We start from the raw sequence: 56,786 nt of genomic DNA on the forward strand, positions 1-56,786 counted from the left end.
TGCCACCGGCTGCGGCACTGGCAGCCGGCCGCCCGCCACTGCTTGAACACGCACTCAGTGCCAACATCGGCACCACGACGGCAACCACCGCCACCTTCCGCCACGGGATCTTCCTCACTTGCGGTCTCCTTCATTTGGGGTTTCTGCCAAGCGTCCGCGCCCGGCCCGTATATTCCGCTACATAGATCATCGTGATCCCCGTCACTAAAGTCAAGGGTTTGTCCTGACATTAGGATGTTTTTACGTAATCAAAGGACTTTTCGATTCTTGTTGGCGGATGCCAAACTGCTGTTCCGACCGCCCGCCGGCAGGTATGTAGGGGGTCCGGCCGCACTGCAAGGACGACGGCGGGGCACTCTTGAATCGGCAGCGCGCCCTCCGCCTGCATCAAGAACCTGGCGCCGGCCTATGCATGTAAGCCGCAAATTCATCGACAGCCACGCAACACCGAATTAAAATTCATTGCGTATGCAGCAGACGTCACAAGTGCCGAAACAGCCATCACGCCCGCACCGTCAGCAGGGCGCGGCGGCTGGCCGGCACGTCACTACGGAAACGACCCGAAGAGGCGATGCACATGATGCCGTCCACTTACCAGCAGCTGGCCTTCAGCCGGCCTGGCGACGGCATCCTGCTGGTCACCTTGAACCGGCCGGAGAAGCTTAACGCCACCGACGAGCAGATGCACGGCGAACTCGCACGGGTATGGCGGGACGTCGCCAACGACCCCCAAACGCGCGTGGCCGTCATTACCGGCGCCGGCACGGCCTTCAGTGCCGGCGGCGACCTCGACATGGTGGAGCGGCTGGCCGGCAATTCCGACCGCGTGAGGCACATGCTCGCCGAAATGAGCCAGTTGGTCTACGGCATCGTCAATTGCGACAAACCCGTGGTCGCGGCCATCAACGGGGTGGCCGTTGGCGCCGGGCTCGCCGTTGCCCTGCTTGCAGACATCTCCATTTGTGCCGACGACGCCCGTCTCGGCGACGGCCACGTCAAGCTGGGCGTGGCCGCCGGCGACCATGCAGCGATCATCTGGCCGCTTCTGGCGGGCATGGCCAAGGCCCGTTACTACCTGTTGACCGGCGAGATGCTCACCGGGGCGGAGGCCGAGCGGATTGGCCTGGTCAGCCGGGCTGTCCCCCGGGAGCAGGTGTTGGATGAGGCGCTGCGCGTGGCCACAGGCCTTGCACACGGCTCGCAAACGGCGATCCAGTTGACCAAGCGGGCCATGAACGGCTGGCTCCGCGCCGCCGGACCGATTTTCGACCAGTCGGCAGCCTACGAGATGCTCGGGTTCCTGGGACCGGATGTGCTCGAGGGGGTCGCCGCACTCCGCGGAATACGGGCGCCGAATTTTCCATCCGCCACCGCCCCGGAGCCATGACTTTGGCGGCAAGGAAGAAATCCTGCCGGAGTCCCCCATCGTTCCCGGGCAACGGGACCGCCAGCGAAGCCTCCTTGCCGCGGCGCCGTGCCGGGCGATTTCGCGTAAGGGGCATCCGTCCGCTACTCTTGAGAGGTTGCTTTTGCGGATCAGTTGATGGCCGGTCAAGGGCAATGGATCGGGGTGTGGCGCAGCTTGGTAGCGCGCGTCGTTCGGGACGACGAGGCCGCAGGTTCAAATCCTGTCACCCCGACCAAGAACTGAAGGCAGTGTCCGCACGGACGCTGCCTTCAGTGTTTCCGGGACCAGTGTTTCCGGCCCCGCCGGCTGCCTCGCGCCCGCGTCGAAACACTCCACCCAGCGCTGCCCCTGCGCGCTTGCGCCTTACATGCGGCAAACATGACGGCTACCCCCACACGCCGCCCAAAGAGCACCGAAACAATTCATGGCAAACCTCCAGCAAACTCTCCAATGCACGCCGAACGCCGGGTGTAGCCTAGGTCACGCAGCACCGGAACCGCCAAAGGAGATGGTTTTCCCATGAGCACAACACAAGAAAGCAAACAGCAGGGAGGGGCTCCCGAACAAGGAACCAAACTCAAGCGGCACCTGGGGCCGATCGGACTACTGTTTACCGCCATCGGCTCCATCATCGGCTCGGGCTGGCTGTTCGGAGCCTACAACGCCTCACAAATTGCCGGGCCCGCGGCAATCTTTTCCTGGCTGATCGCCGGACTCATGGTCCTGATGATCGGCCTTTGCTATGCCGAACTCGGCCCGATGTTCCCGATCTCCGGCGGCGTGGTCAGGTACCCCCACCTGGTGTGGGGATCCTTCGCCAGCTATTCACTGGGCTTCATCACCTGGATCAGCTCCGCCGCCGTCCCGGCCATCGAGGTCATGGGTGCACTGACCTACGCCACCAAATACGCGCCCTTCACCATCGCCCAGCGGGTTGCCAACACCACCGTGCACACGTTGACGCCGGTGGGCATCCTGATTGCCGTGATCCTGATGGCCATCTTTGTTGTCATCAACTACTACGGTGTTCGCCTGTTCGCCCAGATCAACAATGTCCTGGTGTGGTGGAAGCTCGTCATCATCCTGCTGGTCATCGCCACGTTCCTGGTCATGGCCTTCGGCACCACGCAGATGGGCACGCTGAACAACTTCACATCATTGGGCTTTGCGCCCTCCGGCGCACCCGCAATCTTTACCTGCATCGCCACCGCAGGCATCACGTTCTCCTTCCTCGGCTTCCGGCAGGGCATTGAACTGGCCGGTGAGACGTCGAACCCGAAACGCAACATTCCCTTCGCCATCATCGGCTCCGTGGGCATCACGGCCGTCATTTACGCCCTGCTGCAGGTGGCCTTCACCATGGGCATCCCCGAGCACGTGCTGCAAAGCTCAGGCAGCTGGTCGCACTTGACGTTCACCAACGACTTTGGCCCGCTCGCGGCCCTGGCCACGATGGGCGGGCTGACCTGGCTGGCCTACCTGCTGTATGCCGACGCCATCATCTCCCCGACCGACACCGGCCTGATCTACACCACCATTGCCGCCCGCGTCTCCTACGCGCAGGGCCGAAACGGCAATGCCCCGCGCTGGCTGGCCCGCACCAACAGCCACGGCGTGCCTCACTGGAGCCTCTTCCTGACCTTTTTGGTGGGGCTGGTGATGTTCCTGCCGTTCCCGAGCTGGCAACAGCTGGTCGGCTTCATCACCTCCGCCACGGTGCTGTCCTTTGGCTCCGGCCCGCTGGTGGTGGCCACGCTGCGGCGTCAAATGGCCGGCCGGGCCCGCCCCTTCAAGCTCCCGGGCGGCTACACCATCCCGCTGATCGCGTTCTATTGTGCAAACCTGATCGTGTACTGGGGCGGGTGGACCACCAACATGAAGATCTTCATCACCATCCTGCTCGGCTACATCCTGCTGGTCATCTTCGAATTCACCGGCGACCGCAAAACCAAGCCGAAGCTGGACTTCAGGGCCGGCGCCATCTGGCTGATCCCGTGGCTCGTCCTGGTCGGGGTGCAAAGCTGGTTGATGGATCCCGCCGAGCACCCGGTCCTGTTCTGGTGGGCCTTCCTCAGCAACGCAGTCATCACCGTGGTGGTTTTCATCCTCGCCCTGAACTCGCACCTGCCGCTGGCCAAGGTGCAGCAGTACATCGACGACGCCGAGGAGGAGTCGCGCGACGAGGAGGAACTGGCCGTCTAGGCTGCCCGGATACAATGGGGGGCATGACTGAGACACTGGCACCGATGGGCGGCCACGATACTGGCGCCCGGAATGGCAGCCGGGCCGGCACGCCGGCCCGGCCCGGTGCCCCCGCCACGTTCCAGGTGCCCTGACATCGACCTCAACAGTTCAGGGGCACCGGCGTGACCTCATGGCTCGAGGCCGTGCCCGCGTTCGGCATGGCCCTGCTGATCCTTGGCGTGCCCGGCGCCGCCGTCGTCACGGCGCTGCGCATCCGCGGCCTCCCCGCACTGTGCCTGGCACCTGCCGTGTCCGTCTCGGTGGCGGCCGTCAGCGCGGTGGTGGCACCACTCATCCACCTGCCGTGGGGCTGGCCCGTGCTGCTGCTGGGCACGGCCATCGCCACGGCGGCCGCCTGGCTGGCCCGCCGTTTCATTCCGGCCCTGCAGCCGGCGGCCGGGGCGGTCCCGGCCGGCCCCGCCGCCCCGCACCGGCGGAGGGCGTCCCGCGCAACCCTGCAGGCCGCCGTCGCCGGTGTCCTGGTGGCGCTGGCCGTCACCACGGTGTTCCTGGTGGTCGTCTCGCCCAGCCCCGGGCAGTTCACCCAGGGCTACGACTCCGTGTTCCATCTCAACGCCACGGAATATGCCGTGGAGACCCGGAATGCGTCGTCGTTCGCCATCTCCGGGTTCATCCTGCCTGCCGGAGCCTCGGTGTTTTACCCCGGCGCCTGGCACGGGCTGGCGAGCCTGCTGGTGATCTCGACCGGGATCAGCGTCCCGGCGGCCACGAACATCCTCTGGCTGGCGGTGGCCGGGCTCGTCTGGCCGCTGTCTTGCGTGTTCCTGGCCCGGACCGTGTTTGGCGAACGGCGCGTCATGCTGCTGGCGGCAGGCGCCCTCGCCGCCGCGTTTCCCGCGTTCCCCTACCTGCTGCTCCAATACGGCTCCGCCTACCCGAACATGCTCTCCAACGCGCTGGTTCCCGCCGGCGCGGCCCTGGTGCTGCTGATCCTCAGCCCATCCGCTCGCCCGCCGCTGGAACCGGCCCTGGCGCTGGCGGCAATTGTGCTGTTCCTGCCGGGGCTGGCCATGGCCCAACCCAACGGCGTGTTCAGCATCCTGCTGGTGCTCACCCCCCTGCTGGTCCAGCGGGTGTGGCTGTGGCTGCGCAAGGGGTTCGCGGACAGCCGCGGCCAGGGTTGGACACGCGCCGCCGTGCTGGCGGCGTCGGTGGCCGCCGTGGCGGGCGGCCTGCTGTCCCTGCCCCAAGTCAGGGGTCTGTTCAACTACACCAGCCCGGCGTTCCTGCCGTTCCCGCTGGCCTTCCTGCGCAACATCACCCAGGCACCGGCCCCCATCTGGTTCCCGGCCGCAGCCCTGCTCCTGCTGGTGCTGGCCGGTGCGTGGACGGCGGCCAAGGTCCACGGCAGGCGCTGGGTGCCGGCCTCGCTGCTGCTGGTCGCCTTCACCTACCCGCTGTCCTCCGGCACCAACCTGCCCGCGGCCAACGTGGTCATGGCCCCGTGGTGGGACAACCCGGAACGGATCGCGGCCCTGATGCCGTTGGTCGCCGTCCCCCTCGCCGCCCTGGGGGTGGACCGCCTGGCCGGCTGGCTCCCCACCAGGCACCCGCGCGTCCGCCTGGTCTCCCGGCGCGGGGGGACGACGACGGCGGCAGCGGCCCTCGCCGTCGTCCTCGCCTTCTCAAACCCCGGCTTTTGGCAGATGGCCGGCGCCGTGGGGCAGATGTACAACGTCCCGGCGAAGCCGGACAGCCTGGCCCAGGTGGATGCCCAGGAGCTGGCGCTGATCCACCGGCTCGACTCCCTCACCACGCCGAAGGACGTCATCGCCAACAACCCGTACAACGGCTCGGCCCTGGCCATGGCCCTGGCCGGCCGGCACATGCTCTTTCCCTACAGCTCCCAGGGCAGCCTCACGGCAGACCAATACACGCTGCGCTTCTGGCTCAACCGCGTGGGCAGCGACCAGGCGGTGTGCGCCGCCGCCAAGCGCCTGGGCGTGACGTACCTGCTGGACTTTGGCACCGATTACATCCCGGCCTTCAACAACCCCCGCTCTCTGTACCCCGGCGTCACCCTGGCGTCCGGGACCCAGGGTTTCACGCTCGTGGCACGGGACGGACATGCCGCCTTGTACAAGCTGACGCTGTGCGCCGGCGTGCCCGTGTAGGCCCCGTTCCAAACCGCTGCGGCGCACCGGAGGGTCGCTGCCCTGACAAGCCTGGTTGACAACATTTGTAGATGGTTATCACAAACTAGTCATAGCGTTTAGAGTTGTTAATAAGATTCGCACTGATGCCGCAGTTTGTCGGCACGGCGGTTTGCAAGAGGAGACCATAGTGGGCAGCAGTTTTGGCGTTCGACTACGGCAGGAACGCCTGGCAAGGAACCTCACCCAGTCCGAGCTGGGCGGTGCGCTGTACTCGGCCAGTTACATCTCCCTGCTCGAAAACGGGCGCCGGGAACCAACCGTTGAAATCATCAAGCAGCTCTCCCTCCAGCTGCAGCTGGCACCGCACTCCATCGAGGAATGGATGCAGCCCATCTCCGCGGAGGAAAGCGGCTACCTGATTGCCTCCCTATACGCACGCCAGTGCTGGGACACCCGCGACTATGTGGGTGCCGCCCAAAGCGCCGGTGCCGCCGCCGAGAAGGCACTTGCCAGCCACGACGCCGTCACGTGGTGGAACATGGCCTACCTGCAGGCGAACTCGCTGCTGCGCTGCGGGGGCCAGGCCGAGGCCCTCGAGGTCCTCCAGGCGCTGCTGGGCCACGCCCTTACCTCCGACAGCGATGCGCTGACGCTGCGCACCCGCCAGAGCATGTCCTCCGCGCTGCTGAGCCTGGGCCGCCTGCCCGAGGCCATCGAAGAGGCCACGCTCGCCGTCGAAATCGGCTCCGGCGACACCGACGAGGAATATACCGCCTACCTGATTGCCATGCAGACCCTCGTGGGCGCGCTGGCCGAGGCCGGCGACCTCGAAGCTGCCTGGCAGCACTGCCTGACGCTGGCCGAGGCTGTCACGGATGCCACGCCGTCGCAGCTGGCGGGGGAAATCCACTGGGTCATCGGCAACGTCGCGTTCATCCGCCAGGACGTCAACACCGGGCTGTTCCACCACGCCCAGGCCGGCCGGCTGCTCTCGCCCACGCAGGACCTGGCCCGGTGGGCCCAGTTCAACAAGGCCACCGCCTGGGTCCGGCTGGCCGCCGGGATTGTGGAGCCGGCCACGCTCGAGGCGATCGAACGCAGCGAACTGGCGCATTCCGTGGTGGGCGCCACGCGCACCGAGACGCTGGAGGTGGTGCTGTTGCGGGCCCGCTGGCTCTATCTCAACGGCGACATGACGGGGGCTCTGGCGCTGCTGGAAAGCATCGGCTCCGAACGCGAAACCCTGGCCACGCACATCGCCGGGGACACCGCGATGCTGCTGGGCAAGGTGCTCAAGGCGCAGGACCGCACCGAAGAGGCCTTGGCCGCCTTCAACGAGGCCAAGGCCCGGTTCACTGAGGCCGGCGCCACGGACAAGATCTCCCAGGTCACGGAAAGCATTGTGGAGATCGAGTCGCTACGCCGGTCCGGCAGCCGGAGCGGCAGCTAGCTGAACGTCCTGCCGGTCAGGCGCTCATAGGCTTCCACATACCGGGCGCGGGTGCGTTCGACGACGTCGGCGGGCAGCGCCGGCGGCGGCGTGTCCGAGTTCCGGTCCCAGCCGGATGCGGCACTGGTGAGCCAGTCGCGCACGTACTGCTTGTCGAAGCTGGGCTGCGCCCGCCCCGGGGACCACAGTTCGGCGTCCCAGAAGCGCGAGGAATCCGGGGTGAGGACCTCGTCGCCCAGGGTGACGGTGCCGGTGGCCGGGTCGGTGCCGAACTCCACCTTGGTGTCCGCCAGGACGATCCCGCGGCTGCGCGCCACCGCTTCGGCCTTGGCATAGATTTCCAGCGTCAGGCTGCGCAGCGTGCCGGCTGATTCCGCGCCGACCGTGTCCACCATGGCTTCAAAGGTGATGTTTTCATCATGCGTGCCCACCTCGGCCTTCGCCGACGGCGTGAAGATGGCCTGCTCCAGGCGGGAGCCGTCCTCCAGCCCGGCCGGCAGCGGCAGCCCGCACACGGTCTGCTGCCGGCGGTACTCCAGCAGCCCCGATCCCGTCAGGTAGCCGCGAGCGATGCACTCGATGGGGAACATGTCCAGCTTTTTGCAGACCATGGCCCGCCCGGCAACCCCCGCCGGGACGCCGTCGGCCACCGTGGTGGCCACGAGGTGGTTCGGGACGTCGAGCTGGTCAAACCACCACAGGCTCAGCTGGGTCAGGACGCGCCCCTTGTCCGGGATTTCGGTGGCCAGGATGGTGTCAAAGGCGCTGATCCTGTCGCTTGCCACCACCAGTACGACGTCGGTCCGGCCGGCGAACGGCCCTGGGCCGCCGGCCGCGGGCCGGTAGAGGTCCCTGACCTTGCCGGAGTAGATGTGTTCCCAGCCGGGCAGCTGGGTTGCAGTCGTTGGTGCCGAAGTCATCTTTTCTCGTCCTTATGCCTGGGCGGCCGGGCCGGCCACGGTGATTTCGCCTCGCGCGGCCTTGGCTGCGATGTCGGTCCGGTATTGGCCCCCGTCCAGGGAGATTTGCGCGATGCCCGCATAGGCCCGCTCACGGGCATCCTCGAGATCGGTGCCCAGGCCGACCACGGCCAAGACGCGCCCGCCGGCGCTGACGGTGTTGCCGTCGTCGTCCAGGGCCGTGCCGGCATGGAGCACGTGCACACCTTCCAGGCGCCGCGCTTTCTTCAGCCCGCGGAGGCGGTCGCCGGTGCGCGGGGAATCGGGGTAGTTGGCGCTGGCCAGGACCACGGCCACGGCGGTCTCGGGCGACCAGCGGAGTTCGTCCACTTCCCCGAGCTGGCCCTTCGCCGCGGCCAGCAGAAGGCCGCCCAACGGCGTCTTGAGACGCACCAGGACGGCCTGCGTCTCGGGGTCGCCGAAGCGGGCGTTGAATTCAATGACCCGGGTGCCGCGGCTGGTCAGCGCCAGCCCGCAGTACAGGACGCCCGTAAACGGCGTGCCCCGGCGGGCCATTTCATCGATGGTGGGCTGGGCAACACGGTCGATGACATCCTGGACCAGGTTCTCCGGCACCCACTCCAGCGGCGAGTACGCGCCCATGCCGCCGGTGTTGGGGCCTTCGTCGCCGTCGAAGATGCGCTTGAAGTCCTGGGCAGGTGCCAGCGGCACCACGGTCCGGCCGTCGGCGAGGACAAAGAGTGACACTTCGGGCCCGTCCAGGAATTCCTCGATGACCACGGTGCCTCCGGCGTCAAAGCAGCTTTGTGCGTGCGCCAGTGCCTCGGCACGGTCGGAAGTGACCACCACGCCCTTGCCGGCGGCCAGCCCGTCGTCCTTGACCACGTAGGGCGCCCCGAAGGTGTCGAGGGCGTCTGCCGCCTCGTCGGGGGTGGCGGCGACCTTGGCCATGGCGGTGGGCACCTGGGCCTCGGCCATGACGGCCTTGGCAAAGGCCTTGGAGGCCTCCAGCTGCGCTGCCTCCCGGCTGGGGCCAAACACGGGGATGCCTGCCGCCCGTACGGCGTCGGCCACGCCCGCGGCCAGCGGGGCCTCTGGCCCCACCACCACCAGGTCGCTCTCGAGCTTCACCGCGAGGGCCGTCACGGCAGCCGGATCGTTGGCGTCGATCCTGTGCGTGGGCACAATTTCGGAGATTCCGGCGTTGCCGGGAGCCGCATGGACCTCCGTCACGCTGGGATCACTCAGCAGGGATCGGACAATGGCATGTTCGCGGCCGCCCGGGCCAATCACTAGGACCTTCACGCTACAAGGGTACTGTGCTTCGCGCCCGGGCCCGTAAAGTGCCGCAGGCATGGGACGGCCGCCCCGTCAATGGGCACCGCTGCCCCCGCGGAACCGTTGCGGCCGCACGCAACATGCCACCGCAACGGCACGATGTCATTGCCCTGCACAGGCCGGCTTGATAGCTTACGAGGACCGGGCGCCCGGGCGTTGAATGCCATCCGCCCGACCGAAACTTTCAGGGGGGCAAGTTCATGCACGCAACCACACGCGCTTTCCTTGGGCGCGGAGGTGCGACCTGCGCCGCCGTTGCCGTGGTGATCGGCAGCACCTTTGCTGCCGGCGCCGCCTACGCCGAGCCGCAAAGCGGGCCGACGGCGGCCACCCAGTCCAGCACGGACTCCCCCACGACGGCGGCCTCCCCCACGAGTGCCGCCACCGCCAGTGCCTCCCCCACGACCGGCACGCCCGCGGCGGCCGCCACCGAAAGCCCGGCCGCGCAGCAGGAGGGCCTCGCGGAGGCCATCAAGCGCGACCTGGGCAAGACGGTTGCCGAGTTTGACGCCAACGGCGAGCTGGCCGGCAAGGCGGCCGGCGTCGAGGCCGAGCTCAGGAAGAGCGACCCCGCGTCAGTGGTTTCCGTGGTCGGGAACGCCCTGAAAGTGGTGACGTCATCCCCCGCGGCGGCCCGGCAGGCAGCCGGCACCACCAAGGTCACCATCGTGCCGGAAAAGGCGCCGGATGCCGCTGCGGCGAAGGCCGCCGCCCCCGGAATCGACGGATTGTTCGCTGAATATGTCAAGGCCTTCGGCGTCCGGAAGCTGCAGTCCATCATGGTCAACGCCGCCGGCGACTACGTCATCCGCACCGGCGATCCGGCCACGGCCGACGCCGCACCTGCCACGGTGCCGCCCACCGCGGCCCCGATGGCCGCGGCCACGGCACCGACGGATTCCGTGGCTGCCTTTGCCGCCCACTACGGAAACGTGGTGGTCAAGGCGGCCGCCGGACCGGCCACCGCCTACGCAGGCGACGTGGTGAACGGACAGGGTTACGCCACCCAGGTCTCCGGCAATGAGTATGACACCTGCTCCGTCGGCTGGAACGGCTTTGACAGGAACGGCAACCCCGCAATCATCTCCGCAGGGCACTGCACCGAGGACGGGGCGCTGAAGCACCCGCAGCTGACCGATCCCCGGCTGGACCCGGCCGGCAGGTCCGGCAGCCCGACCATCGGCCTGATCGGCGCCCTGGGCACGTTTGGCTTTTCCCAGTTCGGCGGTCCCGGCAACAGCGCCGTCACTGGTTTTGACCCGACCACCGGCCAGAACAACCTGGGCAACATCGGCACCGACGTCTCCGTCATTGACAGCCTGGCCCCGGGCTTGAACCAGCTTCCGTTGGTCACGCACTGGTCCGACCCGGCCAACCTTACGGCCCCGGCCACCAAGGTCACCGGGGTTTCCTCCGCCATCATTGGCTCCGACATCTGCAAGTCCGGCCGCACCACCGGCTGGACCTGCGGCACCGTTGCGGAGGTGGGCGTCTTCCTGGTCGGCGGCGTCCAGGACCCCCAGAGCATCGCTGATGTCCGCGCCGTGCGGGGCTTTGGCTCGACCACGATGGCCAGCGGTCCGGGCGATTCCGGCGGCCCGGTCATCTCCGGCACCACGGCCGTGGGCATGACCAGTGCCGGCGGCACGGACCCATCCGGCACGGCCTGGGCCTACAGCGCCGACCTGGTGACCGCGTTGAATGCAACTGACGGCTACACCGTCAAGATCCATCTCAACACCCCCACGTTGGACACCCCCGCCAACCACGGGACCATCCGCCCCGGCGGCACCATCACCGGCACGGTGGCGGGCGCCCCGGCGGGCACGGTGGCAGTCATCACCCTTGCCGGCAAAAAGACCACGGCCACTGTTGACGCATCAGGCAACTTCACGTTCGCGGCCCCAAGGTCCTACGGTTCCTTTACGTTTTCCGCGCAGGCCAAGAACGGTTTCAGCCTTTCCGCGGCTTCCAGCTTCACGCTGGCCGTCGTCAAGGGCACGCTGCCCGCACCGGCCATCACCGCGCCCGCGCCCAACGGCTCGGCTGCGGCCCCCGTCCGGGCCGTCACGGGCACCGGGACGCCCCACGCAACCATCACGCTGAGCACCTCCGCCGTGCCTGCCGCGGGCACTGCCATGGCGTTGGGCGCCATCACCGGCACCGCCGTGGCGGACGCCAACGGGAAGTGGTCCGTGGCGGTTTCCCCCGCCCTTGCGGCGGGCCGCTACTCCGTCACGGCCAAGCAGTCACTGGCGGACTGGAATGATTCCCAGGCCGCCACCGCCAGGTTCACTGTTGTCCCTGCCGCCCCGGCCGTCACCGCGCCGGCCAACGGCCAGCGCTTTGCGGCGGCCGCCGCGCCGTCGTCCCTCTCCGGCAGCAGCGCCGCCGGCGCTTCCGTGTCCGTCACCGTCGACGGCCAGATGTACAAGGCCCAGGTGTCCGGCTGGACGTGGAAGCTCACCCTCGGTGCCTCTTTCGCACCCGGCACACACAGCATCTCGGCCACCCAGACCATTGACGGGCTCACGTCCGCCGCAGCGGCGTCGTCCTTCACGGTCCTGGCCGCACCAACGGCCGCCGGGCAGCCCACCGCGCCCGCCGCCCCGGCGGCCCAGGGTTCGGTGGACGGCGGCAGCCTGGCCATGACCGGAGCGTCCGGCACCGGCCCCCTCACGGCCGCCGGCGGCGTGCTGCTGCTGGCAGGGGCAGCGCTGCTGCTGTTCCGCCGCCGCAACGCCTCACACTGACAGCAGCACTCCTTCAACAGTACGGAGCAAGACATGAAAGGCAGGAAGATGGCGGCCGTCCTCGTTGCCGCCACCATGACGGGAGCGCTGGCCATGGCCGGATGTGGACAGGAGCAGGCCCCGGCCGGCCCCGGCACGTCCACCACGGGCCCGCAATCGAGTGAAACCACCCCGGCAACCCGGACCTCCACCGAGCTGCTGGCGCTCAAGGACACCTTGAAATCGAAGCTGGGCAGCGCCTACTCCGACTCCTGGATCGAGGGTGGCCGCCTGCATGTGGCGGTCACCACCCCGGAAGCGGAGAAAACCGTCGCCGCTGCCGGCGCCATCCCCAAGCTGGTCACCTTCAATGCCGCCGAGCTGGAATCGGCCCTGAAGTCCGTTGCGGCCTGGCAGGCATCCCTGCCACCCGACCAGGCAGCCGCCATCTACAAAATCATCCCGGACGGGCGCAGCGGCACCGTCACCATCTATGTTGCCGCCGGGCAGCTCGAAGCCATCTCCGCCGCGGCTGCGCAGGCCCGTCCCGCCGGAAAGGTCCCCCTGGCCATCAGGGTTTCCACGGGTCCGGCCACCCCCCTATAGGACATAACGCCAGGGCGCGACGCGCCGCCCGGCACGGGGGCGAAAATAATCGTTAGGATGACACCATGATCCAGACCTTCCGGGCGCACGACGCCGTCGAACTCGCCGTCCTGGAACGCAGTGGATTTGTCGAGTCGAGGCACATTGGTTCCGCCGTGGTCGTGGCGGGCGACGGCTCCGTGGTGACGAAGCTGGGCGCCGTCGGCTCCCCCATCTTCCCGAGGTCCGCCGTCAAGCCCTTCCAGGCCCTGGCCGCCATGCAGTCCGGGGTGCCGCTGCGCGGCGCGCAGGTGGCCATCGCCGCCGGCAGCCACAGCGGCTCGATGGAACACATGGACGTGGTTTCCGGCATGCTCAAGGCCGCCGGGCTGACCGAAAAACACCTGGGCTGCCCGGCCGCCTGGCCCGCCGACCCCGCGGCACGCGCCCGGCTGCTGCGCAGCGACTGCGGCAAATCCAAACTCGCCATGAACTGCTCCGGAAAGCACGCGGCCTTTCTGTGGGCGTGCACCGAAAACGGCTGGGACACGGCCGGCTACCTGGAGCCCAACCACCCCATGCAGCGCGCCGTGCGCACGGTGCTGGAGGAGTACACCGGCCAGCCTGTCCGCCACACGGGCGTTGACGGCTGCGGCGCGCCCGTCATGTCCGTCACGCTCACAGGCCTGGCCCGGGCGTTCACCACGCTGGCCAAGGCACCGTCGGACACGTCGGCCAACGCCCGCGCAGCCACCGTGGCCACCTCCATGCTGGACTACCCCTGGGCCGTGGAAGGCCACGGCCGGCCAAACACCGTGGTCATGGAAGAACTGGGTGTCCTGGCGAAATTGGGGGCCGAAGGCGTGCTGGCGATGGCCACCCCGTCCGGCGCCTCCGTGGCCGTGAAGATGCTCGACGGCAACGGCCGCGCCGGCACCCTCGTGGCACTGACCCTGCTGGCGGCCTGCGGCGCCCTGGACGTGCCGGAAGTGGCCGCCGTATTGGACAAGGTGGTGCCGCCGGTCATGGGCGGCGGCCGGCCTGCCGGCAGCCTTCGCCTGGGCCAGGCCGTCAGTGCCCTCCTGGACTGAAAGGCGCACCGGTGGCTGCCCGACGACGGATTGACCCTGCCGAGGGCAGCGCCGCCCTCGCTGCCTGGACCCTCGGCGGCGCGTCCCGCGCCGTGACCGCCATGGCCGTGCGGTACGCGCTGGAGGAGCTTGCCGCCCGTGCCCCCGGGAACTCCGTGGAGGTGCGGGTGCCTCCCTTTGGGGTCACACAGTGCATTGCCGGCCCCCGCCACACGCGCGGCACCCCGCCCAATGTGGTGGAGTGCGACGCCGGAACCTGGCTTGCGCTGGTGACCGGACAGCTCGCCTGGGGGGACGCCGTCGAACGCGGCCTCCTGGCGGCCTCCGGGCTCCGGGCCGACCTCTCCGGGGAACTGCCGCTGCGCTAGGCGGGTACCCTTGTAGCTATGACTTCCCAGCCAGTTGAGCGCCGCGAACTCACCGTCCGCCGTGCACCCAAGTACGTTCCCTTCATGATCGCCGGTGCCGTGGTCGGCGTGATTGTGGCGGCGATCCTCACACTCACCACCAACGGGGCGCAACAGTTCGACGCCGGCAGCGTCTTCGGCTTTTTCGCCGTGCTGCTGATGCTCCCGGGGGTCGGCCTCGGCGCCGTGGTGGCCCTGGTCATCGACCGCCAGAGCGTCCGCCGCGCCGGCACCGCCATGGTTGAGTCCGTTCCGGAGGACGAATCCGGCGAACTGCCCGCCTGAGTGGCCCGCGTCACGCGGTAGAGGGGCCCGGCATTACGTGAGACAATTTTCTCGTGGCACGCGGAGACGGAAAATTATCACATGACCTTTTGCCCGGCGAAAAGGGCCCCCAGGACGCCTGCGGTGTCCTGGGCATTTGGGCCCCAGGCGAAGAGGTCGCCAAACTAACGTACTACGGGCTGTATTCCCTGCAGCACCGTGGCCAGGAATCAGCCGGAATCGCCACCAGCGACGGCTCCCGGATCAGCGTCTACAAGGACATGGGCCTCGTGTCCCAGGTCTTTGACGAATCGACCCTGAACACCCTGACCGGGCACATGGCAGTGGGGCACTGCCGCTATTCCACCACCGGTGCCGCCAACTGGGCCAACGCCCAGCCCACCCTCGGCGCAACGAGCACCGGCACCGTTGCCTTGGCGCACAACGGCAACCTGACCAACTCCGCCGAACTCCATGAGATGGTGATCGCCGCGTACGGCGTGCCCACCTCCGGCGAAATGGCACAGGGCAACACGACGGACACGGCCCTGGTCACCACCCTGCTCCGGGGCGGGGAGGGCCGTTCGCTCGAAGCCACGGCCATGGAGCTGCTGCCCAAGGTCCACGGCGCGTTTTCCTTTGTCTTCATGGACGAGCACACGCTCTACGCGGCCCGCGACCCCCACGGCGTCCGCCCCCTGGTGCTGGGCCGGCTGGAAAACGGCTGGGTCGTGGCCTCGGAGGGCGCCGCCCTGGCCACCATGGGCGCCAGCTTCATCCGCGACATCGAACCCGGCGAGTTCATCGCCATTGACGAAGATGGCGTGCGCACCCAGCGTTTTGCCGCCGCCACGCCGGCCGGCTGCGTCTTTGAATACGTCTACCTGGCCCGTCCGGACGCCACGATTGCCGGACGCTCCGTCTACGAATCCCGCGTGGAGATGGGCCGCCAGCTGGCACGCGAAAACCGTGCCGAGGCAGACCTCGTCATCCCCGTGCCCGAATCCGGCACCCCGGCAGCCATTGGCTATGCCGAACAGTCCGGCATCCCGTTTGCCCACGGCTTCGTCAAGAACGCCTATGTGGGACGCACCTTCATCCAGCCCAGCGAAACGCTGCGCAAGCTGGGCATCCGGCTCAAGCTCAACGCCCTGGAATCGGTGATCCGCGGCAAGCGCATTGTGGTGGTGGATGACTCCATTGTCCGCGGCAACACCCAGCGTGCGGTGGTGCGCATGCTGCGCGAGGCCGGTGCCGCCGAAGTCCATGTGAAGATCTCCTCGCCGCCCGTGCGCTGGCCATGCTTCTACGGCATCGACTTTGCCTCCCGTGCCGAACTGATCGCCAACGGCGCCGCCGTGGACGAGATCAGCAAGTCGATCGGCGCCGACTCCCTCGCATACATCTCCGAGGACGGCATGATCGACGCCACGCTGCAGCCGCGCGAACAACTGTGCACGGCCTGCTTCACCGGCAACTACCCGATCGAGCTGCCCTCCAGCGACCGCCTGGGCAAGAACCTGCTCGAACGCACCAGGGACGGCGATTCCACCACTTCCACCGGCTGCGACCCGGGACCTGACGCGGAACTGGAATCCATCCTGACCGACCAAGACCGTTCTGCCGCAGACGGTTCCTAAGAATCTTGCAAGGAAGAGACGCCATGACCAACGCCTCCCAGGAATCCAACACCGCCATCACCTACGCCAGTGCGGGGGTGGACACCGAAGCCGGGGACCGCGCCGTCGAACTCATGAAGGAAGCCGTCAAGGCCACGCACGGCCCTTCCGTGGTGGGCGGGTTCGGCGGGTTTGCCGGGCTCTACGACGTCTCCAGGCTGCTCAGCTACAAGAAGCCCTTCCTGGCCACGTCCACGGACGGTGTGGGCACCAAGGTGGCCATCGCCCAGGCCATGGACATCCACGACACCATCGGCTTTGACCTGGTCGGCATGGTGGTGGACGACATCGTGGTGGTGGGCGCAGAACCCCTGTTCATGACCGACTACATTGCCACCGGTAAGGTGGTCCCGGAGCGGATCGCGGACATTGTCCGCGGCATCGCGTCCGCCTGCACCGTGGCCGGCACCGCCCTGGTGGGCGGGGAGACGGCCGAACACCCCGGCCTGCTGGCCCCCGACGAATACGACGTCGCGGGCGCCTGCACGGGCGTAGTCGAGGCGGACCTTCTGCTGGGGCCCGAGCGTGTGCGCGCCGGCGACGTCATCATCGGCATGGCCTCCTCCGGCCTGCACTCCAACGGCTACTCCCTGGTGCGCCGCGTCATCAACCACGCCGGCTGGGCCCTGGACCGCCAGGTCTCCGAGTTTGGCCGCACCCTGGGCGAGGAGCTGCTGGAACCGACGCGGGTGTACGCTGCGGACTGCCTGGACCTGGCCCGCTTGCTGCCCGTCACCGCGGAAAAGGCCGTGCACGGCTTCAGCCACGTCACCGGCGGCGGCCTGGCCGCCAACCTGGCCCGCGTGCTGCCACAGGGCCTTGTGGCCACGGTGGACCGCTCCACGTGGAGCCTGCCGGCCATCTTCAGCCTGGTTTCGCAGCTGGGCAATGTGCCGCTGGCCGACCTGGAGCGCACGCTGAACCTGGGCGTGGGCATGGTGGCCGTTGTCTCCGCCGACGCCGCCGACGCCGCCGTGGAGCGCCTGAACGCCCGCGGCCTGCCGTCCTGGGTCATGGGCACCGTGGCCGCTGAGGACTCCGACGCGGACCGCTCCGGTTCCGACTACACGCAGGGCGCCAAGGGCGTCGACGGCGGCGCCGTCCGCCTCGTGGGCGACTACGCGGCCTAGTTTCACTGGATTCACCGGCCGCCTCCGCACAAAGGACGGCGCTTGCGGAATGGACAGCGTCAAGGCGCCATCGTATTCCGCAAGCGCCGTCCTTCTTGGTTAGGGAGGATTGGGTGGGCCCACAAATGCGAGGGCCCCTGGCCGAGGTACGAGGTTAGGGAGCATTTGGGGAACAACAAAATCCCCGCACCAGGCATGGTGCAGGGTTTGTTGCGTTTGTCGGGCTAAGCGCCCCTAGCCGATACGGCGGGAGTCTGCCTCGTCGTCGTCCTCAAACTGATCCGCATATTTGTCTTCATATGCCGAGTAGTCAGGCTCTGCAGGAACCTCAATGTGACGGCTCGGGGCTCGCCGAGTAGTTCCACCGAGCTCTTTTTGCAGAGCTGAATAGTCAGTGTTCGGGGAGTAGTACTTGATGTCCCGAGCCTGCTTGGTTGCCTTCGCCTTTTGACGGCCGCGCCCCATGGCGTGACCCCCTTTTTACACTTGGACCGGAGGTGGTCGCTCGGGCTGAGAGCGAGGCTCCGGAATATTCGGTCAATTTGTCGTACTCCTAGATTACATGACATCCGCAGCGGCTGCTCCCGCCGCCGGATCGTTCTGCCCACGGGCGGTCCCTTATTTTTCCGTGACGGCCGGGAAATATTCGATAGAGTCGAATAAGACGGGGAATTATCCCCTGCAGGGGGACCATAATTTGTGCCCTGGGCGAAGCACATTTCCTTGTGTCCAGGCAAAGCAGTGCGCCGGCAGCCGGCGCACCAGGGAAGGCCAGTTCTTCATGAGCGAACACGACAAGGCAAACGGGACCCCTGCCGGGGAACCACCCGCGGAGGGCCGGTCGCCGGACGGCGGGTCCGCCGGGACCGCTGCGCCCGACGCGGCGCCGGTGCAGCCGGAGGTGCCCGGGGACGAGTTTGAGTTTTCCGAACCGCAACTGGGGGATGCCAAGATCAGCGCGGAGGCTGCCGACAGCGCCGACCTGGACCAGGTGGAGGCGGAGGCGGCCGCGGTTGAACGCGAGGCCGAACGCTCCACGCAGCTGGGAGCCGCCGAGGTCATCTCCTCCGTGCCTGCCGCCGACGTGGACTTTACCGTGCCCCCGCCCGAGCACCACTGGGACGCGGATGACGGGACTGCGCAGGCCCCGAAGGCAACACAGCAGGCCCCGAAGGCAACTGAAGCTCCGAAGGCGGCGGAGGCGGCACCGGAAGGGGGCCCGCACCGGGTGGGCAGCGGGGTCGACGACGGGTCCGGCTGGCGCCGCCCCGAGACCCGGTGGGAGCAGCCCACCACGCAGTGGCAGCAGTCGGCCACCCCGTGGCAGCCCAGGGCGAATGCGTGGCAGTCGCCGGGCCAGCAGGCCCAGGGCGACGCCGCACCGCCGCCGGACACGCCCCAGCCGGCCGTTCAGCCGAGCCAGCCGGACCAGCCGGCCGGAGCACCCCGCACGGCCCAGTCGCGCCCGCCTGCTCCCCTGCCCGAGCCGGGCAGGCAGCAGGGAAACGCAGGAAAGCTGTTGATCGTGCTCGCCATCGTTGTTGCGGGGCTCATCCTCGTCGGCCTGCTGATCTGGCTGGTGGTGGGCCTGGTCCAGGGCGGCACCCAGGCCGCGGCCCCGGCGTCCGGTGCCGCCAGTTCCCAGGCTGTCGCTCCGGCGGATGCCGGTGGCTCGGGCGGGATCATCGTTCCGCAGGCGCAGCCGGGGAACTGGCTCGACGGCGACTGCCTCCGCAGCTTCAACGCAACCCAAATCACGCCGACCGACGTCGTGCTGTGCAGTTCACCGCACTCCGCCCAGGTGGTTGCCTCCTCCGAGTACGGACAGGCCGCGTCCTTCCCCGGAGACGCCGCCGTCAGGGCCAAGGCCAGCCAGCTGTGCAAGGACGCCCCCATCACGGACGCGGCCAGGAAATACAGCGGGCTCCAGGTGTTCCAGTACTTCCCCACGGGCAATTCGTGGAGCACCGGCGACCGCCTGGTCCAGTGCATCGCCGTCGACCCTGCGGGCAACAACATCACGGCGAGCCTGGTCCAGTAGGCCGGGGCCGGCTACTTGCGGCGCACGGTCAGCCCCGATTCGCCGGCGGGAACGTCGCCGGTGGTCAGCTCGTCGAAGTCCGCGGCCGTGTCCACCAGCACCGTGTCGCCGTCCACGATCTCCCCGGCCAGCAGTTCGCGGGCCAGGCGGTCGCCGATCTGCCGCTGGACCAGCCGGCGCAGCGGCCGTGCCCCGTAGGCAGGGTCGTAGCCGGTCAGCGCCAGCCAGGCCTTGGCCGAGTCGGTCACTTCCAGCGTCAGGCGGCGCCCGGCCAGCCGTGAGGCCATCGACTGGACCTGCAGCTCCACAATCCGGGACAGCTCGTCCACGCTCAGGGCGTCAAACATGACAATTTCATCGAGCCGGTTCAGGAACTCGGGCTTGAATGACGCCTCCACAATGGACATCACGGCCTTGTGCTTCTCGTCGTCGTTCAGTGCCGGATCCACCAGGAACTGGGAGCCCAGGTTGGAGGTGAGCACCACGATGACGTTGCGGAAGTCGACGGTGCGGCCCTGCCCGTCGGTGAGTCGTCCGTCGTCGAACACTTGGAGCAGGATGTCGAAGACTTCGGGGTGGGCCTTTTCCACCTCGTCCAGCAGCACCACGGAGTAGGGGCGGCGCCGGACGGCTTCGGTCAACTGCCCGCCCTCGTCGTAGCCGACGTATCCGGGAGGGGCACCGACCAGCCGGGAGACGGAGTGCTTCTCCGAATATTCGCTCATGTCGATGCGGATCATGGCGCGTTCGTCGTCGAAGAGGAAGTCCGCTAGTGCCTTCGCCAGCTCGGTCTTGCCCACGCCGGTGGGCCCCAGGAAGAGGAAGGAACCGGTGGGACGGTCGGGGTCGCTGATGCCGGCCCGGGCGCGGCGGACGGCGTCCGAAACGGCCGTGACCGCCTTCGACTGGCCGATCAGCCGGGCCCCGAGCACCTGCTCCATGTTCAGCAGCTTCTGGCTTTCGCCCTGCAGCATGCGCCCGGCGGGGATGCCCGTCCAGGCGGAAATGACCTCGGCGATGTCGTCGGCCGTGACTTCCTCGGCCACCATCAGGTCTTTCTTCTCCGTCGCCTCCTCGGCCGCCGCGGCATCCAGCTCGTGCTGCAATGCCGGCAGTTCGCCGTAGAGAATCCGGGAGGCCAGCTCCAGGTCGCCGTCACGCTGGGCCTTCTCCGCCACGGAACGGCGCTCGTCCAGCTGTGCCTTCAGCTCGCCGACCCTGTTCAGGCCGGCCTTCTCCGCTTCCCAGCGTGCATTGAGCCCGGCAAGTTCTTCCTTTTTGTCCGCCATGTCGGCGCGCAGCGCCTCCAGCCGCTCCACGGAGGCTTCATCCGTCTCGCCGCTGAGGGCGAGCTCCTCCATGGTCAGGCGGTCGACGGCGCGGCGGAGCTGGTCGATCTCCTCCGGCGCCGAGTCGATCTCCATGCGCAGGCGGGACGCGGCCTCGTCCACCAGGTCGATCGCCTTGTCCGGCAGCTGCCGGCCGGAAATGTAGCGGTTGGACAGCGTGGCGGCGGCAACCAGCGCGGAGTCGGCGATGGCCACCTTGTGGTGGGCCTCATAGCGTTCCTTGAGGCCGCGCAGGATGCCGATCGTGTCATCGACGCTGGGCTCACCCACGAACACCTGCTGGAAGCGGCGCTCCAGGGCGGGGTCCTTTTCAATGTTCTCCCGGTATTCATCCAGCGTGGTGGCGCCGATCAGGCGCAATTCGCCGCGCGCCAGCATGGGCTTGAGCATGTTCCCGGCATCCATGGACCCTTCGGAGGCACCGGCCCCCACCACGGTGTGGATTTCGTCAATGAAGGTCACGATCTGCCCGTCGGAGGACTTGATTTCCTCCAGCACGGCCTTGAGGCGTTCCTCGAATTCACCGCGGTACTTCGCGCCGGCCACCATGGACGCCAGGTCCAGGCTGACCAGGGTTTTCCCGCGCAGGGACTCGGGCACGTCGCCGGCCACCATGCGCTGGGCCAGACCCTCGACGACGGCGGTCTTGCCCACGCCGGGCTCGCCGATGAGCACGGGGTTGTTCTTGGTGCGGCGGCTGAGCACCTGGATGACGCGGCGGATCTCGGAGTCGCGGCCGATCACCGGGTCCAGCTTGCCGGACCGGGCAATGGCGGTCATGTCGGTGCCAAACTGCTCCAGCGCCTTGAAGGTGTTTTCCGGATCGGGGCTGGTGACCTTGCCGTCGCCGCGGACGGTGGGCAGAGCGGCGTCGAGCGCCTGCCGGGTGGCACCCGCCTCACGGAGCGCCTTGCCCGTGGCGCCGGCGTCGTCCGCCAGGCCCAGCAGGAGGTGCTCGGTGGAGACATAGCTGTCCCCCATGCGCTCGGAAGCCTGCTGCGCCGCCTGCACCGCAAGCAGCGTGTTGCGGCCCAGCTGGGCCTGGGCCACGGAGGTGCCGGACGACGCCGGCAAGTTGTGGATGGCGGTGCTGGCGGCGACGCTGACCACGTCAGGGTCGACGCCGGCGCCCCTCAGGAGTGCCACGGCGACGCCCTGGCGCTGGTCCATGAGGGCCTTGAGCAAATGGGCCGGCTCCACGGTGGGATTTCCGGCGGTGGAGGCGTTCATGGCTGCTGCGGAAAGAGCCTCCTGGCTCTTAGTGGTGAATTTGGCGTCCAAGAGAGGTCCTTTCACAAGCGGTTTTGGTTCAATGCTGCCAAAGTTGAGTCTAGTACGCTCAACTTCATTTTTGTGCGTTTCCCCAAGTATTTCTTCCTAGGCGAAATTGACCCTTGACCTTGACGTTGCGTCAACCTTTAGAGTCTGTTCCATGGAAGTCAACGACTGGCCGATCCACGAGATAGCGGCTTTGGCCGGCGTCACCAGCCGGACGTTGCGGCACTACGATTCCGTGGGGCTGCTGGCACCGAGCAGGACCGCAGCCAACGGCTACCGGCACTATGACCGGGCCGCGCTGGTGCGGCTGCAGCGGATCCTGCTGCTGCGCGAACTCGGGCTGGGCCTGCCGGCGATTGCCGCCATCCTGGACCACCAGGAATCGGCCGCGGCCGCCCTGGCCACGCATGTCAGCTGGCTGCGGGCCGAGCAGGCAAGGCTGGCCGGGCAGATTGCGTCCGTGGAGAAGACCATTGCAGCATTGAACGAAGGAGGGGCCATCATGGCCGAGACCATGTTTGACGGCTTTGACCACACGCACTACAAGGACGAGGTGGAGCAGCGCTGGGGCAAGGATGCCTATGCCCGCAGCGACTCGTGGTGGCGGGGGTTGGACGCCGCCGGCCAGGCCGCCTGGAAGGGGCGGGTGGCTGCACTGAACCGCGACTGGATTGCGGCATTTGACTCCGGTGCACCGGCGGATTCGGCGGCGGCCCAGGAGCTGGCACGGCGCCACGTCGAGTGGCTGCGCGCCGTTCCGGGCACCCCGGCCTCCGAACCCGGCGCGGACGTGCGCGGCTACGTGGCCGGCTTGGGCGAAATGTACGTGGACGACCCGAGATTCGGCGCCAACAACGGCGGGGCGGCCGGCGCCGCATTCGTCCGCGATGCCCTGGCCCTCTACGCGGAGCACCACCTCTAGCCCCACCCATCAACGCTCGGTTGCAACCGGGGCGATTTCCCGCGACCCTCGGTTGCAACCGGGGCGTTTCCCCGAAGCCTTCGGTTGCAAGCTGCCGCGGCACCCAAAGGGCCTAAACTGATTCCATGATCTTGATCGATCCACCATGCCGGTGTGGCTAGACGGCACCAATCTCACTGGACGCACCACCATGGCTCGGACAGAACCAGCAGCCGAACGGTTCGCGATCCGTGCGCGCCGCATTTTTGATGGCGCGGCATTGTTGCCCGCCAGCCGGACGACGGTGGTGGTGGACAAGGGCCTCATCAGCGCCATCGAAACCAGCGGGACCCGGGTGGAAGGTCACATGCCGGTCCACGAGTTGGGCGATGCCACACTGCTGCCCGGCCTGATCGACGCCCACACCCACCTGGTCTTCGATGCCAGCGACACGGCAGCCGTCAACGTCCAATCCGCGGTGCACCGGGACCTCGCGGCCGCCATGCGCCTCAGGGCCCGGGCCATGATGGACCACGGCATAACGTCTGTCCGCGACCTTGGCGACCGGGACTACCTCTCCCTTATGCTGCGTGAGGAAACCGCCAAACAGCCGGCAGCCGGCCCTCGTATTGTTGCGGCAGGCCCTCCCATCACTTCCACTGGCGGGCATTGCTGGTTCCTGGGTTGCGAGGCCGACGACGCTGAAGCCGTCACTGCCGCTGTCGACGACCACGCACTTCGGGGCGTCGACGTCATCAAGGTCATGGCCACGGGCGGGCGAATGACTCCCACTACAGTCCCCCATGAGTCACAGTATTCATTGAAGGAACTCCGCGTCGCGGCGGACCGGGCACACTTTCACGGACTTCCGGCGGCGGCCCACGTCCATGGCCGGCGGGTTCGACACCTTGGAACATGTCAGCTTCATGACGGCCACCGGCATCGACCCGGACCCAGGCATCATCGACGCCATAGCCGCTTCGGGGGTGATCGTTTCCATCACCCTAGGCTTGCTGCCCGGCGTGCACGCCAGCCCCCTCATGGAGAGCCTGACGCCCCGAATACTTGCCCACGTGAAGGACATGGCGGACCGGGGCGTCAGGATCACGCTCGGGCCGGACAGCGGACTTAACCCGGCCAAACCCCACACTGTGCTGCCGTACGCCGTCGAGCAGTTTGCGGGGGCCGGCGTTGGGGCGGCAGCCGCGTTGGCTGCGGCCACCCAGACGGCGGCGGCGGCCTGCGGACTGTCCGGAGTGGTTGGTCGGATCGCCCCCGGCCGGGAAGCGGACCTGCTGGCCGTCACGGGCAATCCGCTGGCGAACATCGCCGACATTCACAATGTCGCGGCCGTCTACCGTGCCGGCGTTCGCGTGGTGTAGTGGCGCGCAAGGCCTAAGCTGGGGCCATGATCTTGATCGATCCGCCGTTTTGGCCGGCCCACGGGACCGAATTCTCCCACCTGGTCTCCGACACCTCCCTGGCCGAGCTCCACGAGTTCGCTGCCGCGGCAGGCATCACCGAGAGGGCCTTCGACCTGGACCACTACGACGTCCCTGAGCGCCTCTACCACGACCTCATCCGGGCCGGGGCAACGCCGGTCTCCGGCAAGGACCTGGTCCGGGCCCTTGCCGCATCGGGCCTGCGGGTCAAGGCCCGGCACCGCAGCAGGTCGGTCGCCACCGCCCTTCAATACCGCTGGGACGCCCTCCTGCCGGGGCAGCCGGGGCTGGGCGCCGAACTGTTCGGCCGCTGGAACGAACCCCACCGGCACTACCACTCCTCCACCCACCTCCTGGCCGTGCTGGAGGCCCTGGACCAGCTCACCGAAGGCGCCCCACAGCGCACGGTGGCGCTGGCGGCCTGGTTCCACGACGCCGTGTACAACGGGGTGGCCGGGCGGGACGAGGAGGACTCGGCGGTATTGGCACAAGCGAGCTTAAACGGGCTGCTTCCGGCAGCGGAGGTCCGGGAGGTGTCGCGCCTGGTCCGCCTGACCGCCTCACACTCCCCCGCCCTGGAGGACCACGCCGGCGCCCTCCTGTGCGACGCCGACCTCGCCGTCCTTGGCGGACTTCCGGAAGCATACGCCCGCTATGTTGCCGCCGTCCGGGCGGACTACGCCCACGTGCCCGACGCCGACTTCACGAAGGGGCGGGCCGCCGTCGTACGCCGGCTTATGGCGCTGGAACCGCTCTTCCACACGTCCAGGGGCCGGGAACTATGGGCCGAACGGGCACGGTCCAACCTCCGCCTGGAAATAGTGCAATTGAGTTAAGTAAACAGGCAGTAGGCTGGCTGGATGCCGGACGCCAACGAACTGCCCCATGCCGAATTTGCCTTCCCAGGCCCCTTGCGGGACCAGCTGGTCGCCGCCATTCTCGACGGTTCCAAGACTTCCACCACGGGCACGGTCCGTGAGTATGGGGCAGCGGGGGAAGCGCTGCCACGGGTCGGCGACCGGTCGGCCGTGGTCGATTCCGCCGGAAAACCGGTGGCCGTCATTGAAGTGACGGGTGTGCGGCTGGCGCGGCTGGCGGAGGTGGACCTGCAGCATGCCCTGGACGAAGGCGAGGGATACAGCACGGTGGCCGAGTGGCGCGCGGGCCATGAGGCGTTCTGGCACTCTGCGGACATGCGGCAGGCCCTCAACGAACCCGGATTCACCGTCACGGACACCACGCTGCTGGTGCTGCAGCGCTTCCGCGTCATCACCCGGCTGCCGTAGCGCCGCGCCGGCCCCCGCTCGCTAGTGTTGTGCCATGGCATCAAAACCCCTTCCCCGCCCGCCCCGGCTTGATCCCGTCCAGCTGAACAACCTGGTGGAGAATGCCGACGCCTTCTTTGGCCCGGGCAGCACCTACGACGGGAGGCACTTCAGCCGGCCCTCCTTCGACGGGGCCGACCTCAGCTCCACGGACTTCCTCGAGTGCGAGCTTGCCGCCCCCACGTTCGACGGCGCCGAACTGCGCGGCACCAGGTTCCGGGACACCATCCTCACGGACTGCTTCGCGCCGGTCCTGAAGGCATCGCGCACCAGCTGGCGCGACGTGGAGATCACCACGCCTCGCTGGGGATCGGCCGAACTTTACGACAGCACCTGGGCCAATGTGCGCATCGACGGCGGCAAGCTGGACTTCCTGAACCTGCGCGCCGCCAAGATCACCGACCTCCAAATCAGCGACTGCATCATCCGCGAACTGGACCTGGGCGGCGCCACCGCCACCCGCCTGGCCCTGAAAAACTGCCGCATCGGCACGCTGGACATCCAGCAGGCCACGCTGAAGGACGTGGACCTGCGCAGCACCGACTTCCGCACCCTGAACGGCATTGCATCCCTGGCCGGCGCCGTGATCGACGAGTACCAGCTCGGCCTGCTGGCCCCGATCCTGGCCGCGCACCTCGGGATCACCGTCGCCTGAACCGGGCCATGCCCCGCAACCCGGACTGCCAGCGGACTGCCAGCCGGACACCCCTTGCCCCACAGTCCCAACTGCAGGAACATTCTCATGAAACCACCCGCCCGGAACACATCCGTCCGGGGCAGCCACACCGAAGGCAGGAACACCGTGAAAACGATGAAATTGGGAAGCCAGGGCCTGGAAGTCTCCGTCGAAGGGCTGGGCGCCATGGGCATGAGCGCGTTTTACGGAGGCAGGGACGACGCCGAATCCTCGGCCACGCTGAACCGCGCCCTTGACCTTGGGGTCACCTTGATCGACACCGCCGAGCTTTACGGGCCGTTCCTCAACGAGCAGCTCATCGCCAAGTCCATCGGGGCCCGGCGGGCCGAGTTCACGCTCGCCACCAAGTTCGGCAGCGAAATCACCGACGACGGCGGCCGAGGGCCGGTGAACGGCAGCCCCGCCTACGCGCGCAAGGCCCTGGAGCGGTCCCTGCGAAACCTCCACACCGATGCGGTGGACCTGTACTACCTGCACCGGGTGGATCCCAACACGCCCATCGAGGAGACCGTGGGCGCCATGGCCGAGTTCGTCGAGGAAGGCAAGGTGCGCTTCCTGGGCCTGTCCGAGGCGGCCCCGGACACCATCCGCCGTGCCCACGCCGTCCACCCCATCACGGCCCTGCAGACCGAATATTCCATCTTTGAACGCGACCCGGAGGGCAACGGCGTGCTGGAGACGGTGCGCGAACTGGGCATCGGCTACGTGGCCTACTCGCCGCTGGGCCGGGGATTTTTGACCGGCAAGATCAGCACCCCGGACGACCTCCCCGCCGGCGACTGGCGCCGAGCCATGCCCCGCTTCACTCCGGAAAACCTCACGGCAAACCTGAAATTGGTGGACCGCATCAAGGCCCTCGCTGCGGACAAGGGCGTCACGGCAGGCCAGCTTGCCTTGGCCTGGGTGCTGGCCCAGGGCGTGTGCGCCATCCCCGGGACCAAGCGCCGCACGTACCTGGAGGAGAACGTCGCGGCCGCTGACATCGAACTTTCCGCAGCGGACCTGGCGGCCCTGGACGCCGCCGCACCGGCTGGGGGCACGGCCGGCACCCGCTACGACGAGGCAGGCCTGAAAACGTTGTACAAATAGCGGCGCCGGCCCCGGGCCGCCTAGAATCGGCATATGAGCCTACGTCCTACCTCCAGCGAATGCGTCCTGGCCCGCCGCGGCACGGGCGGCCACCGCCAGTACCGCATCCCGGCGCTGGCCGTCTCGACACGCGGCACGCTGCTGGCTGCCTACGACGGCCGTCCCAACCTCGACGACCTCCCCAACCCGATCGACCTGCTGCTGCGCCGCAGCACCGACAACGGCCGCACCTGGGGCCCGCAGCAGACGGTCCGCACCGGCACCGGCCTGGCCGGCTTCGGCGATCCGAGCCTGCTCGTGGACACCCACACCGGCCGCATCTTCCTCTTCCATGCCGCCGGGACGCACGCCGGCTTTTTCGAGGCCGCAGAGGGGCTGGAACCCGAGGATGCCATCCAGCATGCGGACTTGAGCTTCTCCGACGACGACGGCGCCACCTGGGAACACCGCCGCCTCACCGCCATGCTCAAACGCGAGGGCATCACCGGCCTGTTTGCCGCCGCCGGTGCCGGCATCCAGATCCACACCGGCTCCTTACGGGGCCGCCTGGTGCAGCAGTTCGTGGTGCTCCACCACGGCGACATCAAGGCCGCGAGCGCCTACTCCGATGACCACGGGGACACGTGGACGCTGGGGGATTTCGTCCCCACCACCGGCGCCTCACGCGCCAATGAAAACAAGGTGGCCTGCCTTGCCGACGGCTCGCTGCTGCTGCATTCGCGCGCCACCCCGCACCGGCTCACGGCCACCTCCACCGACGGCGGGCACAGCTACACGCCCGCCCGGCCGCACCCAGAGCTGCCGGACCCCGGCGACAACGGCTCGCTGGCCCGCTTCGACGGCCTGCCCAACGTCCCCGCCCTCGCCACGCCCGCAACGGACCACTGGCTCATCGCCACCCACAACCACGATTCCCGGCTCCGCCGCAACACCGTCCTGACGCTCTCGCAGGACAACGGTGCCAGCTGGCCGCGCGCCGTCGTGCTCTGCCCGGGCAGCTCGGAATACTCCACGGCCGCCCGGCTCCCGGACGGCCGGATCGGCGTGCTTTATGAACGCCAGGGCTACCAGGAAATCGTGTTCACCACCGTTGACCCGAAGGAGCTGACGGCCTCCCCGGCCGCCGCGCTGACGCACGACGGCGGCACCTCCTTCGCCGGCCGGCTCGCCTTGGACGTGGTGCTGCGTTCGGTCACGCCCGCACGGCCGGAGGTGTGGCGCAACCTGGGCGAAAGCCACGCGCTGGACCAGGGCGACGGCAGCTGGGACCCCTCCGCCTGGAAGGAGGTGGGGCAGGGCTACACGGAGCAGGCACCGCAGGTCCTCTCCAACCGTGAATCACAGGACCTCAATTACGGCCCCGCCATCCCCGGCTACAAGGCAGGGGACGTCCTGGCGTTCAGCGGCAGGGTGGAAAACCGCGGCACGGTGCCAGCCGGCGTCGAGGTCCGGATCAACGGCAGCCACGTGGCGGCGGACGCACTGGAACCAGGTGCCGCCCTGGGGTTCACGGCGAACCACACGGTGACGGAGGCGGAGCTCGCCGGCGGGCAGGCAGCGGTGGCGTTCACGCTTGAATCCGGCACCGAAACGGCTGCCAAGTCGTTCACGTTCAATGCGACCACCGGGGACGTCACCGAAACCCCTCCCCCGCACCTCAACTAGGTCGCACTTATGACCGGTTTTGCCCCGAAAAATGGTGCAAAACCGGTAACTACTGCGACCTGGATGGTGGGGGGCCGGGGTGGTGCAGGTCCTTGAGCGACCGCGCGATGCTGTGCCGGGCCTCGGCCGCCGCCTGGGCCGCCTTGAGGGTCTCCGCCGTGACGTTGAACCCGGAAACACGCGCCTGCAGCTGGACCAGCTGTGCGGTGAGCATCTCCTCCTGCGCGGCCAGGGCGTCGCGCTGTGAGAGCAGGTCGCCGTGCTGTTCGGCCATGATGGCCATCCGGCTGCGGGCAGTCTGCGCGGCCCCGGGGTCGGCACCGGCGGCCTGCGGCGCCAGGGCATCCATGGCCTTTTTCAGGTCTGCGGCCTGCAGGTCCAGGCGCTGCCGGCTGACGGACACATCCGCCACGCCCCGGCGCATCCGGGCCAGGGCGGCCAGCTGCTTAAGCTGCGCGTCACCCACGGTGAGCTGGCCGTCGCCGGAGGGGACGGCGTCGTGCTTCCCGGCAGGCGGCGTGCGCCGAAACACGGAGCCAAGGCGCCCAAAAACAGCCATCACCGGTCAGGATTCGCCGAGGTCCGTGTAGGTGGCGGACCATTTCTTGAGCATGATGGCTTCAATTTCCAGGGTGCGGGTGAGGTCCTTGAAGTCGACGTCGGTCATAGGCGCGGCCGCTGCGGCGAGGGCGCTGCGGATGCCGGTGGACGTCTGGACCACCTGCTCCACGTGGCCGCCGAGCGTCTTGGCGTAGGCGGCCTGCACGGCCGGGTCCGGCTCGCTTTGCGCCACGAGCAGCTGGTTCTCAAGCACGGTGCCTGCCTGCCGGAGCGTGCCGAAGATGGAATTGAGGTTGCCCGTGTACTGGCGTGCGCCCTGGGCCACCGCCAGGCTGCGCTGCGTGGCCTCGAGCGATTCCTGGAGCCGGATCCGCTGCTTCATGACGTCGCCCAGGGGTCCGCCTGTGGCCTGCGCCCGCACCTTCAGGGCGTTGCGCCTGGCCTGCTCGTACCGGGGGCGGGACCGGTTCACCAGGCCCAGCACGCCGCGGGAAATGAGCACCGCCAGCGTGATGCCCACCCCGAGGACGACGGCGATCACCACCAGGGCGATGATCAGGACGGCAGTGCCAAAATCCATGGTTTTTGTGTTCCTTACCTGTGCAGCGGGCCCACCTTCGGTGCCAATCAGCGTAGCACCGGAGGCTGGGCCAAAGATCAGGGGCCGGCTCAGGGTGGTCCCTGATGCGGCCGCGGACGGAACAGGGAAGAATGAAACGGTGAAGACCATCCTCAACGTCATCTGGCTGGTGTTCGGCGGCCTGTGGCTGGCCCTCGGCTACTTTTGTGCCGGCCTCATCTGCTGCGCCCTCATCATCACCATCCCGTGGGGGATCGCCTCCTTCCGGATCGCCGGCTACGCCCTGTGGCCGTTCGGGCGGACGGTCGTGGACAAGCCCGGCGGCACCGGCCTGGCCAGCACCCTGGGCAATGTCATCTGGATCCTGCTGGCGGGCATCTGGATCGCCATCGGCCACGTCACCACCGCCGTTGCCATGGCGCTGACCATCATCGGGATTCCGCTGGCCATTGCCAACCTCAAGCTGATCCCCGTCTCGCTCATGCCGCTGGGCAAGCAAATTGTGCCCACCGGCAGCGCCACTCGTCTAGGCTGGGGCGCATGAACACGATCCTGCTCGGAGACAACCTCCACGTGAGCCCCCTGGGCTTCGGCGGCATGGCCCTCACCCCCGTGTACGGCGAGGTGGACCCCGCAGAGGCCCTGCGGACCCTGCACCATGCCGTGGACGCCGGCGTGTCCTTCATCGACACCGCGAACATCTACGGGGCGGGCTCGAATGAGGAGCTGATCGCCCAACTGCTCAAGACCCGGCGCGGCGAGGTCCAGCTGGCCACCAAGTTCTCCCTGGTGGGCAGCCCGGCGGCGGGGTACTCCGACATCCGGGGCGACGCCGCCCATGTCCGGCAGTCCATCGACGAATCCCTGCGCCGCCTCGGCACGGACACCATTGACCTTTACTACATGCACCGCCGGGACGTCCGGGTGCCCATCGAGGAAACCGTGGGCGCCATGGCTGAACTCGTCACGGCCGGCAAGGTCCGCCACCTGGGACTGTCCGAGGTCACCGCCCCCGAACTCCGTGCCGCCCACGCGGTCCACCCCATTGCGGCCGTGCAAAGCGAATGGTCCATCTGGAGCCGCGACGTCGAAGCGCAGGTGGTCCCGGCCGCCGCCGAGCTGGGTGTGGGAATGGTTCCCTACTCTCCCCTGGGCCGCGGATTCCTCACCGGCACCGTCCATGCGCAGGACCTGGGTCCCGGCGACTTCCGGCACAAAATCCCCCGCTTCGCCGTCGACGCCATGGACGCCAACCAGTCCGTGGTCGACGCCGTCCGCCAGGTCGCGGAACAGCTCGCCGCGGCGTCGGGCCGGGCAGTGACGCCGGCCCAGGTGGCCCTGGCCTGGCTGTACGCCCAGGGACGGAGCCTCAATGTCACAGTTGTGCCAATTCCCGGCACGCGGCGGGCGGCCCGCATCGACGAGAACCTCGGCGCCCTGGCCCTTGAGCTGGCCCCGGCACAGCTGGAGGTCCTGGGCCGGGCCGCGGCACGGGTCGTGGGCTTCCGTGCCAGGGACCGCTCCTGGGTGTCCGTGGGGCGGGAACAGCAGGACGGGGACGCGTAAGCTTGGCCTATGCGTAAAAAAGCCGATTGGCTGGACCTGACGGTCCAGTTCGCCAGTTTCGCGGCCATGTGCCTGGTGCTGTCGCTGACCCGCTTCGCCCTGCCGCTGAAGATCGTGCTGGCCTTTGGCATATCAATCGCCATTTCCGGCGCCTGGGCCTACTACAAGCGGCAGGCGCGCCGGCGGCAGACCGAACCCAAGCGCATGCATGTGTACAGCATCAAGGATGTGGACGAAAACTAGTGGAAATCATTCGCTACGCCTCACTCAAGCCCGCGCCCTGGGCCAACGGCGGCGGCGTCACCCGCCAGCTCGCGGCCGGCACCCCGGGCTCAACCACGCTCGGCGCGGGCGCCAAGGGCGACGCCTGGGACTGGCGCATCAGCATTGCCGAGGTGGGGAAGGCGGGCCCGTTTTCGGCGCTCCCCGGCATTGACCGGATCCTGACCATCATCAACGGCGAGCTCATCGCGCTGAGCATCGACGGCACCGAACAGGCCCTGGAAAAGTTCCGCCCGTTCCGTTTCTCCGGCGACTCGGACACCTCCGCCAGCCTGCCCACGGGCCCGCTCACGGACCTGAACCTGATGACCCGCCGAGGCGTGTTCAAGGGTTACGCCACCATCCTGGAACTGTCCAAGAAGCGCCCGCACCCCGTGTTTGACGGCCAGTTTGCCGTGCTCCTGCAGGGCAGCGCCGACGTGGTCCAGGAATCGCTGGACGACGCCGGCAACCCCTCGGGCACGCTGGTCGCCGACACCTTGGGCAGGTTCGACGCCGTGGCGGGAGCCAAGAACATGCCGCACCTCTCCGGCCGCGGCTTCCTGGCCGTGCTGAGCATCGACCCCGCCGCGGGCTGAACGCCCAAAAACTGAACGCCCAAACCTGAGGGCCCAAACCTGAGGGCCCAAACCTGAGGGCCAGGCCCCGCAGCCTACCCGGCGGCCGCGCCCTTCTCCCACACGACCCGGATCTTCACGCCGCCAAGGTCGGTGTGCTCAATGTTCGTCTTGATTTCGGCGGGCAGCGCACCCATCTCGGCAATCCTGCGCTCGTAGCCCTGCACCAGGACGGCCAGGGACTCCTGCGTCCACTCGCCTTCGGGAACAAGTGTTGAAATCTCGACATCGCCTGCAGCCATGGTCCTAGCTCCCGTCCATCGGTGCGCCGGCACCCCCTCGCGGCAGGCCGGCTGTGGTTCCCACGCTAAATCCTCCGGGGCCCGGGTTCAAGCCCCCGGCGGATATCGCCTCCCTGGCCGGGCCGGTCGTTAACGGACGACGCCGGCACCCAAGTTGGGTGCCGGCGTCGTCATTTGCACGAAGCGTGGGGATTAGCGCCCGCGGCGCTGGTTTGACGCCGGTGCCGAGGCGCGGCGCGAACCGCCGGAGCGTGCACCGCCGGAGCGGGATCCGCCGGTTCCGCCGCCGTTGGCGTTGTAGCTGCCGCCGGACGTCCCGCCGGTGGTGGAGGACCAGACGGCGGAGGAGCCGGTGCCGCGCGAAGCGCTGCGCGGGGCGTCGTTGCGGTGCGAGGAACCCTGGGGTGCGCGCTTTCCGCGGGCCACGTCGCCGTCGCGTGCCGGGCGGCCTTCACCCGAACGTGCCGGGCGGGCGGCGCCGCCGAAGCGGGCAGCCTGCGGCTGGCCTTCGCGGCGCTCGGAACGGTTTCCGGCTGCCGGAGCGTCGGCGGATACACGCCCGCGGCCGCCACGGCCGCCGCGGCCGCCGGCGCTGGGGGCTGCGCCGCGGCGGGCACGCTTGCGCTCGGCGTTGGCGCCGGTCGACGAGCCGCCGCCCTGGGCGGGCTGCTTGGCTGCCAGGAGGGCTGCGCGGGTGCGGGGGTCGACCTTCTCGGCAACCTCGCCCACCAAGGCAGCGACGGACGGCGAGGAGGCCGTAACCCGCTCAAAGGTGACGTTCACGCCGGCAGCGCGCATCAGCTTCTTCACGTCGTTCTGCTGCTCGGGGAGCGTCAAGGTGACCACCACGCCGTCGTGCCCGGCACGGGCGGTGCGGCCGGAGCGGTGCAGGTAGGCCTTGTGCTCGGTCGGCGGGTCGACGTGGATAACGAGCTCGATGTCGTCCACGTGCACGCCGCGGGCGGCAACGTCGGTGGCGACCAGGACGCGGACGTCGCCGGAGGCGAACTCGGCCAGGTTCCGGTCACGGGCGTTCTGCGAGAGGTTCCCATGCAGGTCCACGGCGGGGATCCCGGCGTCGGTCAGGGTCTTGGCCAGCTTGCGGGCGTGGTGCTTGGTGCGCATGAACAGGATCCGGCGGCCCGCGCCGGAGGCCAGCTCCACGATGACCTGCTTCTTCACGGTGGCATCGTTGAGGACCAGCACGTGGTGCTCCATGGTGGAGACGGCTGCCTTGGGCTCGTCCACCGAGTGGGTGAGCTGGTTGGAGAGGTAGCGCTGGACAATTTTGTCCACGCCGTTGTCCAGTGTGGCGGAGAACAGCATGCGCTGGCCCTGCGTGGGCGTGGTGTCCAGCAGGCGTTTGACCACGGGCAGGAAGCCGAGATCGGCCATGTGGTCGGCCTCGTCCAGGACGGTGACCTCCACGCTTTCCAGCGACACGATGCGCTGCTTCATCAGGTCTTCGAGGCGGCCGGGGCAGGCGATCACAATGTCAACGCCGGCGCGCAGCGCCTTTTCCTGGCGGGCCTGCGAGACGCCGCCGTAGATGACGGTGGTGTTCAGCCCCATGGCCTTGGCCAGCGGCTCGATGGTGTTGTTCAGCTGGGTGGCCAGCTCGCGGGTGGGGGCCAGCACCAGGCCCATGGGGCGTCCGGGCTTGCGGAAGTACGGCGCCTCGCGCCCGGCCAGGCGGGCGACGAGCGGGATCGCGAAGGCGACGGTCTTGCCGGAGCCGGTGCGGCCGCGGCCCAGGACGTCGCGCCCGGCGAGCGTGTCCGGGAGGGTCTTGACCTGGATGGGGAATGCTTCCTCAATGCCGTTGGAGGCAAGCGAAGCAACGATTTCCTTGGGCGCGCCAAGGGCAGCAAAAGTTGTCATGTAAAGAGGGAATCCTTCTTAAGGCGGTTCAACGGCCCACGGCCGGTTTTGACCACGGGTTCGCCGATTCAATGCCAGAGCGTGTCAACCGCGGGCGCTTCGCAGCACATCCGATGCGGGACAAGTTGAATGCGTTCATCGACGCAGAATGCGCCGTAAACGCATTAAGTATTCACATTCTATCAGGCGGACGACGCCGGGCCGTCACCTTGGTGGGGCATCTCACCTTGGCGGCAGCGCCGTGCCGTCCAGCCGCAGCCTCCTGCCGACCCGCTTGAGGCAGGCCAGCATCACCACGGTTTCCTGCAGTTCAATGTCCGGAATGTTCTGCTGCAGGGTCAGCTCCACGTCCATGATGTCCGCCACCGACCGCAGCCACATGATGATGGTGAAGTTGCTTCGTCCCGTGGTGGAGGCCAGGAACCTGACAAAGGGCAGCTGCCGCAGGGTGGCGGCGGCCGCCTCGTGCCGCCCGGCGGGCACCTTGGCAAACCACTGGCACGTCACCGGATAGCCGGAGAGCGACTGTGCCATGTCGCAGCGCAGGGACAAGGTGCCCGAGCCCAGGACCCGGTTCAGCTGCCGCTGCACCGTGGCCGGCGTCCGTCCCAGCCCCCGTGCCATTGAGGCGGCGGTGGCGCGGCCGTCACGTGCCAGGAGCGGCAGCAGGTCCAGGTGGCTCGGGGGAAGGCGGCCGGGCTGGCGTTCCGGCCGGGGAGGCGGGCGCAATTGCTGCTGCTGGGCGCGTGAGAGTGCATTCAGCCGCCAGGAGCTGCCGTTGAAATGCTGGCGCGTGCACAGCGACACGTCATAGCCAAGCACGCCGTCGATCGCCCGGATGCGGGGTATGACTTCCGTGCTGAGCTGGGCCATTGAGTCCGTAATCACCGTCAGCATCAGGGCGCGGCTGCTGGCGGTCTGTTCCACCGTGATGACCTCGGCAATGGCACACAGCGCGTCCACCACCCCTGACTGGCCCTCCGTGACGGCATCCACGCCAATGAAGGACAACGACACTTCCTGGGGGTCACCCAGCGCGTGTGCCGTAACCCAGGCGGCACCCGACGCGGCCAGGCGGTCCCAGCGGGCCGCCGCGCTGGTCGGGTGCACTCCCAGCGCGGCGCCCACGTCAACCCACCCGGCCCGCGGATCAATCTGCAGGGCATGGATGAGCGACAGGTCCTCTTCGCTCAGCGGTGCATGAAACTTTGCCATTTGATGAAATCTTTGCATAATTTCATGGATTTGGGCAGCTATGATTCAACTCACCCCACACTTTTAACCACAGCCCATCCCTTCAGGAGTTCCCATGTCATTATCCGCCGCAGACCTCACCGAGGATCTTGTGCGCTTCCGCCACGAGATGCACCGGCATCCCGAAATCGGCCTGGACCTGCCCCGCACGCAGGAGCGTGTCCTGACGGCCCTGGACGGGCTGGGGTACGAAATTTCCCTGGGCACGGACACCACCTCCGTCACCGCCGTGCTGCGCGGCGGCGCCCCCGGCCACGCATCGGTGGACGGCGGCAAGCCGGTGGTGCTGCTCCGGGCGGACATGGACGCCCTGCCCGTCCAGGAACGCAGCGGCGTCAGCTACACCTCCCGCATTGACGGCGCCATGCACGCCTGCGGCCACGACCTCCACACCGCCATGCTCACCGGTGCCGCCACCCTGCTGGCGGACCGTCGCGAACAGCTGGCCGGCGATGTGGTCCTGATGTTCCAGCCCGGCGAGGAAGGCCTCGACGGCGCGTCAGTCATGATCCGTGAGGGCGTCCTGGACGCCGCCGGCCGCCGGGCCGATGCCGCGTTCGGCATGCACGTCTTCTCCGGACTCGCCCCACACGGGCAGTTCGTCACCAAGCCCGGCGTCATGATGAGCGCCTCCGACGGCCTGGTGGTCACGGTGCTGGGCGCCGGCGGCCACGGTTCCGCCCCGCACATGGCCAAGGACCCGGTGCCCGCCGTCACCGAAATCGTCACCGCCCTGCAGGTCATGGTCACCCGCCAGTTCGACATGTTCGACCCCGTGGTGCTCAGTGTGGGCCTGCTGCAGGCCGGCACCAAGCGCAATGTCATCCCGGAATCCGCCCACTTTGAAGCCACCATCCGCACCTTCTCGGAAGCATCCCGCGAGCGGATGCGCCTGGCCGTGCCGCGGCTGGTGAAAAACATTGCCGCCGCCCACGGACTGGACGTGGATGTTGACTACCAGACGGAATACCCCGTCAGCATCACTGACACCACCGAAACCGGGCACGCGGAGCGCATCATCTCCGGCATGTTCGACTCCGAACGCCTGACCCGCCTGGCCACCCCCATCAGCGGTTCCGAGGACTTCTCCCACGTCATGGCCGCCGTGCCCGGCACGTTCATCGGCCTCAGCGCCGTTGCACCGGGCGCGGACCACACCGCCACGGCCTTCAACCACTCCCCCCACGCCACGTTCGACGACGCCGTCCTCACCGACGGTGCCGCCCTCTACGCCGAGCTGGCCACCAGCCGCCTGGCTTCCCTCTCCACCGCTTCCCCGGCACTCGCCGCACTCTAACTTTTCGAAGGCATCCCCATGAAATCAACAATCCACCCCACCACCGGGACGGGCACCGTGTCCGGCACGCCAACGAAGCGCCGCGGACTGGCCAAGACGCTCGTCGGCACCGGCATCGGCAACGCCGTCGAATGGTACGACTGGGCCGTCTACGCCACCTTCACCCCCTTCCTGGCCGGGGCCCTGTTCAGCAAGGCGGACAAGACGTCGGCCGTGCTGGCGACCCTCGCCATCTTCGCCGTGGGCTTCATCGCCCGGCCCTTCGGCGGCTTTGTGTTCGGCTGGATCGGCGACCGGATCGGGCGCAAGTCCTCCATGACCCTGGCCGTCGGCCTGGCGTCGGCCGGCAGCCTGTTGATCGCCGTCGCCCCCGGCTACGCCCAGGTGGGCGCACTGGCCTCGGCCACCCTGCTGGTGGCCCGCCTCCTGCAGGGGCTGGCGCACGGCGGCGAGCTGCCGTCGTCGCAAACGTACCTGTCCGAGATGGCGCCGAAGGAGAAGCGCGGCCTGTGGGCCACCCTGATCTACACCTCCGGCACCGCCGGAATCCTGTTCGGCACGCTGCTCGGCGCCACCATGACGCTGGTCCTGCCCAAGGTGGACATGCAGGCGTGGGGCTGGCGCGTGCCGTTTGCCGTGGGTGCGGCCCTGGGCCTGTACGCCCTGTACATGCGCTCACGCCTCCATGAGTCCGAGGTCTTCACCGATGAGGACACCAAGGCCAAGCGTGCCCCGATCTGGCCCCAAATTGTCCGTTACCGCAAGCAGGCCCTGCAGGTCATCGGCCTGACCGTCGGCTTGACCGTTGTCTACTACATCTGGGGAGTCGTGGCCCCCAGCCACGCGGCCACGGACCTGGGCATGGACCGCGGTGCCGCGTTGTGGGCAAGTGTCATCGGAAACCTCGTCTTCATCGCCGCCCTGCCGTTCTGGGGCATGCTGTCGGACCGGATCGGACGCAAGAAGGTGCTGTGGATCAGCGCCCTTGGCGCCGCCGTCATGCACTTCCCGATGACCTGGCTGCTCAAGGACCAGCCGTGGGAGCTGGCCGTGAGCATGTCCGTCATGCTCATCTTCATCGCCGGCAGCGCCGCGATTGTGCCGGCGGTCTACGCCGAACTGTTCCCCACCAGCATCCGCACCGTTGGCGTGGGCGTCCCCTACTCCATCTGCGTGGCGGTCTTTGGCGGCACGGCACCGTACCTGCAGTCGTGGCTGGGGACCATGCACCTGGGCGTCATGTTCAGCGTCTACGCCGTGGTCCTGCTGCTGATCAGCTCCGTGTTCATCTTCACCATCCCGGAGACCCGCGGCAAGGACCTGTCCGAGGACCCCGCGGTGGCAGCGGCCGCATGAGGCACTGAAGCCGAGCTGCCCGGGCCGCCGGCAATGCACCACTCGTGAAGTGGCGCATTGCCGGCGGCCCCTTTTGCGCGGGATCAAACCTCGCGCGGGATCAAAGTCCGGCTGCCCCGGTAGGCTTGACTGCGATGAGTGAAACCCCAGCCTCCGCACACCGCTGCCCGCAAAACCCGCCGAAGGCGCCACGCAGCCAGGACGGCAGCGCCCGCCCCATCACGCCGGGCAGCCAGGCGGCGGAAGGCACCTACCGCACCCAGCCGGTGTCCTTTGTGCGCCGTGGAACCCGCTTGCAGGGGCGCCGCCAAAAGGCCTGGGACGACCACTCCGCACGGCTCGCGGTGGACATCCCCCGCCACATTGCCGACACCTCCGTGCACCCCGACTACGTCTTTGACGCAGCGGCGGAATTTGGCCGGACGGCACCGCTGGTGGTGGAGATCGGCTCCGGACTGGGCGAGGCCGTGGTGCACGCCGCGGCGGAAAACCCGGACAAGGACTTCCTGGCTGTGGAGGTCTACACGCCGGGGCTGGCCCAGACCATCCAAAAGATTGTTGCCGCGGACCTGGGCAACGTCCGCGTCGTGCAGGCCAACGCACCCGAGGTCCTGGGCACCATGCTCCCGGCCGGCTCCGTCAGCGAGGTGTGGGTGTTTTTCCCGGACCCGTGGCACAAGACGAAGCACAACAAGCGCCGCATGGTGAAGGATTCCTTCGCCCCGCTCGTGGCCCGCGTGCTGGCCCCCGGCGGGCTCTGGCGCCTGGCCACCGACTGGTCCGCCTATGCCGGGCAGATGCGTGCCGTGGGCGCCGGCTCCCCGGACTTTGTGAACGTGCACGACGGCGAACGCACCGGCCCCGCCAGCCCCCTCACCCGGGCGCGGCTCACCGGCGTCGACTGTGAACAAAGCGACGAGCCGGACGCCGAGGGCGGGTGGGCGCCGCGCTTTGACGGGCGCATCCTGACCAGCTTTGAAAACAAGGCGCACAAGGCCGGGCGCGTCATCTTCGACCTCACCTTCCGGCGGAAGTAGGCGCCGTGGCACAGGCCCCGCAGCCCGGTATCCGCAGCTGGCAGGAAATGCTGGACTGGATGGCGGGGCTGCTGCTGCGCCGGACCGGACACGATGTGCCGTGGTGGCTGGCCGCCGTCCGCGGTGCAGGGCCTGCCTCGGAAGCCGCCGCCCGGGCGTGGCTGGCGGAAAACGGGGTCACCGGCTACGCGCAAAACCCCGTCATGTGGGAACTGTTCGGCTATCCGGACTTCTTTCTCAAGGACGCCGCCGAACTGCTTGAGGGCCAGTACGCGGACCGGCCGCAGCTGCGGCCCATTGCCGACGCCGTCATTGCCCTGGCCCTGGGCTGGGCCGGGGACGGCACCGGCCAAGCCACCGTCCAGCTGCGCAAGACGTACGTTTCGCTCAACACGCCGCGGCGGAAATTTGCCCAGGTCACGCCCACCAGCAAGTCGGCTGTGGACATTTTCCTGCGCCTGGACGAACCGGCCGGGGGCCTGCTGGAGGCCGTCAAAACCCGTCCCGACGACGCCTTCCGCCTCAGGGTCCGCCTGCGCACGACGGCCGACGTCACGGCGGAAGTTGCCGCAATCCTGCTCCGGGCCTACCGCGCCAACGCCTGACCGGGCCGGCACTGCAGGAGCCCGGGCCGGGCGCGGGATGAAACCGAGGGGCATTGCCACGTAAGATTGGTTAGATGTGGTTCCCCGATTGGGGCCGCGCAAATCCGCCAGGAAGACTCCATACGTGTCGTATCCCACCGCCGGCTCGCGCCTGTTGACGCGGATCGCCGAGTTTACCGAAAATTCCATTGCGGCCGGCCGCGCCTACGCCGCGGACGGCCGGGTCCAGGACATCACGCTGGAACCGGCGACGGGCCTGCTGTCCGGGAAGGTCATGGGCACGGCGCCCTACCGTTCAACGGCCAAGCTGGTCCGGGAGCACGACGGCGTGGTGGCCTGCCGGGTGGGCATCTGCAACTGCCCCGTCCGGCAGAACTGCAAGCACGTGGTGGCGCTGATTGCGGCCGCCGAGTCCGACCCCAATTTCCAGGACTTTTTTGTCCCCGAGGAAACCGTCCACGAACCGACCTACCTGGAAACGCTGCTCGCCAACGCCAAGGGCGGCAAGGCCGGGGCTGCCGGGAAGGCCCCCGGCGCGGCAGGTGCGCAAACAGCCGACTGGGAAGCCTCGCTGGCGGAGCTGCTGCCGCCGGCCGTGCACGCACCGTCATCCGACACCCCCGCACTGGGGCTGCAGTTTGAGCTGCAGCTGCCGCCCCCGCGCTTCTCCTACCGCGGCCACGGCGGCAAGGTGGCCGCGGCGCCCATCCTCAATGTCCGGCCCGTGGTGATGGGCAGCCGGGGCAAATGGGTCAAGACGGGCGTCAGCTGGAACACGCTGGGCTACCTGAGCTACGGCCGCCAGCACGATCCCTCCCAGCTGGAGTGGCTCAGCGAGTTTCTCGCCGCCCACAGCCCGCGGCAGTACAGCCACAGCAACGCCTCCTCCTGGCTGGCCGTCAATGACTTTGCCGGCCGCAACCTGTGGCAGCTGCTGGCCGAGGCCCCCAAGCACGGCGTGGCCCTGGTCCAGTCCGGCACCGGGGACCCCGTGCGGATTTCCTCCGACGAGGCTACCGTCCAGCTGGACGTTTCCCGCGCCGAATCAGGCGGGCTGGACGTGGGCCCGCTGATCGAGGTGGGCGGCACCCCCGTCAACGAGGACGTTGTGGGCACCATCGGAAACCCTGTCCACGGCCTGTTTTTCAGCGAGCAGACGGACACCCTGCCCAACGTGGCCAGCGGCACCTCGGGGAGAAACGCCGTCGTACGTGGCACCATCACGCTGGCGCCGCTGGCGGCGGGGACGCCCGCGCAGATGCTCGAGTTCGCCCTGCGCAGGCAGGCCGTGCATGTGCCGGAGGACGGCGAGGAAAAGTTCCTCACGCAGTTTTACCCCCAGTTGAAGCAGTCGGCCGCGGTGGTCTCCGCGGACCAGTCGGTGGAGCTGCCCGAATATGTGGAGCCGGAGCTGTCGCTGCTGGCCGCCTATGGCGACGACCACACACTGCGGCTGCACTGGGAATGGCACTACCGGGTGGGCAACCGGGTGAATTCGCGCCCGCTGTGGCCCGAACCGGGGGAATCGGCCGTGCGTGACGCCGGCGCCGAGGAACGCATCGTCAAGAGTGTGGGCCAGCCGTGGCTGGAGGTCGCCGCCATGGGGGTGGCCGCGAACAGTGCCTGGGGCGAGCCGAAGCTAGCCGGCTCGGCCACGCTAACGGGCCTGGACACCATGGCGTTCACCGAGACCGTGCTGCCGCGGCTGCGCGAACTGCCCGGAGTCACGGTGGAAACCAGCGGCGACATTGCCAGCTACCGCGAGGTCACCGAGGCGCCGATCGTGAAGATCTCCACGCATGCCACGGATGAGCGCGACTGGTTCGACCTGGGCATCGTGATCACGGTGGAGGGACAATTCGTCTCCTTCGCCGCCGTATTCTCCGCCCTGGCCGCGGGGCAAAGCCGGATGCTGCTGCCCAGCGGCGCCTACTTCTCGTTGGACCGCCCGGAATTGCACGAGCTGCGCGCCCTCATCGACGAAGCCCGCGGGCTGAACGACCTCAAGGACGGCGAACTGCGGATCAGCCGCTTCCAGGCAGGGCTGTGGGATGAGCTGGCCCAGCTGGGGATTGTGGACGAGCAGGCGGAGGCGTGGCGGAAGTCGGTGTCCGGGCTGCTCGACGGCGGCCCGGCGGAACCGCTGCCCACTCCTCCCGCGCTGAACGCCACCCTGCGGCCGTACCAGGGCGAGGGCTTCAACTGGCTGAACTTCCTGTACACGCATGGGCTGGGCGGAGTGCTAGCCGACGACATGGGCCTGGGCAAGACCGTGCAAACCCTGGCGCTGGTCACACAGGTCAGGGCCTCCGGCTCGAACGGGCTGCCGTTCCTGGTGGTGGCGCCGACGTCCGTGGTGGGCAACTGGGCCAGTGAAAGCGAGAAGTTTGCGCCGGGGCTGAAGGTGGCGACGGTCTCGGAGACGTTTGCCAAGAGCGGGCTCGACTCCGCCGCGTTCTTCGCGGGTGCTGCCATTGTCATCACCTCCTACGCGCTGTTCCGGATCGACTTTGCCGAATACGGCAGGCAGGACTTTGCCGGGCTGATCCTGGACGAGGCCCAGTTCGTCAAGAACCACCAGTCGAAGGCCTACCAGTGCGCCCGCAAGCTCAAGGCGCCGTTCAAGCTGGCCGTGACCGGCACGCCGCTGGAAAACAACCTGATGGAGCTGTGGACGCTGCTGTCCATCGTGGCCCCCGGCCTGTTCCCGAGCCCCAAACGCTTCGCCGAGTTCTATCAGCGCCCCATTGAGCGCAACGGGAACGCCAAGCTGCTGGCCAGGCTGCGCACGCGCGTGAAGCCGCTGATGCTCCGGCGCACCAAGGAACAGGTCATCAAGGACCTGCCGGCCAAGCAGGAGCAGATCCTGGAGGTGGAGCTCAACGCCCGGCACCAGAAGGTCTACCAGACGCACCTGCAAAGGGAGCGGGCGAAGATCCTGGGCCTCTTGGAGGATGTCAACAAGAACCGTTTCACCATCTTCCAGTCGCTGACCCTGCTGCGCCAGCTCAGCCTTGACGTCTCCCTCGTGGACGAGGGCCAGGCGGGCGTACGTTCCTCCAAGCTCGACGTGCTGTTTGAGCAGCTGGAGGACGTGGTGAAGGAAGGCCACCGGGCGCTGATCTTCAGCCAGTTCACGGGCTTCCTGGGAAAAGTGCGCGACAGGCTGGTGGCGGAGGGCATCGACTTCACCTACCTTGACGGCTCCACCCGGAACCGGGCCGCCGTCGTCGAGGAGTTCAAGAACGGCACGGCGCCGCTGTTCCTGATCAGCCTCAAGGCCGGCGGCTTCGGCCTGAACCTGACCGAGGCGGACTACGTGTTCATCCTGGACCCCTGGTGGAACCCGGCCTCCGAGGCGCAGGCCGTGGACCGCACGCACCGCATTGGGCAAAAGAAGAACGTGATGGTGTACCGGCTCGTGGCCAAGGACACCATCGAGGAAAAGGTCATGGCGCTCAAGGCCAAGAAGTCCCAGCTGTTCTCCGACGTCATGAGCGGGGATGCCCTCTCCGGCGGGGCCCTCACGGCCACGGACCTGGCGGGGCTGTTCAGCGAATAGCAGCGGTTCCCCGCCGACGGCGTGCCAGGCTGCCGGGGGCGTGGTAAATTTCACACGCCCCGGACAGCTTGGCACGCCGCCGGATTTACGGCCCCCGGGCCTTATCCACAATCCGGGCGGCGGCCGTTGAAGTCGGCCCCGCGCGCGGCAAGGCTTGGGGCATGGAAACATCGGAATTGGCCGCAAAGATTGCCCGGGACTGGCCCGCCGGAACTGAAATCGGCACCACGGCAGATCTGGGACGGGCAGGCCTCGGCCCACGGCTGCTGACCTCGGCCGTGCGGCACGGGCTCCTGGTAAGGGTCCGGCACGGCGCGTACGTCAGGATGGCCGTGTGGCAAGGCAAACATCCGTCGGAAAAGGACATGCTTCGAATCACGGCACACTTCCGGGCCACCCGCGGCCGTGCCCTCTACAGCCATGTGAGCGCTGCGCGGCTTCTTGGACTGTACATCTGGAATGCGGGGCCGGCCGTACACGTCACCACGCCGTCGTCGGTGTCCGCAAAAAGTGCCGTGCCGGGGGTCAAGGTGCACCGCCGCAGCCTGCCTGCCTCAGCGCAAACGCGGATCAGCCACCGCTGGCTTGGCCCGGTCAGGACCACCACCCTGGAGCAAACCATCCTTGACTGTGCGCGAACGGAGCCGTTTGTCACGGCCGTCATCATCGGCGACGCCGGCCTGCACTGGGGTGCCAGCCTGCCGGCGCTGGGCGAACTCCTCGAGGCCATCCCGGGCAGGCGCGGGGTGTGCGCCGCCCGCCGCGTCATCGATTCCCTCAACAAAAGTTCAGAATCCGCCGGCGAGACCCGGCTGCGGCTCATGGTCGGCGACATGGACATCCCGCAGCCGGAATACCAGGTACCCCTGCACGCTGCGGGCAACAACTACCGGGTGGACGGTGCCTGGCGGGACATCAAGCTGGCCCTGGAATTCGATGGAAAGTCCAAGTACTTCGCGTACAAGCGCACCGACGAGGCGATCTACGAGGAACGCCGGCGGGAACGCGAGCTCATGGAGGACGGCTGGAGCTTCATTCGAATTGAGTGGAAGGACCTGGGCAATCCGGCACTGTTGCAGCGGCGGATCGTGGCGGCCATGCAGGCTGCGCGCAGGCGCACGGCGGCACTCCCGCCGAACCCCAGGCAGTGACGACGTGCCAAGCCGGCGGCGGCGTAGCAAATTTCACACGTCACCGGCAGCCTGGCACGCCGTCAGCGCTGGGGGCGCCAGACGACGACGGCCTGGCTACGGGCGCGGGGACGCTGGCCGCGCGCCAGGGCCACAATGTCCCCGCCGGAGAGGCCCGCGGCAAAGACGCGGCCCGTGGGACGTGCCGGGCGCGAGTCCACTTCCGCGGCAGCGGCTGCAAGCTGCGTGCCCAGCTCCTGGACCTGGGCCCGCAGTGCCTCCACCTGCTGTTCCAACTGCATGATCCGCCGGATTCCCTCCAGGGACACGCCTTCCTGGGACAGCCGCTGCACCTCGCGGAGCATGTCGACGTCGTGCGGGGAGTACCGCCGCGACCGGCCCGGGGCCCTGCTGGGCTTCACGATGCCCAGGCGGTCATACTGGCGCAGGGTCTGTGGGTGCATGTCCGCGAGTTCGGCCGCCACGGAGATCACAAAGATGGGAGCGTAGGGGTCAAGATTCATGGTGATCTCCTTTCATGCGGCGGCCGGCTTTGTCGGAATCCCGGATCCAGTCTGTCTGGATGGCCGGGGTCAGAGTTTGGCCTTGTCCTTCAAGGTTGCGCGGGGATCGCCGTCGGCGGTGGCGTCGGCGAAGGCCTGCACGGCCTCCTGGGCTTCCTTGCTCAGCTTTTGCGGGACGGAGACATCGATGGTGACCAGCAGGTCGCCGGTGGCCTTGGACGTCTTGACGCCGGCACCCTTCACGCGCAGGGTGCGTCCGGACGGGGTTCCGGCCGGGACACGCACGCGCACGGACTCGCCACTCAGGGTCGGGACGCTGATGTTCGCCCCCAGCGCGGCTTCCGGGAAGGTCACGGGCACGTGGACGCGGATGTTGTTGCCGTCGCGGTGGAAAAATTCGTGCGGCTTGACGTGGACGGTGACCATGAGGTCGCCCGGTCCGGCCGCGCCTGACTGGCCCTTGCCCTTGACCCGGACCTTCTGGCCGTCCTTGATGCCGGCCGGGATGCGCACGTCGATGACGTCGCCGTTGGGCTCGCGCAGGCCGATCTTGGTGCCGTGGATGGAGCCCCCAAAGGAAATGCTGGTCGACGCCGTCCGGTCCGCACCCTTGGTGGGTGTGGGCTGGAAGCCGCCAAACCCGCCGTTGCCGAAGAGGTCGGCGAACTCGGGCGGAAGGCCGGAAGCGCCGCCGAATCCAGGCGATCCGCGGCGCGCGCCGCCACGGGCGCCGCCGAACAGGTCGCCGAACACGTCCTCAAATCCGGCGGGGCCGCCCTGGCCGCCGGCTCCGCCGGCACTGAACCGGGCGCCGCCGCCCATGGCCCGGATGGCGTCATATTGTTCGCGGTCTTCCTTGTCGGAGAGCACGGAATACGCTTCGGAGACGTCCTTGAAAGTCTTTTCCGCCTTGGCATCACCGGGATTGGTGTCCGGGTGGTACTTGCGTGCCAGCTTGCGGTAGGCCTTCTTGATGTCAGCGTCCGACGCATCCTTGGCGACACCAAGAATCTTGTAGAAGTCCTTTTCGACCCAGTCTTGACTTGCCAAGACGCCTCCTTCTTTACGCTTAGTTGTGTTTCATGTGGTGGTTTCGGCAAGCTCAACCACCGGATCGGCGGCGGCCGGGCCGCCCTGGTCGCGACAAGCGCGACCAACGGGTGCCCGGCCGCCGCCGGATGCGGTTATTCAGGTACGGAAACAACCACCTGGGCGGCGCGCAGCACGCGTTCGCCGGACCTGTAGCCGTTGCGCAGCACCTGGCTGACGGTGTCAACTTCAACATCGCTGCCCGGCTGCTGGATGAGCGCCTCATGGACGGTCGGGTCAAACGGGACGCCGGTGGCGTCGATCCGTTCCAGCCCGTACGTCTGGAGCGCGGCTTCCAGCTTGCCCGCGATCGCGGCAAACGGCCCGTCCACGATGTCGCCGTGGGCCCGGCCCGCGTCGATGTCGTCAAGCACCGGAAGCAGCGAGTTCAGCACGCCGATGACCGCCATCTGGCCGGCCACCGCCCGGTCGCGCTCGACGCGCTTGCGGTAGTTGACGTACTCGGCCTGGAGGCGAAGGAGGTCATTCTTCAACTCCGCGGCCTCCGCCTTGTCGGTGCCCTGCGCCACGGAGCCCTCGGCCGGGACCTCAACGTCGTTGAGGATATCCTCGGCCTGGGAGAGCGCGTCGCCGTGGGTCTCGACAGGCCCGACCTCCGGAGTGGCACGCTCAACCGACGGATCGTTCTCCGGCTTGCCCTCTTCGGGGTTTACGGATTCAGACATGGCTACTTCTTCTCGTCTGCTTCTTCGTCAACGATTTCGGCGTCAACGATGTCCTCGTCGGCGGAACCGTCCGATGCGGCACCCTCGGATGCACCGGCGTCGGACGCGGCACCCTCCTTGGAAGCGTTGGCATAGATGGCCTCGCCGAGCTTGGACTGGGAAGCCTGCAGCTTCTCAAACGCGGTCTTGACGGCGTCGTCGTCCTCGCCGGCCAGGGCCGTCTTGAGCGCCTCGACGTCGGCCTTGACCTCGGTCTTGACCTCTTCGGGCAGCTTGTCGTCGTTGTCGGCCAGGATCTTGTCCACCGAGTAGTGCAGCTGCTCGGCGGAGTTGCGGAGGTCGGCTGCCTCGCGGCGGGCCTTGTCCTCGGCAGCGTGCTCCTCGGCCTCGTGGACCATGCGCTCGATGTCTTCCTTGGACAGCGCCGTGCCGCCGGTGATGGTCATCGACTGCTCGGTGCCGGTGCCCTTGTCCTTGGCGGAAACGTGCACGATGCCGTTGGCGTCGATGTCGAAGGTGACCTCAACCTGCGGGACGCCGCGCGGGGCCGGGGCGATGCCGGTCAGCTCGAACGTGCCCAGCGGCTTGTTGTCGCGGGTGAACTGACGCTCGCCCTGGAAGACCTGGATGGCCACGGACGGCTGGTTGTCGTCGGCCGTGGTGAAGGTCTCCGAACGCTTGGTCGGGATGGCCGTGTTGCGCTCGATCAGGTTGGTCATGACACCGCCCTTGGTTTCAATGCCCAGGGACAGCGGGGTGACGTCGATGAGCAGGACGTCCTTGCGCTCGCCCTTCAGCACGCCGGCCTGGAGTGCGGCACCAACGGCCACGACCTCGTCCGGGTTGACACCTTTGTTCGGTTCCTTGCCGCCGGCCAGTTCCTTGACCAGGTCAACCACGGCGGGCATGCGGGTGGAACCGCCAACCAGCACGATGTGGTCGATGTCGGAAACCTTGATGTTGGCTTCCTTGATGACGTCGTGGAACGGCTTCTTGGTGCGCTCGAGCAGGTCCTTGGTCAGGTCCTGGAACTTGGCGCGGGTCAGCTGCTCGTCCAGGTGCACCGGGCCGTCGGGGGTGACGGAGAGGTACTGCAGGGAGATGTTGGTGCTGGTCGAGGAGGAGAGTTCCTTCTTGGCCTGCTCGGCAGCTTCCTTCAGGCGCTGGAGGGCGATCTTGTCCTTGGAGAGGTCGATCCCCTTGACCTTGAGCTGGTTCAGCAGCCAGTCAACAACGCGCTGGTCCCAGTCGTCGCCGCCGAGGCGGTTGTCACCGTAGGTGGCGCGGACCTGGATGGTGGAGAACTCGTCCTCGTCCTTGCCAACTTCGAGCAGGGAGACGTCAAACGTTCCGCCGCCGAGGTCGAAGACCAGGATGAGCTCGTCTTCCTTGCCCTTGTCCAGGCCGTAGGCGAGGGCGGCGGCGGTGGGCTCGTTGACAATGCGCAGCACGTTCAGGCCGGCAATTTCGCCGGCTTCCTTCGTGGCCTGGCGCTCGGCGTCGTTGAAGTAGGCCGGGACGGTCACAACGGCGTCGGTGACCTTCTCGCCCAGGTACGCTTCGGCGTCGTTCTTGAGCTTCATCAGGATGCGGGCCGAGATTTCCTGCGGCGTGTACTTCTTGTCGTCGATCGACTTGGTCCAGTCGGTGCCCATGTGGCGCTTGACGGAGGCGATGGTGCGGTCGATGTTGTTGACGGCCTGGCGCTTGGCGATCTCGCCGACCAGGACGTCGCCGTTCTTGGCGAAGGCAACAACGGACGGGGTGGTGCGGCCGCCCTCGGCGTTCGCGATGACGGTGGGCTCGCCGCCTTCGAGCACGGAGACGACAGAGTTGGTGGTTCCGAGGTCAATACCTACGGCACGTGACATAAGTGGTTCCTTTCATGGACCGCTGCCTGAACAAGTCGGCCACCGTGGCGGTGTCCGGGTCGCCCAACCAGCGGGTATTGAGCGTTCTGGACTCAACTTTACTCAGCCTCGCTTCCATGTCAAACGAAGTTGAGTGTAGTTGACTCAACTTTCACTCAGGGCGTACCGGCACGACGCCGGCCGGGTCCGCGCTCCGGGCAGCTCTGGCCTGTGGGGCCCAGCGGGCGTAGGCTCCCGACCATGAACGCTCAAAACGCCGGCGGTTCCGGCGACGTCTACACGCACGGCCACCACGAAAGCGTGCTGCGCTCGCATGCCTCCCGGACGGCGGCAAATTCGGCCGCCTACCTGATTCCGCACCTGACCCATGGCCTCCGCGTCCTGGACGTGGGGTCCGGGCCGGGCACCATCACGGCCGACTTTGCCCTGCTGGTGGCCCCCGGGGAGGTGCTGGGCCTGGACCGCTCCCCCGAGGTGGTGGCGGCGGCCACGGCCCTGGCCGCCGAGCGGCGCCTGGCGAACCTGACCTTTGACACGGGGGACGTCTACAGCCTCGACTTCCCCGATGACACCTTCGACGTGGTGCACGCCCACCAGGTCCTCCAACACCTGACCGACCCGGTGGAGGCGCTGCGTGAGATGCGCCGGGTGGCTAAGCCAGGGGGGATCGTGGCGGTGCGCGACGCCGATTTCCACGGCATGTCCTGGTACCCGCAGCTGCCGGAACTGGACGAGTGGATGGACGTATACCAGCGGGTGGCGCGGCACAACAATGCCGAGCCCGACGCCGGGCGGCGCCTGGTCCACTGGGCCCGGGCCGCGGGGCTGGCCGACATTGCCCCGTCGTCGGCCAACTGGCTCTACGCCACCGACGACCAGCGCGCCTGGCTGTCCGGGGTGTGGGCGGACCGGGTGGAAAAGTCCGCGTTTGCCGACCAGGCCTTCGCGTACGGGATGGCCGACGCCGCCGGGCTGGCACAGCTCGCCGCCGGCTGGCGCCGCTGGGGTGCCGCCCCGGACGGCTGGTTCCTCATGCCCAACGGCGAGATCATCGCCCGCGCCTGACAGCCCGACCAAACATCGGGGCCCGCATGGAGAAGAACCGGCTCGAGGCGCTCAGCGACGGCGTCCTGGCGATCATCATCACCATCATGGTGCTGGAGTTCAAGACCCCGGGGACGGCCGACTGGGCGGGGCTGGCCAGCATCCTGCCGTCGCTGCTGAGCTACCTGCTGAGCTTCATTTACATCGGCATCTACTGGAACAACCACCACCACATGATCAAGCTGGCGGACGGGGTGAGCGGCGGCATCCTGTGGGCGAACCTGCACCTGCTGTTTTGGCTGTCCCTGGTGCCGTTCATGACGCGCTGGATGGATGAGTCCGGGTTTGCCGTGGTGCCGGTCTTCATTTACGGCGTCAACCTGCTGCTGGCGGCCGTCGCCTACGCCATCCTGCAGGCGGGCTTCATCCGCCAGCAGGGCCCGGGCGGGCGCCTGGCCGGTGCCCTGGGGCGGAACGTCAAGGCGCGCATCTCCCCCGCCATCTACATTACGGGGTGCGCCCTGTCCTTCGTTTCGCCCGCCTTCGGGCTGGCCGCCTACGCCGTGGTGGCGGCCATTTGGCTGGTGCCGGACCGGGGGATGGAGCGCATGCTGCAAAGCGGCGGGGACTAGCCGTCCGCGCCCAGGGACAGCTGCTTCGCGTGGAAGTCGAAGTGCAGTGTCGGGTAGGCGTACACGTCCGCCAGGGTCATGGACGGCCGGAAGAAGGGGTCCCAGCGGCCGGGGAAGTCCATGGTCCTGGCCAATGACGCCGGCGACTCACGTTCCAGCGCGGCCGCCAGGTGGCGTGTGGTGGCGTGCATCTTCCGTGCCATCCGCCGGCGGTTGAACACGAGTGCGGCGGCGCGCGAGCCCCAAAAATTGACCGTGTCAAAGGGCCCCGTGGAGGCGTCCAGGGCGCGGGCGAACGCCCTGCCCCAGGGCCGCGGGAGGCGGCTGACGGCCTTGACGAGCGGCACCAGCGTCCGCACCACCAGGTACCCGAAGACCATGTGAAACAGCAGTTCCTCATTGCTCCAGCGGGTCCCGGCACTGCGCGCCTTCAATTGGGCGGGGGTTGCCCCGGCCAGGTAGGCGTCCAGTTCGCGGCAGGCGCGCCGGTAATCCGCAGTGGTCCGCTCCCCCCGCACGTCCATGGGATGCCTTAGCCTGCGCTGCCGGCGGATCCAGCCACCGCGGCGCGGATGGCGCCGCGCAGCGTTTCCAGCCCGGGCTGCCCCGCCAGGCCGTCCGGGGTTGCGTAAACGCGGCACGTCACGGCCGGCTCGGTGTCCACCGGGAAAAGGTCCTTCCCGTCAATGGTGAACGTCGGCGAGCCGTGGAAGCGGAGGGCGGCGGCGTCCTCGTCGGTGTCAATCTCGCGTACGGCCGGCGCTGCCGGGCCCAGGCCTTCCAGCGTCAGGGCGTCGGCAAACAGCACGCGGGCGGAGGCGCCGTGCGGGCAACCGGGGATGGCGCGCACTTCAAATTCCATGTTTTCATTGTCCCGCTTAAACGCCGCTTAAGGCAGCAATTCGGCAACCAGGGCCTGGATGCGGGACTTGATGTCGTCGCGGATGGGCCGGACGGCGTCCACGCCCTGCCCGGCTGGGTCCGGCAGGTCCCAGTCCTCGTAGCGTTTGCCGGGGAACACGGGGCAGGTGTCGCCGCAGCCCATGGTGATGACGACGTCGGACGCCTTCACGGCATCGGCGGTCAGCACCTTGGGGGTCCCGGCGGACAGGTCGATGCCGTCCTCGGCCATGGCAGCCACGGCGGCCGGGTTGACCGAACCAGCGGGTTCCGAACCGGCCGAGCGGACCTCAATGGCGCCGCCGGAGAGGGCGGTGAGGTACGCGGCGGCCATCTGGGAACGCCCGGCGTTGTGCACGCAGACGAACAGGACGGAGGGTTTCTTGGCGGTGTCCATGGTTCTCCTTAGTGGGTGAAGAAGCGCTTGCGGGACCACAGGGCGGCGTAGACCAGTGCGACCAGGGCCGGCACCTCGATCAGGGGGCCGACGACGCCGGCCAGGGCCTGCCCGGAGGTGACGCCGAAGGTGCCTATCGCGACGGCGATGGCGAGCTCGAAGTTGTTCCCGGCTGCCGTAAACGCGAGGGTGGTGGTCTTGGCGTAGCCCAGCTTCAGGGCCCGGCCGGCAACCATGCCGGCGCCAAAAACCACCGCGAAGTAGACCAGCAGCGGCAGCGCGATCCGGGCGACGTCCAGCGGCCGGGAGGTGATGGCGCCGCCCTGGAGGGCAAAGAGCAGCACAATCGTGAACAGCAGCCCGTACAGCGCCCATGGGCCCAGTTTCGGCAGGAACGTCCCCTCGTACCAGTCGCGGCCCCGGACCTTTTCGCCAATGGTGCGGGTCAGGAAACCTGCCAACAGCGGAATTCCGAGGAAGACCAGCACCGAGGCCGTGATGGCCAGGAAGGAAAAGTCGGCGGCCGTCGTCGGAAGCCCCAACCAGGCGGGCAGCACCTGCAGGTAGAACCAGCCCAGGGCGCCGAAGGCGGCGACCTGGAAGACGGAGTTGATGAGCACCAGCACGGTGGCGGCCTCCCGGTCCCCGCAGGCGAGGTCGTTCCAGACCATGACCATGGCGATGCACCGGGCCAGGCCCACAATGACCAGGCCCGTGCGGTACTCGGGCAGGTCGGGGAGGAAGATCCAGGCCAGGGCGAACATGAACGCCGGCGCCAGCACCCAATTCAGCACCAAGGAGGTGGCCATCAGCCGGCGGTCCGCCGCCACCCGCCCGGTCTCGTTGTAGCGGACCTTCGCCAGCACCGGATACATCATGACCAGCAGGCCCACGGCGATCGGCAGGGACACCGACCCGAGCTTGGCCGCATCCAGGACGGCTCCCAGGCCCGGAATGAACCTGCCCAGCAGCAGCCCCGCGGCCATGGCCGCCACGATCCAGGCCGGCAGCAGCCTGTCCAGGGTGGAGAGCCTGCCTGCGACGGCGGAGCCGCCGTCGGGCGGGCGGGTGGCGGTTGGTATGGTCACGGGTCTCCTGGTGCCGGCACTGCACTGCACTGCACTGCACTGCACTCATTGATGGTTGTCGATACACAGTATCGGCCGCCATATCGACAACTGTCAATGTAGCGGCATAATGGACGCATGAACACTGCGCCCCTGTCGGCCCCCGCCACGGACTCCCACTGTTGTGTGCCGAGCGGCCGGCCCGCCCTCGACGCAGCGGAAGCGCAGCGTCGCGCCCGGGTCCTGAAGGCATTGTCCGATCCCGGCCGGCTGCGGCTGCTCTCGATTGTCAAGGCGGCCGACGGCGGCGGGGCCTGCGTCTGCGACCTCACCGAGCCGCTGGAGCTGGGCCAGCCCACCGTGTCCCACCACCTGAAGGTCCTGCTGGACGCCGGGCTGCTGCACCGCGAGAAGCGCGGCACGTGGGCCTACTACTCCCTGGTGCCCGGAGCCCTCGAGGCAGCGTCCGAAAGCATCACGGGCCTGTGAGCACCGCACTTCGGGACATGGCGGCGGGCGACTGGGACGCCGTCGAACGCATCTACGCTGCGGGGATCGCCGGCGGCAGCGCCACCTTTGCCGAGTCCCCGCCGCCGTGGGAGGAGTTCCTGGCCACCCGGATCCCCGGACTCAGCCTGGTCGCGGTGGACGGCAGCGGTGCGGTGCTGGGCTGGGCCGCGGCGACGCCCACGTCGACGCGGGACGTCTACCGGGGCGTCATTGAGCATTCCGTCTACGTCGATCCCGCCGCGGCCGGCCGGGGCGTGGGCGGGGCGTTGCTGCGGGGCCTCGCCGGGCGGGCCCGCGCGCTGGGATATTGGACCATCCAGTCATCCATCCTGGCCGAAAACCCGGCCAGCCTGGCCCTGCACGGGAAGGCAGGGTTCCGCACAGTGGGCCGCCGCGAGCGCATCGGCCTTATGAGCTACGGGCCGTACGCGGGTTCGTGGCGGGACACGATCCTGGTGGAGCTGCGGCTGTAGGCGCCGCAGACCGTAGGATTGGCTGGTGCAATTCTCCTTGTGGCTGGCCCTTGCCGGTGCCGGCGCCATGATCAGCCTGACGCCCGGCGCGGGCGCCATCAACACCATGTCCAACGCCCTGGTCTCGGGGTTCCGCCGGTCCTTCTGGGGCATCCTGGGCCAGCAGCTGGCACTCGTGGTCCACGTGGTCATCGTCGCCGCCGGGGTGGGCCTGATAGTATCCAACTCGCCGTTCCTGTTCCACCTGATCCGGTATGCGGGCGCCGCCTACCTGGTCTATTTGGGTGTGCGGAAGATTCTGGCCAAGGCGGAGCAGCCGCAGGCCGGCGGCGCACCGGCCATTTTCGAGCCCGGGTTCTCGATGTTCCGCCGCGGGCTGTGGGTCAACCTGCTCAACCCCAAGGCCATTGTGTTCTTCCTGGCGTTCATGCCCCAGTTCATCCGGCCGGACCGGGCGCTGCTGCCGCAGTACGTGATCCTCACCGCAACCGTGGTGGCCATTGACATCATCGTCATGTGGTTCATTTTCGCGGCGGGCGCCAAACAGCTCAAACACCTGACCACCAGCGAACGCGGGCAGTTGACCTTGAACCGGATCTTTGGCGTCCTGTTCATCGGCGTCGGCGTGCTGCTGGCGTTGGTGTAGCCGCGATGGGCAGTGCTGCCCATTGGCTCCCGCAGCCGGACATGCTTGGCTGGAAGCCGACACGACAGACACACAGGCAGGGAAGGCGCCTTCGGTGAACGACACGATGCTCGGTGCAGACCCGCAACAACTGCGCGACCTGGCCAAGGACTTTTCCCGCGCCGCCCAACAGCTCACGTTGCTCAGCACCTCGCTGACCCAGCGCGTCAACCGGCCAGGCGGCTGGAACGGCCCCGACGCGGACCGCTTCCGCAACGAGTGGAACACCAGCCTCCGCCAGAAGATCATGGCCGCGAACAAGTGCTTCGACGCCACGGCGGCGGCCCTGTTGCGCAACGCCACGGAGCAGGACCAAGCCAGCGCCGTGGACGGCCCCGGCGGCATGCCAGGCATCCCCGGCATCCCCGGCCTGCCGGGCCTGCCGGGCCTGCCGGGCCTCCCCGGCCTGCCGGGCTTCCCCGGCGGCACCACTCCACCGGGCCTGCTGGAGGCGCTGCTGACGAACGGGGTGCTGGGCCAAGGCGAAACGCTGGCCACCTGGTACACGGCACTGGCCGGCGGCACCAATGCACTGAACCTGGCCGGCAGCCTCCGGCTGGCCGGCAGTTTCGACTCCCTCGAGCAGGCCATGAAGGTTTCCCGCATGGCCGGGGCCTTCGCCACCTTGGACGACTTTGCGGCCGGCAGCAACTGGGGCGCGCTGACGCAGCGGGCCAGCCAGCTGATGGGCGACAGCGCCCTGGCCGGAAAGGTCGGTTCCCTGGCCGCCCCGCTCGAAACGGTCGGCAAGGCCCTGGGTCCTGCCGGTGCAGTCCTGGGCGTACTGACCGTCGGCACGGACATCGCCAACGGCGACTACGGCCGCGCCGGCTATGACAGCGTGGTGACCGGCCTGGGCATCGCGGCGCTGTGCACGCCGCCGCCCGCCGACCTTGCCCTGGGGGCCGCGGCCGGCGCCATGGCCGTGGGGCAGCTGGCCTACGACCACATCCCCTTCGTGCACGACGCCGTTGACACCACCGTGGCCGCCGTGGGGGACGCGGCCGGCGCGGTCGGGGACGCAGCCTCCGACCTTGGCCACGGGGTGGCCGAGGTGGCCAAGGACCTGTGGCCCTTTTGATCCGGCACCGGGAACATTCATTTTCAATTGCAGGGAGAGAACACGATGCCTGAAACGAACACCGCCCCGGCCGCAGCGGACGCTGCCCAGACAACGGCCGTGGCCGGCTACGGGGCCGCGGAAATCGTTTACCTCATTTCCCAGGGTTCCGGCGCCCTGCGGGACAGGAACGCGGCCGCCCTCCAGGTCCGCCCCGAGGCCATGACCGAGCAAATTGCCGCCTTGGGGGCCTCCAGCCTGCTGGCCCGCGGCGAAATCACGGCCGACGGCGGCACCATGGAACTGCGCGGCGGCGCCCGGATCCTCAACCAGGCCCTCAACGCCGCCGTGCGGTGGACCGAGGTGGCCATGGTCAACGGAACCGGCGTGGAGGCGGCACTCTATGTGCAGTCCCGGGATGTGTCCGTGTTCCTGCAGCCGGCGGCCCTGGGCACGTGGTTCATGGTGGTCACGGATCCGCAGGCCGGCGACGCCCGGATGCTCAAGCAGGTCATGGACAGCAACCTGGCACGCCACCCCGAAGCGGCCATGTACTTTGGCTCCCAGCTTGCCGGCCTGCCCAAGGACCACTTCTTCGTCCGGGCCTCCGGCGACGGGCTGTGGGACGTTGCCCATGTGGAGAAGCCGGGGGAACAAGACCGGACCGACGGCGTGGGCACCCAGGAGCTCCTGGCCCGGCTTGCCGGGCTGCTGGCCCTGCCGGCG

Annotated in this window: 53 protein-coding genes, 1 tRNA gene and 1 pseudogene (1 of these 55 running past the window's edge); 38 read left to right on the plus strand and 17 right to left on the minus strand. The window is 68.2% G+C overall.

Annotation, left to right across the window (positions count from 1 at the left end; all coding sequences use genetic code 11):
- The first annotated feature begins 577 nt into the window (after window positions 1–577).
- The 5 genes from G6035_RS08600 (at window position 578) to G6035_RS08620 (ending at window position 7,219) form a co-directional block, all read left to right on the plus strand.
- Window positions 578–1,387: an enoyl-CoA hydratase/isomerase family protein gene (locus G6035_RS08600; protein ID WP_176616675.1), complete on the plus strand. Its 810-nt coding sequence runs from the start codon at window positions 578–580 to the stop codon at window positions 1,385–1,387.
- A gap of 179 nt (window positions 1,388–1,566) precedes the next feature.
- Window positions 1,567–1,643 (plus strand) — tRNA-Pro (locus tag G6035_RS08605).
- A 284-nt stretch (window positions 1,644–1,927) separates the two neighbouring features.
- Window positions 1,928–3,610 carry an APC family permease gene (locus G6035_RS08610; RefSeq protein ID WP_176616676.1) on the plus strand — a complete coding sequence of 561 codons (1,683 nt, stop codon included), beginning with the start codon at window positions 1,928–1,930 and terminating at the stop codon, window positions 3,608–3,610.
- 164 nt (window positions 3,611–3,774) lie between these two features.
- Complete coding sequence (locus G6035_RS08615; RefSeq protein ID WP_176616677.1) at window positions 3,775–5,787, plus strand: DUF6541 family protein; 2,013 nt, start codon at window positions 3,775–3,777, stop codon at window positions 5,785–5,787.
- Window positions 5,788–5,956: 169 nt separating this feature from the next.
- Window positions 5,957–7,219, plus strand: coding sequence for a helix-turn-helix transcriptional regulator (locus tag G6035_RS08620; protein ID WP_176616678.1), 1,263 nt, complete (start codon window positions 5,957–5,959; stop codon window positions 7,217–7,219).
- Here the strand turns inward: G6035_RS08620 and G6035_RS08625 are convergent.
- Both G6035_RS08625 and purD read right to left on the minus strand, forming a co-directional pair.
- Window positions 7,216–8,139, minus strand: coding sequence for a phosphoribosylaminoimidazolesuccinocarboxamide synthase (locus tag G6035_RS08625; RefSeq protein ID WP_176616679.1), 924 nt, complete (start codon window positions 8,137–8,139; stop codon window positions 7,216–7,218). The genes G6035_RS08620 and G6035_RS08625 overlap by 4 nt on opposite strands.
- A 12-nt stretch (window positions 8,140–8,151) precedes the next feature.
- Window positions 8,152–9,444, minus strand: a complete 1,293-nt coding sequence (gene purD / locus G6035_RS08630) for a phosphoribosylamine--glycine ligase (RefSeq protein WP_176616680.1) — start codon at window positions 9,442–9,444, stop codon at window positions 8,152–8,154.
- A gap of 233 nt (window positions 9,445–9,677) precedes the next feature.
- Between purD and G6035_RS08635 the strand changes: the two genes are divergently transcribed.
- The 7 genes from G6035_RS08635 (at window position 9,678) to purM (ending at window position 17,365) form a co-directional block, all read left to right on the plus strand.
- Entirely contained in the window at window positions 9,678–12,230 is a 2,553-nt protein-coding gene (locus G6035_RS08635) for a S1 family peptidase (RefSeq protein WP_176616681.1), read from the plus strand.
- 33 nt (window positions 12,231–12,263) lie between these two features.
- Window positions 12,264–12,815, plus strand: a complete 552-nt coding sequence (locus G6035_RS08640; RefSeq protein WP_176616682.1) for a hypothetical protein — start codon at window positions 12,264–12,266, stop codon at window positions 12,813–12,815.
- A gap of 65 nt (window positions 12,816–12,880) precedes the next feature.
- Window positions 12,881–13,885 carry an asparaginase gene (locus G6035_RS08645; protein WP_176616683.1) on the plus strand — a complete coding sequence of 335 codons (1,005 nt, stop codon included), beginning with the start codon at window positions 12,881–12,883 and terminating at the stop codon, window positions 13,883–13,885.
- Window positions 13,886–13,896: 11 nt separating this feature from the next.
- On the plus strand, window positions 13,897–14,253 hold the full coding sequence (locus G6035_RS08650; RefSeq protein ID WP_176616684.1) for a sterol carrier family protein: 357 nt from the start codon (window positions 13,897–13,899) through the stop codon (window positions 14,251–14,253).
- An 18-nt stretch (window positions 14,254–14,271) separates the two neighbouring features.
- Window positions 14,272–14,577, plus strand: coding sequence for a hypothetical protein (locus G6035_RS08655; protein ID WP_176616685.1), 306 nt, complete (start codon window positions 14,272–14,274; stop codon window positions 14,575–14,577).
- 53 nt (window positions 14,578–14,630) lie between these two features.
- Window positions 14,631–16,196 (plus strand): amidophosphoribosyltransferase, encoded by a 1,566-nt coding sequence (gene purF / locus G6035_RS08660; protein ID WP_176616686.1) that lies wholly within the window; start codon window positions 14,631–14,633, stop codon window positions 16,194–16,196.
- 23 nt (window positions 16,197–16,219) lie between these two features.
- Window positions 16,220–17,365, plus strand: coding sequence for a phosphoribosylformylglycinamidine cyclo-ligase (purM, locus tag G6035_RS08665; protein WP_176616687.1), 1,146 nt, complete (start codon window positions 16,220–16,222; stop codon window positions 17,363–17,365).
- Window positions 17,366–17,599: 234 nt separating this feature from the next.
- Here purM and G6035_RS08670 read toward each other — a convergent pair whose 3' ends face one another.
- The gene (locus tag G6035_RS08670) at window positions 17,600–17,830 is read right to left on the minus strand and encodes a DUF3073 domain-containing protein (RefSeq protein ID WP_176616688.1); all 231 of its coding nucleotides are present in this window, start codon (window positions 17,828–17,830) and stop codon (window positions 17,600–17,602) included.
- Window positions 17,831–18,146: 316 nt separating this feature from the next.
- Here G6035_RS08670 and G6035_RS08675 point away from each other — a divergent pair, with 316 nt between their 5' ends.
- Entirely contained in the window at window positions 18,147–19,406 is a 1,260-nt protein-coding gene (locus G6035_RS08675) for a septum formation family protein (protein WP_176616689.1), read from the plus strand.
- Window positions 19,407–19,417: 11 nt separating this feature from the next.
- On the opposite strand, the gene clpB is transcribed toward G6035_RS08675, so the two are convergent.
- Window positions 19,418–22,036 carry an ATP-dependent chaperone ClpB gene (clpB, locus tag G6035_RS08680; RefSeq protein ID WP_176616690.1) on the minus strand — a complete coding sequence of 873 codons (2,619 nt, stop codon included), beginning with the start codon at window positions 22,034–22,036 and terminating at the stop codon, window positions 19,418–19,420.
- 151 nt (window positions 22,037–22,187) lie between these two features.
- On the opposite strand from clpB, the gene G6035_RS08685 reads away from it, so the two are divergent.
- The 8 genes and pseudogenes from G6035_RS08685 to G6035_RS08720 all read left to right on the plus strand — a co-directional run bounded on the left by G6035_RS08685 (window position 22,188) and on the right by G6035_RS08720 (window position 29,152).
- Window positions 22,188–22,955: a MerR family transcriptional regulator gene (locus G6035_RS08685; RefSeq protein ID WP_176616691.1), complete on the plus strand. Its 768-nt coding sequence runs from the start codon at window positions 22,188–22,190 to the stop codon at window positions 22,953–22,955.
- 346 nt (window positions 22,956–23,301) lie between these two features.
- A pseudogene (locus G6035_RS20570) lies at window positions 23,302–23,766 on the plus strand (amidohydrolase family protein); the annotation flags it as partial.
- A gap of 55 nt (window positions 23,767–23,821) precedes the next feature.
- Window positions 23,822–24,316, plus strand: a complete 495-nt coding sequence (locus tag G6035_RS08695) for an amidohydrolase family protein (RefSeq protein WP_256127853.1) — start codon at window positions 23,822–23,824, stop codon at window positions 24,314–24,316.
- 26 nt (window positions 24,317–24,342) lie between these two features.
- Window positions 24,343–25,212, plus strand: a complete 870-nt coding sequence (locus G6035_RS08700; protein ID WP_176616693.1) for a DUF4031 domain-containing protein — start codon at window positions 24,343–24,345, stop codon at window positions 25,210–25,212.
- Between the two features lie 24 nt (window positions 25,213–25,236).
- A complete protein-coding gene (locus G6035_RS08705) occupies window positions 25,237–25,662 on the plus strand; it encodes an ASCH domain-containing protein (RefSeq protein ID WP_176616694.1) in 426 nt (141 codons plus the stop codon).
- A 34-nt stretch (window positions 25,663–25,696) separates the two neighbouring features.
- Window positions 25,697–26,356, plus strand: coding sequence for a pentapeptide repeat-containing protein (locus G6035_RS08710; RefSeq protein WP_176616695.1), 660 nt, complete (start codon window positions 25,697–25,699; stop codon window positions 26,354–26,356).
- Window positions 26,357–26,503: 147 nt separating this feature from the next.
- A complete protein-coding gene (locus tag G6035_RS08715; protein ID WP_176616696.1) occupies window positions 26,504–27,487 on the plus strand; it encodes an aldo/keto reductase in 984 nt (327 codons plus the stop codon).
- A gap of 33 nt (window positions 27,488–27,520) precedes the next feature.
- The gene (locus G6035_RS08720) at window positions 27,521–29,152 is read left to right on the plus strand and encodes an exo-alpha-sialidase (protein ID WP_176616697.1); all 1,632 of its coding nucleotides are present in this window, start codon (window positions 27,521–27,523) and stop codon (window positions 29,150–29,152) included.
- 49 nt (window positions 29,153–29,201) lie between these two features.
- On the opposite strand, the gene G6035_RS08725 is transcribed toward G6035_RS08720, so the two are convergent.
- Window positions 29,202–29,711 (minus strand): PspA/IM30 family protein, encoded by a 510-nt coding sequence (locus G6035_RS08725; protein ID WP_176616698.1) that lies wholly within the window; start codon window positions 29,709–29,711, stop codon window positions 29,202–29,204.
- 6 nt (window positions 29,712–29,717) lie between these two features.
- Window positions 29,718–30,293 carry a hypothetical protein gene (locus tag G6035_RS08730; RefSeq protein WP_176616699.1) on the minus strand — a complete coding sequence of 192 codons (576 nt, stop codon included), beginning with the start codon at window positions 30,291–30,293 and terminating at the stop codon, window positions 29,718–29,720.
- Window positions 30,294–30,432: 139 nt separating this feature from the next.
- On the opposite strand from G6035_RS08730, the gene G6035_RS08735 reads away from it, so the two are divergent.
- The 4 genes from G6035_RS08735 to G6035_RS08750 are packed head-to-tail and all read left to right on the plus strand — an operon-like array spanning window position 30,433 to window position 32,719.
- The gene (locus G6035_RS08735; RefSeq protein ID WP_176616700.1) at window positions 30,433–30,837 is read left to right on the plus strand and encodes a YccF domain-containing protein; all 405 of its coding nucleotides are present in this window, start codon (window positions 30,433–30,435) and stop codon (window positions 30,835–30,837) included.
- Window positions 30,834–31,859 carry an aldo/keto reductase gene (locus tag G6035_RS08740; protein WP_176616701.1) on the plus strand — a complete coding sequence of 342 codons (1,026 nt, stop codon included), beginning with the start codon at window positions 30,834–30,836 and terminating at the stop codon, window positions 31,857–31,859. Before G6035_RS08735 ends, G6035_RS08740 begins: the two co-directional genes overlap by 4 nt.
- A 9-nt stretch (window positions 31,860–31,868) precedes the next feature.
- Window positions 31,869–32,102, plus strand: a complete 234-nt coding sequence (locus G6035_RS08745) for a hypothetical protein (RefSeq protein WP_176616702.1) — start codon at window positions 31,869–31,871, stop codon at window positions 32,100–32,102.
- Window positions 32,102–32,719, plus strand: a complete 618-nt coding sequence (locus G6035_RS08750; protein WP_176616703.1) for a HutD family protein — start codon at window positions 32,102–32,104, stop codon at window positions 32,717–32,719. The genes G6035_RS08745 and G6035_RS08750 overlap by 1 nt, the downstream gene beginning before the upstream one ends.
- 74 nt (window positions 32,720–32,793) lie before the next feature.
- Here the strand turns inward: G6035_RS08750 and G6035_RS08755 are convergent, their stop codons facing one another.
- The 3 genes from G6035_RS08755 to G6035_RS08765 all read right to left on the minus strand — a co-directional run bounded on the left by G6035_RS08755 (window position 32,794) and on the right by G6035_RS08765 (window position 36,096).
- The gene (locus tag G6035_RS08755) at window positions 32,794–33,000 is read right to left on the minus strand and encodes a hypothetical protein (RefSeq protein ID WP_176616704.1); all 207 of its coding nucleotides are present in this window, start codon (window positions 32,998–33,000) and stop codon (window positions 32,794–32,796) included.
- Window positions 33,001–33,192: 192 nt separating this feature from the next.
- Window positions 33,193–34,881, minus strand: a complete 1,689-nt coding sequence (locus G6035_RS08760) for a DEAD/DEAH box helicase (protein ID WP_176616705.1) — start codon at window positions 34,879–34,881, stop codon at window positions 33,193–33,195.
- Between the two features lie 222 nt (window positions 34,882–35,103).
- Complete coding sequence (locus G6035_RS08765) at window positions 35,104–36,096, minus strand: Lrp/AsnC family transcriptional regulator (RefSeq protein WP_176616706.1); 993 nt, start codon at window positions 36,094–36,096, stop codon at window positions 35,104–35,106.
- 94 nt (window positions 36,097–36,190) lie between these two features.
- Here G6035_RS08765 and G6035_RS08770 point away from each other — a divergent pair, with 94 nt between their 5' ends.
- The 6 genes from G6035_RS08770 (at window position 36,191) to G6035_RS08795 (ending at window position 45,143) form a co-directional block, all read left to right on the plus strand.
- Window positions 36,191–37,432, plus strand: a complete 1,242-nt coding sequence (locus tag G6035_RS08770) for a M20 family metallopeptidase (protein ID WP_176616707.1) — start codon at window positions 36,191–36,193, stop codon at window positions 37,430–37,432.
- Between the two features lie 18 nt (window positions 37,433–37,450).
- Window positions 37,451–38,788, plus strand: coding sequence for an MFS transporter (locus tag G6035_RS08775; protein ID WP_176616708.1), 1,338 nt, complete (start codon window positions 37,451–37,453; stop codon window positions 38,786–38,788).
- Between the two features lie 134 nt (window positions 38,789–38,922).
- Entirely contained in the window at window positions 38,923–39,825 is a 903-nt protein-coding gene (trmB, locus tag G6035_RS08780; protein ID WP_176616709.1) for a tRNA (guanosine(46)-N7)-methyltransferase TrmB, read from the plus strand.
- 5 nt (window positions 39,826–39,830) lie between these two features.
- Window positions 39,831–40,430, plus strand: coding sequence for a hypothetical protein (locus tag G6035_RS08785; RefSeq protein ID WP_371130933.1), 600 nt, complete (start codon window positions 39,831–39,833; stop codon window positions 40,428–40,430).
- A 124-nt stretch (window positions 40,431–40,554) separates the two neighbouring features.
- On the plus strand, window positions 40,555–43,992 hold the full coding sequence (locus G6035_RS08790) for a DEAD/DEAH box helicase (RefSeq protein ID WP_176616710.1): 3,438 nt from the start codon (window positions 40,555–40,557) through the stop codon (window positions 43,990–43,992).
- A gap of 161 nt (window positions 43,993–44,153) precedes the next feature.
- The gene (locus G6035_RS08795; protein WP_176616711.1) at window positions 44,154–45,143 is read left to right on the plus strand and encodes a type IV toxin-antitoxin system AbiEi family antitoxin domain-containing protein; all 990 of its coding nucleotides are present in this window, start codon (window positions 44,154–44,156) and stop codon (window positions 45,141–45,143) included.
- 62 nt (window positions 45,144–45,205) lie between these two features.
- Here the strand turns inward: G6035_RS08795 and G6035_RS08800 are convergent, their stop codons facing one another.
- The 4 genes from G6035_RS08800 to dnaK all read right to left on the minus strand — a co-directional run bounded on the left by G6035_RS08800 (window position 45,206) and on the right by dnaK (window position 49,292).
- Window positions 45,206–45,646 (minus strand): heat shock protein transcriptional repressor HspR, encoded by a 441-nt coding sequence (locus G6035_RS08800; RefSeq protein ID WP_176616712.1) that lies wholly within the window; start codon window positions 45,644–45,646, stop codon window positions 45,206–45,208.
- 69 nt (window positions 45,647–45,715) lie between these two features.
- On the minus strand, window positions 45,716–46,696 hold the full coding sequence (locus G6035_RS08805) for a DnaJ C-terminal domain-containing protein (protein WP_176616713.1): 981 nt from the start codon (window positions 46,694–46,696) through the stop codon (window positions 45,716–45,718).
- A gap of 134 nt (window positions 46,697–46,830) precedes the next feature.
- Window positions 46,831–47,421, minus strand: a complete 591-nt coding sequence (locus G6035_RS08810; RefSeq protein WP_176616714.1) for a nucleotide exchange factor GrpE — start codon at window positions 47,419–47,421, stop codon at window positions 46,831–46,833.
- A gap of 2 nt (window positions 47,422–47,423) precedes the next feature.
- Window positions 47,424–49,292: a molecular chaperone DnaK gene (dnaK, locus tag G6035_RS08815; RefSeq protein ID WP_176616715.1), complete on the minus strand. Its 1,869-nt coding sequence runs from the start codon at window positions 49,290–49,292 to the stop codon at window positions 47,424–47,426.
- 240 nt (window positions 49,293–49,532) lie between these two features.
- Between dnaK and G6035_RS08820 the strand changes: the two genes are divergently transcribed.
- Both G6035_RS08820 and G6035_RS08825 read left to right on the plus strand, forming a co-directional pair.
- Entirely contained in the window at window positions 49,533–50,357 is an 825-nt protein-coding gene (locus tag G6035_RS08820) for a class I SAM-dependent methyltransferase (protein ID WP_176616716.1), read from the plus strand.
- 26 nt (window positions 50,358–50,383) lie between these two features.
- The gene (locus G6035_RS08825) at window positions 50,384–50,968 is read left to right on the plus strand and encodes a TMEM175 family protein (protein WP_176616717.1); all 585 of its coding nucleotides are present in this window, start codon (window positions 50,384–50,386) and stop codon (window positions 50,966–50,968) included.
- On the opposite strand, the gene G6035_RS08830 is transcribed toward G6035_RS08825, so the two are convergent.
- Genes G6035_RS08830 through arsB form a run of 4 tightly spaced genes read right to left on the minus strand, consistent with a single transcriptional unit; the run spans window position 50,965 to window position 53,353 of the window.
- On the minus strand, window positions 50,965–51,492 hold the full coding sequence (locus G6035_RS08830) for a DinB family protein (RefSeq protein WP_176616718.1): 528 nt from the start codon (window positions 51,490–51,492) through the stop codon (window positions 50,965–50,967). The two genes, G6035_RS08825 and G6035_RS08830, sit on opposite strands and share 4 nt — an antisense overlap.
- Window positions 51,493–51,500: 8 nt before the next feature.
- A complete protein-coding gene (locus tag G6035_RS08835; RefSeq protein WP_176616719.1) occupies window positions 51,501–51,830 on the minus strand; it encodes a hypothetical protein in 330 nt (109 codons plus the stop codon).
- Window positions 51,831–51,857: 27 nt separating this feature from the next.
- A complete protein-coding gene (locus G6035_RS08840) occupies window positions 51,858–52,265 on the minus strand; it encodes an arsenate reductase ArsC (RefSeq protein ID WP_176616720.1) in 408 nt (135 codons plus the stop codon).
- Window positions 52,266–52,273: 8 nt separating this feature from the next.
- Window positions 52,274–53,353 (minus strand): ACR3 family arsenite efflux transporter, encoded by a 1,080-nt coding sequence (arsB, locus tag G6035_RS08845; protein WP_176616721.1) that lies wholly within the window; start codon window positions 53,351–53,353, stop codon window positions 52,274–52,276.
- Between the two features lie 117 nt (window positions 53,354–53,470).
- Between arsB and G6035_RS08850 the strand changes: the two genes are divergently transcribed.
- From G6035_RS08850 to G6035_RS08870, 5 genes are all read left to right on the plus strand, one after another.
- Window positions 53,471–53,821, plus strand: a complete 351-nt coding sequence (locus G6035_RS08850; RefSeq protein WP_176616722.1) for a helix-turn-helix transcriptional regulator — start codon at window positions 53,471–53,473, stop codon at window positions 53,819–53,821.
- A 17-nt stretch (window positions 53,822–53,838) separates the two neighbouring features.
- Window positions 53,839–54,315, plus strand: a complete 477-nt coding sequence (locus tag G6035_RS08855; RefSeq protein WP_176616761.1) for a GNAT family N-acetyltransferase — start codon at window positions 53,839–53,841, stop codon at window positions 54,313–54,315.
- A gap of 25 nt (window positions 54,316–54,340) precedes the next feature.
- A complete protein-coding gene (locus tag G6035_RS08860; RefSeq protein ID WP_176616723.1) occupies window positions 54,341–54,961 on the plus strand; it encodes a LysE family transporter in 621 nt (206 codons plus the stop codon).
- A 94-nt stretch (window positions 54,962–55,055) separates the two neighbouring features.
- The gene (locus G6035_RS08865) at window positions 55,056–56,081 is read left to right on the plus strand and encodes a WXG100 family type VII secretion target (protein ID WP_176616724.1); all 1,026 of its coding nucleotides are present in this window, start codon (window positions 55,056–55,058) and stop codon (window positions 56,079–56,081) included.
- Between the two features lie 45 nt (window positions 56,082–56,126).
- Window positions 56,127–56,786, plus strand: the 5' portion of a protein-coding gene (locus G6035_RS08870) for a hypothetical protein (RefSeq protein WP_176616725.1). Its footprint extends 15 nt past the window's final position; the window shows 660 of its 675 coding nt (coding positions 1–660); its start codon is at window positions 56,127–56,129; its stop codon lies off the right edge, out of view.

It is taken from the genome of Arthrobacter sp. SDTb3-6 (assembly GCF_013376095.1).
Lineage (GTDB): Bacteria > Actinomycetota > Actinomycetes > Actinomycetales > Micrococcaceae > Specibacter.

Bases quoted from the DNA above. Each gene is read 5' to 3' on its own strand.
- G6035_RS08600 (WP_176616675.1), top strand. From the start codon at position 578: ATGATGCCGTCCACTTACCAGCAGCTGGCCTTCAGCCGGCCTGGCGAC.
- G6035_RS08610 (WP_176616676.1), top strand. From the start codon at position 1,928: ATGAGCACAACACAAGAAAGCAAACAGCAGGGAGGGGCTCCCGAACAA.
- G6035_RS08625 (WP_176616679.1), bottom strand. From the start codon at position 8,139: ATGACTTCGGCACCAACGACTGCAACCCAGCTGCCCGGCTGGGAACAC.
- G6035_RS08635 (WP_176616681.1), top strand. From the start codon at position 9,678: ATGCACGCAACCACACGCGCTTTCCTTGGGCGCGGAGGTGCGACCTGC.
- G6035_RS08640 (WP_176616682.1), top strand. From the start codon at position 12,264: ATGAAAGGCAGGAAGATGGCGGCCGTCCTCGTTGCCGCCACCATGACG.
- G6035_RS08645 (WP_176616683.1), top strand. From the start codon at position 12,881: ATGATCCAGACCTTCCGGGCGCACGACGCCGTCGAACTCGCCGTCCTG.
- G6035_RS08655 (WP_176616685.1), top strand. From the start codon at position 14,272: ATGACTTCCCAGCCAGTTGAGCGCCGCGAACTCACCGTCCGCCGTGCA.
- purM (WP_176616687.1), top strand. From the start codon at position 16,220: ATGACCAACGCCTCCCAGGAATCCAACACCGCCATCACCTACGCCAGT.
- G6035_RS08670 (WP_176616688.1), bottom strand. From the start codon at position 17,830: ATGGGGCGCGGCCGTCAAAAGGCGAAGGCAACCAAGCAGGCTCGGGAC.
- G6035_RS08675 (WP_176616689.1), top strand. From the start codon at position 18,147: ATGAGCGAACACGACAAGGCAAACGGGACCCCTGCCGGGGAACCACCC.
- G6035_RS08685 (WP_176616691.1), top strand. From the start codon at position 22,188: ATGGAAGTCAACGACTGGCCGATCCACGAGATAGCGGCTTTGGCCGGC.
- G6035_RS08695 (WP_256127853.1), top strand. From the start codon at position 23,822: ATGGCCGGCGGGTTCGACACCTTGGAACATGTCAGCTTCATGACGGCC.
- G6035_RS08700 (WP_176616693.1), top strand. From the start codon at position 24,343: ATGATCTTGATCGATCCGCCGTTTTGGCCGGCCCACGGGACCGAATTC.
- G6035_RS08705 (WP_176616694.1), top strand. From the start codon at position 25,237: ATGCCGGACGCCAACGAACTGCCCCATGCCGAATTTGCCTTCCCAGGC.
- G6035_RS08710 (WP_176616695.1), top strand. From the start codon at position 25,697: ATGGCATCAAAACCCCTTCCCCGCCCGCCCCGGCTTGATCCCGTCCAG.
- G6035_RS08720 (WP_176616697.1), top strand. From the start codon at position 27,521: ATGAGCCTACGTCCTACCTCCAGCGAATGCGTCCTGGCCCGCCGCGGC.
- G6035_RS08725 (WP_176616698.1), bottom strand. From the start codon at position 29,711: ATGGCTGTTTTTGGGCGCCTTGGCTCCGTGTTTCGGCGCACGCCGCCT.
- G6035_RS08730 (WP_176616699.1), bottom strand. From the start codon at position 30,293: ATGGATTTTGGCACTGCCGTCCTGATCATCGCCCTGGTGGTGATCGCC.
- G6035_RS08740 (WP_176616701.1), top strand. From the start codon at position 30,834: ATGAACACGATCCTGCTCGGAGACAACCTCCACGTGAGCCCCCTGGGC.
- G6035_RS08745 (WP_176616702.1), top strand. From the start codon at position 31,869: ATGCGTAAAAAAGCCGATTGGCTGGACCTGACGGTCCAGTTCGCCAGT.
- G6035_RS08755 (WP_176616704.1), bottom strand. From the start codon at position 33,000: ATGGCTGCAGGCGATGTCGAGATTTCAACACTTGTTCCCGAAGGCGAG.
- G6035_RS08760 (WP_176616705.1), bottom strand. From the start codon at position 34,881: ATGACAACTTTTGCTGCCCTTGGCGCGCCCAAGGAAATCGTTGCTTCG.
- G6035_RS08765 (WP_176616706.1), bottom strand. From the start codon at position 36,096: ATGGCAAAGTTTCATGCACCGCTGAGCGAAGAGGACCTGTCGCTCATC.
- G6035_RS08770 (WP_176616707.1), top strand. From the start codon at position 36,191: ATGTCATTATCCGCCGCAGACCTCACCGAGGATCTTGTGCGCTTCCGC.
- G6035_RS08775 (WP_176616708.1), top strand. From the start codon at position 37,451: ATGAAATCAACAATCCACCCCACCACCGGGACGGGCACCGTGTCCGGC.
- trmB (WP_176616709.1), top strand. From the start codon at position 38,923: ATGAGTGAAACCCCAGCCTCCGCACACCGCTGCCCGCAAAACCCGCCG.
- G6035_RS08795 (WP_176616711.1), top strand. From the start codon at position 44,154: ATGGAAACATCGGAATTGGCCGCAAAGATTGCCCGGGACTGGCCCGCC.
- G6035_RS08800 (WP_176616712.1), bottom strand. From the start codon at position 45,646: ATGAATCTTGACCCCTACGCTCCCATCTTTGTGATCTCCGTGGCGGCC.
- G6035_RS08810 (WP_176616714.1), bottom strand. From the start codon at position 47,421: ATGTCTGAATCCGTAAACCCCGAAGAGGGCAAGCCGGAGAACGATCCG.
- dnaK (WP_176616715.1), bottom strand. From the start codon at position 49,292: ATGTCACGTGCCGTAGGTATTGACCTCGGAACCACCAACTCTGTCGTC.
- G6035_RS08820 (WP_176616716.1), top strand. From the start codon at position 49,533: ATGAACGCTCAAAACGCCGGCGGTTCCGGCGACGTCTACACGCACGGC.
- G6035_RS08825 (WP_176616717.1), top strand. From the start codon at position 50,384: ATGGAGAAGAACCGGCTCGAGGCGCTCAGCGACGGCGTCCTGGCGATC.
- G6035_RS08830 (WP_176616718.1), bottom strand. From the start codon at position 51,492: ATGGACGTGCGGGGGGAGCGGACCACTGCGGATTACCGGCGCGCCTGC.
- G6035_RS08835 (WP_176616719.1), bottom strand. From the start codon at position 51,830: ATGGAATTTGAAGTGCGCGCCATCCCCGGTTGCCCGCACGGCGCCTCC.
- G6035_RS08840 (WP_176616720.1), bottom strand. From the start codon at position 52,265: ATGGACACCGCCAAGAAACCCTCCGTCCTGTTCGTCTGCGTGCACAAC.
- G6035_RS08850 (WP_176616722.1), top strand. From the start codon at position 53,471: ATGAACACTGCGCCCCTGTCGGCCCCCGCCACGGACTCCCACTGTTGT.
- G6035_RS08855 (WP_176616761.1), top strand. From the start codon at position 53,839: ATGGCGGCGGGCGACTGGGACGCCGTCGAACGCATCTACGCTGCGGGG.